General features: G+C 66.6%; 51 protein-coding genes, 1 tRNA gene and 2 pseudogenes (1 of these 54 only partly in view). 14 read left to right on the top strand and 40 right to left on the bottom strand.

What is annotated here, in order from left to right; translation table 11 throughout:
* Positions 1 to 387 carry the 3' portion of a hypothetical protein gene (locus AUL35_RS06165; protein ID WP_062013102.1) on the top strand. It extends 12 nt beyond the left edge of the window, so the window shows 387 of its 399 coding nt (coding positions 13–399); its start codon lies beyond the left edge, outside the window; its stop codon occupies positions 385 to 387.
* A 164-nt stretch (positions 388 to 551) separates the two neighbouring features.
* On the opposite strand, the gene AUL35_RS06160 is transcribed toward AUL35_RS06165, so the two are convergent.
* Positions 552 to 1313: an SIMPL domain-containing protein gene (locus AUL35_RS06160; RefSeq protein ID WP_062013100.1), complete on the bottom strand. Its 762-nt coding sequence runs from the start codon at positions 1311 to 1313 to the stop codon at positions 552 to 554.
* A gap of 117 nt (positions 1314 to 1430) precedes the next feature.
* On the opposite strand from AUL35_RS06160, the gene AUL35_RS06155 reads away from it, so the two are divergent.
* Positions 1431 to 1503: transfer RNA gene (locus AUL35_RS06155), tRNA-Ile, on the top strand.
* A gap of 895 nt (positions 1504 to 2398) precedes the next feature.
* On the opposite strand, the gene AUL35_RS06150 is transcribed toward AUL35_RS06155, so the two are convergent.
* The 10 genes from AUL35_RS06150 to AUL35_RS06105 form a co-directional block, all read right to left on the bottom strand.
* Complete coding sequence (locus AUL35_RS06150) at positions 2399 to 2920, bottom strand: DUF6527 family protein (protein ID WP_156417866.1); 522 nt, start codon at positions 2918 to 2920, stop codon at positions 2399 to 2401.
* Positions 2921 to 3178: 258 nt separating this feature from the next.
* On the bottom strand, positions 3179 to 4384 hold the full coding sequence (locus AUL35_RS06145) for a ThiF family adenylyltransferase (protein ID WP_244493679.1): 1206 nt from the start codon (positions 4382 to 4384) through the stop codon (positions 3179 to 3181).
* 137 nt (positions 4385 to 4521) lie between these two features.
* Positions 4522 to 4884, bottom strand: a complete 363-nt coding sequence (locus tag AUL35_RS06140) for an E2/UBC family protein (RefSeq protein ID WP_192847053.1) — start codon at positions 4882 to 4884, stop codon at positions 4522 to 4524.
* A 23-nt stretch (positions 4885 to 4907) separates the two neighbouring features.
* Entirely contained in the window at positions 4908 to 5636 is a 729-nt protein-coding gene (locus AUL35_RS06135; protein WP_062013092.1) for a multiubiquitin domain-containing protein, read from the bottom strand.
* Between the two features lie 93 nt (positions 5637 to 5729).
* A complete protein-coding gene (locus AUL35_RS06130; protein WP_062013090.1) occupies positions 5730 to 9122 on the bottom strand; it encodes a UvrD-helicase domain-containing protein in 3393 nt (1130 codons plus the stop codon).
* A gap of 3 nt (positions 9123 to 9125) precedes the next feature.
* Positions 9126 to 9665, bottom strand: coding sequence for a hypothetical protein (locus AUL35_RS06125; protein ID WP_156417865.1), 540 nt, complete (start codon positions 9663 to 9665; stop codon positions 9126 to 9128).
* 26 nt (positions 9666 to 9691) lie between these two features.
* Positions 9692 to 10495 carry a sigma-70 family RNA polymerase sigma factor gene (locus AUL35_RS06120; RefSeq protein ID WP_062013086.1) on the bottom strand — a complete coding sequence of 268 codons (804 nt, stop codon included), beginning with the start codon at positions 10493 to 10495 and terminating at the stop codon, positions 9692 to 9694.
* 503 nt (positions 10496 to 10998) lie between these two features.
* A complete protein-coding gene (locus AUL35_RS06115) occupies positions 10999 to 12114 on the bottom strand; it encodes a metallophosphoesterase (protein WP_062013085.1) in 1116 nt (371 codons plus the stop codon).
* A gap of 85 nt (positions 12115 to 12199) precedes the next feature.
* Positions 12200 to 13705, bottom strand: coding sequence for an ATP-binding protein (locus AUL35_RS06110; protein ID WP_082666147.1), 1506 nt, complete (start codon positions 13703 to 13705; stop codon positions 12200 to 12202).
* A complete protein-coding gene (locus AUL35_RS06105) occupies positions 13702 to 14421 on the bottom strand; it encodes a response regulator (protein WP_062013083.1) in 720 nt (239 codons plus the stop codon). The genes AUL35_RS06110 and AUL35_RS06105 overlap by 4 nt, the downstream gene beginning before the upstream one ends.
* A gap of 267 nt (positions 14422 to 14688) precedes the next feature.
* Here AUL35_RS06105 and AUL35_RS06100 point away from each other — a divergent pair, with 267 nt between their 5' ends.
* On the top strand, positions 14689 to 15051 hold the full coding sequence (locus tag AUL35_RS06100) for a hypothetical protein (RefSeq protein ID WP_062013081.1): 363 nt from the start codon (positions 14689 to 14691) through the stop codon (positions 15049 to 15051).
* Positions 15052 to 15453: 402 nt separating this feature from the next.
* The gene (locus AUL35_RS06095) at positions 15454 to 15963 is read left to right on the top strand and encodes a carboxymuconolactone decarboxylase family protein (RefSeq protein ID WP_156417864.1); all 510 of its coding nucleotides are present in this window, start codon (positions 15454 to 15456) and stop codon (positions 15961 to 15963) included.
* Between the two features lie 577 nt (positions 15964 to 16540).
* Here the strand turns inward: AUL35_RS06095 and AUL35_RS22020 are convergent.
* Positions 16541 to 17014, bottom strand: a complete 474-nt coding sequence (locus AUL35_RS22020; protein WP_156417863.1) for a hypothetical protein — start codon at positions 17012 to 17014, stop codon at positions 16541 to 16543.
* Positions 17015 to 17465: 451 nt separating this feature from the next.
* Between AUL35_RS22020 and AUL35_RS22520 the strand changes: the two genes are divergently transcribed.
* Genes AUL35_RS22520 through AUL35_RS06075 form a run of 4 tightly spaced genes read left to right on the top strand, consistent with a single transcriptional unit; the run spans position 17466 to position 23414 of the window.
* A complete protein-coding gene (locus tag AUL35_RS22520; protein WP_192847052.1) occupies positions 17466 to 18104 on the top strand; it encodes a hypothetical protein in 639 nt (212 codons plus the stop codon).
* Entirely contained in the window at positions 18101 to 20440 is a 2340-nt protein-coding gene (locus AUL35_RS06085; protein WP_062013076.1) for a DDE-type integrase/transposase/recombinase, read from the top strand. Before AUL35_RS22520 ends, AUL35_RS06085 begins: the two co-directional genes overlap by 4 nt.
* Entirely contained in the window at positions 20437 to 21423 is a 987-nt protein-coding gene (locus AUL35_RS06080; protein WP_062013074.1) for an ATP-binding protein, read from the top strand. The genes AUL35_RS06085 and AUL35_RS06080 overlap by 4 nt, the downstream gene beginning before the upstream one ends.
* On the top strand, positions 21420 to 23414 hold the full coding sequence (locus tag AUL35_RS06075) for a hypothetical protein (RefSeq protein WP_156417862.1): 1995 nt from the start codon (positions 21420 to 21422) through the stop codon (positions 23412 to 23414). Before AUL35_RS06080 ends, AUL35_RS06075 begins: the two co-directional genes overlap by 4 nt.
* Before the next feature lie 201 nt (positions 23415 to 23615).
* Here the strand turns inward: AUL35_RS06075 and AUL35_RS06070 are convergent, their stop codons facing one another.
* On the bottom strand, positions 23616 to 24638 hold the full coding sequence (locus tag AUL35_RS06070) for a 3'-5' exonuclease (RefSeq protein WP_062013071.1): 1023 nt from the start codon (positions 24636 to 24638) through the stop codon (positions 23616 to 23618).
* 221 nt (positions 24639 to 24859) lie between these two features.
* On the opposite strand from AUL35_RS06070, the gene AUL35_RS06065 reads away from it, so the two are divergent.
* Positions 24860 to 25915, top strand: a complete 1056-nt coding sequence (locus tag AUL35_RS06065; RefSeq protein WP_062013069.1) for a hypothetical protein — start codon at positions 24860 to 24862, stop codon at positions 25913 to 25915.
* Positions 25916 to 25979: 64 nt separating this feature from the next.
* On the opposite strand, the gene AUL35_RS06060 is transcribed toward AUL35_RS06065, so the two are convergent.
* Positions 25980 to 26876, bottom strand: a complete 897-nt coding sequence (locus tag AUL35_RS06060) for a LysR family transcriptional regulator (protein WP_062013067.1) — start codon at positions 26874 to 26876, stop codon at positions 25980 to 25982.
* A gap of 103 nt (positions 26877 to 26979) precedes the next feature.
* Between AUL35_RS06060 and AUL35_RS06055 the strand changes: the two genes are divergently transcribed.
* Complete coding sequence (locus AUL35_RS06055; protein WP_062013065.1) at positions 26980 to 27732, top strand: SDR family NAD(P)-dependent oxidoreductase; 753 nt, start codon at positions 26980 to 26982, stop codon at positions 27730 to 27732.
* A gap of 18 nt (positions 27733 to 27750) precedes the next feature.
* Positions 27751 to 28464, top strand: a complete 714-nt coding sequence (locus AUL35_RS06050; RefSeq protein WP_062013063.1) for an SDR family NAD(P)-dependent oxidoreductase — start codon at positions 27751 to 27753, stop codon at positions 28462 to 28464.
* A gap of 235 nt (positions 28465 to 28699) precedes the next feature.
* Here AUL35_RS06050 and AUL35_RS06045 read toward each other — a convergent pair whose 3' ends face one another.
* The 21 genes and pseudogenes from AUL35_RS06045 to AUL35_RS05950 form a co-directional block, all read right to left on the bottom strand.
* The gene (locus AUL35_RS06045; RefSeq protein WP_062013061.1) at positions 28700 to 29665 is read right to left on the bottom strand and encodes an oxidoreductase; all 966 of its coding nucleotides are present in this window, start codon (positions 29663 to 29665) and stop codon (positions 28700 to 28702) included.
* A 98-nt stretch (positions 29666 to 29763) separates the two neighbouring features.
* On the bottom strand, positions 29764 to 30669 hold the full coding sequence (locus AUL35_RS06040; RefSeq protein WP_062013059.1) for a sigma-70 family RNA polymerase sigma factor: 906 nt from the start codon (positions 30667 to 30669) through the stop codon (positions 29764 to 29766).
* An 81-nt stretch (positions 30670 to 30750) separates the two neighbouring features.
* Positions 30751 to 31167, bottom strand: a complete 417-nt coding sequence (locus AUL35_RS06035; protein ID WP_062013057.1) for a cupin domain-containing protein — start codon at positions 31165 to 31167, stop codon at positions 30751 to 30753.
* 41 nt (positions 31168 to 31208) lie between these two features.
* Positions 31209 to 31958 (bottom strand): SDR family oxidoreductase, encoded by a 750-nt coding sequence (locus AUL35_RS06030; RefSeq protein ID WP_062013055.1) that lies wholly within the window; start codon positions 31956 to 31958, stop codon positions 31209 to 31211.
* A 212-nt stretch (positions 31959 to 32170) separates the two neighbouring features.
* Positions 32171 to 32626, bottom strand: coding sequence for a carboxymuconolactone decarboxylase family protein (locus AUL35_RS06025; protein ID WP_062013053.1), 456 nt, complete (start codon positions 32624 to 32626; stop codon positions 32171 to 32173).
* Positions 32627 to 33156: 530 nt separating this feature from the next.
* The gene (locus AUL35_RS06020) at positions 33157 to 33792 is read right to left on the bottom strand and encodes an alkylhydroperoxidase domain protein (RefSeq protein WP_062013051.1); all 636 of its coding nucleotides are present in this window, start codon (positions 33790 to 33792) and stop codon (positions 33157 to 33159) included.
* The gene (locus tag AUL35_RS06015) at positions 33789 to 34388 is read right to left on the bottom strand and encodes a CMD domain protein (protein WP_062013049.1); all 600 of its coding nucleotides are present in this window, start codon (positions 34386 to 34388) and stop codon (positions 33789 to 33791) included. The genes AUL35_RS06020 and AUL35_RS06015 overlap by 4 nt, the downstream gene beginning before the upstream one ends.
* 24 nt (positions 34389 to 34412) lie before the next feature.
* Positions 34413 to 35435, bottom strand: coding sequence for a putative FMN-dependent luciferase-like monooxygenase (locus tag AUL35_RS06010; protein WP_062013047.1), 1023 nt, complete (start codon positions 35433 to 35435; stop codon positions 34413 to 34415).
* Positions 35432 to 37057, bottom strand: coding sequence for an ABC transporter ATP-binding protein (locus tag AUL35_RS06005; protein ID WP_062013045.1), 1626 nt, complete (start codon positions 37055 to 37057; stop codon positions 35432 to 35434). The genes AUL35_RS06010 and AUL35_RS06005 overlap by 4 nt, the downstream gene beginning before the upstream one ends.
* Positions 37054 to 37917 (bottom strand): ABC transporter permease, encoded by an 864-nt coding sequence (locus tag AUL35_RS06000; protein WP_062013043.1) that lies wholly within the window; start codon positions 37915 to 37917, stop codon positions 37054 to 37056. The genes AUL35_RS06005 and AUL35_RS06000 overlap by 4 nt, the downstream gene beginning before the upstream one ends.
* A complete protein-coding gene (locus AUL35_RS05995; RefSeq protein WP_062013041.1) occupies positions 37914 to 38861 on the bottom strand; it encodes an ABC transporter permease in 948 nt (315 codons plus the stop codon). Before AUL35_RS05995 ends, AUL35_RS06000 begins: the two co-directional genes overlap by 4 nt.
* Positions 38858 to 40453, bottom strand: a complete 1596-nt coding sequence (locus AUL35_RS05990) for a TIGR04028 family ABC transporter substrate-binding protein (protein WP_202814258.1) — start codon at positions 40451 to 40453, stop codon at positions 38858 to 38860. The genes AUL35_RS05995 and AUL35_RS05990 overlap by 4 nt, the downstream gene beginning before the upstream one ends.
* A 520-nt stretch (positions 40454 to 40973) precedes the next feature.
* The gene (locus AUL35_RS05985) at positions 40974 to 41912 is read right to left on the bottom strand and encodes an FAD/NAD(P)-binding protein (protein ID WP_244493677.1); all 939 of its coding nucleotides are present in this window, start codon (positions 41910 to 41912) and stop codon (positions 40974 to 40976) included.
* Between the two features lie 42 nt (positions 41913 to 41954).
* Positions 41955 to 42365 (bottom strand): annotated as a pseudogene (locus tag AUL35_RS23165) (FAD/NAD(P)-binding protein); the annotation flags it as partial.
* A 377-nt stretch (positions 42366 to 42742) separates the two neighbouring features.
* Positions 42743 to 43492 carry an ABC transporter ATP-binding protein gene (locus AUL35_RS05980; protein ID WP_062013035.1) on the bottom strand — a complete coding sequence of 250 codons (750 nt, stop codon included), beginning with the start codon at positions 43490 to 43492 and terminating at the stop codon, positions 42743 to 42745.
* Positions 43489 to 44205, bottom strand: coding sequence for an ABC transporter permease (locus tag AUL35_RS05975; protein WP_244493675.1), 717 nt, complete (start codon positions 44203 to 44205; stop codon positions 43489 to 43491). The genes AUL35_RS05980 and AUL35_RS05975 overlap by 4 nt, the downstream gene beginning before the upstream one ends.
* 73 nt (positions 44206 to 44278) lie before the next feature.
* On the bottom strand, positions 44279 to 45124 hold the full coding sequence (locus AUL35_RS05970; protein WP_062013033.1) for an ABC transporter permease: 846 nt from the start codon (positions 45122 to 45124) through the stop codon (positions 44279 to 44281).
* 9 nt (positions 45125 to 45133) lie between these two features.
* Positions 45134 to 46192, bottom strand: a complete 1059-nt coding sequence (locus AUL35_RS05965; protein WP_062013031.1) for an ABC transporter substrate-binding protein — start codon at positions 46190 to 46192, stop codon at positions 45134 to 45136.
* 32 nt (positions 46193 to 46224) lie between these two features.
* Positions 46225 to 46563, bottom strand: coding sequence for a ferredoxin family protein (locus AUL35_RS05960; protein ID WP_062013029.1), 339 nt, complete (start codon positions 46561 to 46563; stop codon positions 46225 to 46227).
* Positions 46560 to 48062, bottom strand: a complete 1503-nt coding sequence (locus AUL35_RS05955) for an FAD-binding protein (protein WP_280137326.1) — start codon at positions 48060 to 48062, stop codon at positions 46560 to 46562. The genes AUL35_RS05960 and AUL35_RS05955 overlap by 4 nt, the downstream gene beginning before the upstream one ends.
* Positions 48063 to 48206: 144 nt before the next feature.
* Positions 48207 to 49181, bottom strand: coding sequence for a cation diffusion facilitator family transporter (locus AUL35_RS05950; RefSeq protein ID WP_062013025.1), 975 nt, complete (start codon positions 49179 to 49181; stop codon positions 48207 to 48209).
* Positions 49182 to 49332: 151 nt separating this feature from the next.
* On the opposite strand from AUL35_RS05950, the gene AUL35_RS05945 reads away from it, so the two are divergent.
* Positions 49333 to 49821 (top strand): CreA family protein, encoded by a 489-nt coding sequence (locus AUL35_RS05945; RefSeq protein WP_062013023.1) that lies wholly within the window; start codon positions 49333 to 49335, stop codon positions 49819 to 49821.
* 33 nt (positions 49822 to 49854) lie between these two features.
* Here the strand turns inward: AUL35_RS05945 and AUL35_RS05940 are convergent, their stop codons facing one another.
* From AUL35_RS05940 to AUL35_RS05930, 4 genes and pseudogenes are all read right to left on the bottom strand, one after another.
* A complete protein-coding gene (locus AUL35_RS05940) occupies positions 49855 to 50160 on the bottom strand; it encodes a DUF1330 domain-containing protein (RefSeq protein ID WP_156417860.1) in 306 nt (101 codons plus the stop codon).
* Positions 50161 to 50221: 61 nt separating this feature from the next.
* Positions 50222 to 50614, bottom strand: a pseudogene (locus AUL35_RS21510) (GGDEF domain-containing protein); the annotation flags it as partial.
* A complete protein-coding gene (locus AUL35_RS05935; protein ID WP_062013021.1) occupies positions 50589 to 52520 on the bottom strand; it encodes an AAA family ATPase in 1932 nt (643 codons plus the stop codon). The pseudogene AUL35_RS21510 and the gene AUL35_RS05935, both read right to left, overlap by 26 nt.
* Positions 52513 to 52848 (bottom strand): DUF6634 family protein, encoded by a 336-nt coding sequence (locus AUL35_RS05930; RefSeq protein WP_062013019.1) that lies wholly within the window; start codon positions 52846 to 52848, stop codon positions 52513 to 52515. Before AUL35_RS05930 ends, AUL35_RS05935 begins: the two co-directional genes overlap by 8 nt.
* Before the next feature lie 1031 nt (positions 52849 to 53879).
* On the opposite strand from AUL35_RS05930, the gene AUL35_RS05920 reads away from it, so the two are divergent.
* Positions 53880 to 54152, top strand: a complete 273-nt coding sequence (locus tag AUL35_RS05920; protein WP_062013016.1) for a helix-turn-helix domain-containing protein — start codon at positions 53880 to 53882, stop codon at positions 54150 to 54152.
* Between the two features lie 386 nt (positions 54153 to 54538).
* Complete coding sequence (locus AUL35_RS05915; RefSeq protein WP_156417859.1) at positions 54539 to 56293, top strand: DUF6538 domain-containing protein; 1755 nt, start codon at positions 54539 to 54541, stop codon at positions 56291 to 56293.
* Positions 56294 to 56344: 51 nt separating this feature from the next.
* On the opposite strand, the gene AUL35_RS22850 is transcribed toward AUL35_RS05915, so the two are convergent.
* Positions 56345 to 56763 (bottom strand): hypothetical protein (locus AUL35_RS22850; protein ID WP_244493673.1); only part of this gene is annotated, 419 nt, incomplete at its 5' end.

The following is a 56763-nucleotide window of genomic DNA, read 5'->3' as shown; positions in this document are numbered from 1 at the left end:
CTTCGCTCCGCGCTCCTGGCCGCCGCCACGCTCGGCGCCGCTCTCGTCGGAGCCGCTCTTCCCGCTCGCGCACAGGCGCCCGCCGCCTCGCTCCTGACCGAGATCCAGTATCGCGGCGACTGGGACGGCGAGGGCCGCCATCATCGTCGCGACTGGGACGATCGCCGGGACTGGGGTGACCGACGCGACCGGGACGGCTGGCGGGATCAGGGGATCTGCCGTCCGGGCCTTGCGCTGGAGAAGGCCCGCGCCTTCGGCCTGCGCGGCGTCGACATCGTCGATGTCGGGCGCCGGCGCGTCGTGGTGGAAGGCTTCCGCCGGGGCGGGCGCCCGGTGCTCGTCACCTTCGCGCAGGCGCGCGGCTGCCCGGTGATCGACCGCCGCTGAGACGGCGCGTCGCCGTCCGGCGGAAAGGCCCGGAAGCTGGCGCTTCCGGGCCTTTCTCGTATCCATTGATGGTTCCGGCCGTTTCTCGTGCGCGAAACGTCACCGGGGGCTCGCAGCCGAACGGGCATGCCCTTCCGGCGGTGGTACCGGAAGGGCCTGTCCGCCTAGTTCTCCAGTGCGAAGACCAGGCGCACGCTGGCGCTCGCCATCGTCTCGCCGGCGGCCACCGGCACCTTGGGCGAGGCGGGGGCCGCCATCATGCGCATCTCGGCCAGGGGACGCGGCGGCGCGGCGCCGGTCGCGCCGTCCTCGATGCTGATCAGCGCGCCGAGCCGCAGGCCCGCCGCCGCGGCCATGGCCTCCGCGCTGGCGCGGGCCCGCTCCACCGCCTGCCGGCGCGCCTCGTTCTGCAGGGCGGACGGGTCCTCCGCCGCGAACTCGATCGACCCGCCATCGTTGACGCCAAGCGACACGGCCCGGTCCAGGATTTCGCCGAGCCTGTCCACCGCGCGCACGCGCAGCGTGATGGTGTTGCGCACCTCGTAGCCGACCAGCGTCGGCGGGCTCTGCGTGCCGTCCAAGGCGGTGTCGTAGCGATATTGCGGGGCGATCGAGAAGCCCGAGGTCTGGACGTCGCGCGCCTCGAGACCGAACTCGGGCAGCGCGCCCTGCACGGCCGACATGGCCGCGTTGTTGTCGGCCAGCGCCTTCTGCGCCGTCTCGCCCTGGCGCATGACGGTGAGCTGCACGAGCGCGAGGTCGGGCGCGCGCGTGGCCTGTCCCTCGCCCGTAACGGCCAGCCGCCGCGGCTCGGAGGGCTGGGCGGTGGCGGGCGGAGCGGGCGGCGTCTGCGCGAGGGCAGCCGAGGAGAGCCCCAGCGCCAGCACGAGAAGGGCAGGGCGGGCGAGGCGGCGGGAAGCGGACATCGGAACTCCATCTCAGAGGCTATGGCCAGAACCACCTGCCAAGCGAATGCGGCGGAAGCTTTGCCGCCCCAACCTTTGCTTGAGGCGGCGTCCCAGTTGGGTTAACGCTCACGCGGCGGGCCTGTAGCTCAATGGTCAGAGCCGGCGGCTCATAACCGCTTGGTTGCAGGTTCGAGTCCTGCCGGGCCCACCGTAAAACTAGTAAGCTGTCGCTTCCAAATTACAGCGACCTTATTTCCAAAAATCCTGATTTTTTTCCAAAAAAACTGACTTTGATCGTGACTTCACAATGACGCAACACGCCGATAAGTGGTTGATTTCGCTTGATCCAGAATTTTTTGGTGGCGTTCTTCGGTAGACAATTCCACCATTGCCACATTCTCGCCCAACCAGTGATTCCGTAACGTTGCAGATGCTGGGTGAAATTGAAACGACTGCTCGCGAACTATCTCCTGAAACGAAGTCAGGATTTTTGGAAGGTTCGCGAATCGTCGGCTGGCCAGCTTGGCGGCCGCCTGGAAGGGACTGCCAAATCGCACCGCGAGGAACGCATAACCAAGCTCGGGACCTTCGCCATGAACTTATGCGCCGAGGTGTACTGACACCCTGACACCGGGCCGTCTACATGCGCCTCGACGACACGACAGAAGACGTCCGTCTCGAAAATATCGGTCGCGCCGGATGCGGTGTTGTCCCTGTGAACCTTGCAGAGGACTCGGCCTCACAGTAGCGGGTCCGCTGACGACCGAAGTGGCGGCCGTGGCCAGGATCGCGGCCACCTCCTTGAATGCCACGAACGCCGCCCCCGCGGCCTCGGCATAGGCATGGCGGAGTTGGTCGGCGTGAGTCGTTTCGTCCGGCTGCGTGCCATTGGGGACTTCCCCCAAGGCGCCTTCTCGGATGGCAGGTGGATGAACTTGTAGATCGCGGGGCCGGCGGTCGGATTTTTCACGATGTCCAACGTCACGATCGCCGACATACATGAGAAGTCGAAACCGAGGATCGCGTCGCGGATCGGCGGACGTGACCATGGCGGCGAAGTCGGTCCGCATCCGACCCCCACCCCACAGGCCCTTTGACCGACTTCACCTCCTGCGGTAGCGTCCGCGGGCGCGACCCACACCTTCTTGCGCCGCACCCCGCAATGCGAGGCGGCGCAGCGCCTTGGCGACGTCCCAGGCCAACGCGTCCAACGCGTCGCCGACTTCGGCCGGCCCGACATCCCTGTCGAACGGAACGGCTTCCAGGACGGCATCCTCGAGCGCCGGGTCGTAGGCAGGCTCGACATTGCCGTCCTCGAACCGGTCGCACCATAAGATGGTGTCCCTCCAGACGATGAAGTGGCTCTTGCACCCCCCGTCGAGCCAGACCGACGGGTAAACTGTGGTGGAGTTCTGACGCCGGTCCAGCCGCCACGCCTTGCCCGAGCGGGGATCGAGGTTCACCACCAGGGTCTCGCCGCAACCGTCGGGGCACCTCAACACCATCGCGCGTGTAACGCCTCTCTCGACGAGGGATGCATCGCCAGGTCGCTCCAGGAGGGCTTCCGCCTCCTCGCGGTAGGGAGCGGCTCCGACCAGTCTTAGCCGTCTTGCGGGTTCGCTCATCGGACGGACCTTCCGTTTTGTCGTTTCGTGGGGCGGCGACCGCTGTTGGGCGCGCACCGTCCCGCGTCGGGCGCCGGCAAGCCGATCGGCTGAGGTCTCGCGACGGGCAACGGTATCGGACATCCCGCCGGAACGGGCCGCTCCGGGGGATCGTCCAACGATTCCTCCCGCATGCTGCGATCCGGATCACGGGACCGTTCCGTTCCGGCACGCGAGGGTGCGAGGCGAGCCGCGGCGGCGGGCGCTTCCGCGCAGGCCTCAAGCCGCAACGCGGCCTCCCGCCGGCCTTGTCGGAAGGGGCCATTGCGAGCCCCGTGCCAACGCGCCGTCCGGCGAACAGACGATGCAGTGGGGATGGGACCTGGCGACGGTCGGGCGCACCGTACCCCTGATGCCATCGTAGAGAAGGAAGCGCGCGGTGGACGGCACGGGCGTGACCGCGCCAAGGAACATCGTTACGGCGAGGGAGGCCATCGTCGTGTTGAGCGATATGACGGCGGGCTGCGGCTCGTGCACGCCTTGAACGTAGGGGTCCGCCGCACGCTGCTCCGGCGTCAGCATCTCCTGCCGGATCCGTTCCGCGTCGAGGGCCCGCGTGCAGGTCAGGCAGGTCATCCCGGGAGCCAGCATCTGAACCCGGCCGTTGACGTGCTCGACGCCTTCCGCGCCGACCGTGATGCTGACGCCCATGTCGATGGTCGGCACCAGATGCTGGTAGGCGGCTTGGTTGACCACCGCGCGGCTGGCATGGGAGTCCGTGCAAAGGAACGCGAAGTCGAAGCGGGGCAGGATGGCCGCCGTCGCATCGTCCACGATGTCCGCCCGTATCGCCTCGACCCGCGCTCGAGGGTTGACGGCCAGGACGGCGCGGCGCGCGACATCGACCTTGGCTGAGCCGACGTCCCCGGGACGGGCTCCGACGAGGCGGTTGAGGTTCGTCGTTTCGACGACGTCGGGATCGACGACGGTCAGGTGATGAACCCCGAGATGCGCCAGTTGCTGGAGCACGACCGAACCCGTGCCCCCGGCGCCGACGACGACGACATCCAGGTCTCCCATGATCGCCTGGCCCAACGCGCCGAACGCGCGGACCTGGCGATCATGTTCCGTGGAGGGGGCGGCGGTGCCGCCGAGGCCCGAACGCAGGATGGCATTCTCGCCGATCTCCCAGACAGGCACGTCCCCGCCCGTCCCCATCAAGCGACAACGGCAGCCCAGTGGGCCGACCACGAGCGCCAGGTGTCCGCCGACGGGGGCGCGCCGACCGAGGAACGTGGCCATCTCCCTCTCGCCGGCATCGTCGACGGGCGAGAAGCGCGGCGTCCCGACGGCGTCGGGATGCGTGTGGGCGAGGACGAGTGATAGGCCCCGCGTCCGCGAGCGGTTGGCGAGGTCCGCGAGATAGGCTCCGCGGAGAATCGCCGAGACCCTGTCGCGCCGCTCGTATGCCGCCTCCGGCGCCATCTCCCAGTCGGAGACGACCCACGAGGACGCGTCGCGGTTCCAGCGGGCGAAGACAGCGGCGCAACCCTCGACCGTGCTGTCCGCGAGGAGCGCGGCGCGGAGGTCGCCGAAGCCTGGGCTGGAGAAACGTAGTCCGCTCATGTCGCTCTCCTCATGCGTTCGAGCACGGAGTTCATCCAGCCCGACAGGGTGTCCCGGTTCGGGTCCCAGGCGCCCGTGAGGTGCCAGGAGAACCAGAGAAGGGGTTCATGCGGCACGCCGGGTATCGGGTTGATGGCCGTGTTCTGCGGAGCCACGCCGGACGCGAGCGTGAGGCTCCCGTCCGTCCAGAAGCAGTCGAGTGCGGCGAAGGGATACGAGGCCGGCACGACGAACAGGACGTTCGTCGTGCCGGCCGACCAGCCCGGGGGGAGGGCGACGTCGTGGATCCTGACGAGAACGGAACCGTCGGGGAGCGGCGTCGCGTCGACGGTCGCGAACCGCTCCCCCAGGTCCGCCAACTGGCGTTCCGTGACCGCGTGCATCAGCCGAAGTTCGCCTTGGGAACCTGCGAGAAGCGAACCGGGCCGTGCAGTTCGGCAAGGTCGACAAGCTCGTCGTCCGCGACGACGCGATCTGGTTCGTTCCCGTGGCCCTCGAGCAGGAGGTCGTGCTCGGGGTTCCAGTTCTGGATCAGGGCCTTGATCTGCGCCCCGGTGAGGCGCGGCTCGGCGCTCTCGTACCGCTTCCCGTTGAATACGAAGACGTAGCGCTTCGGCTTCGGTGCCGTGATGAACGCCTCGGTGCCGTTCGGGTTCAGGTCGGCGTGCCCGCCCTCGGGGATTAAGCGGTCGGTGCCGCCGCGGATCTCGAGGAAGACCGCCTCGTCCGGGCCGACGCCCGAAAGAAGGCGGAGGGCGCTCTCGGGAATGGTCCCAGCTCCCCAGGCGATGACCCGCCCGTTCAGCGTCGCGCGGAAGACGCGGTCCGTCGAGAAGGCGACGAGCCGCTCGACGCCGTCCTCGCGCAGGTCGAGCTCCTCGTCCGGGCGCACGTCCTCGAAGTCGCCGCTCGGGAGGATGTTGAACAGGCTGAAGGATTCCGGCGGCCGCAGGCCGCGCTTCTCGAGAACCTGGCGTCCGAGCAGGATCGGATCGTTCGTTTCGAGTGACTTGAAGTCCACCGAGTCGACGGCGAGGAGGAACTTCATCTTGGATTTGGGGCCGCGTCCCTTGCCCTCGTCGCGGTCCGGGCGGTCGATGTCGTCTTTCATTGTGTCGTTCCTTCTCCGCGGCCGCTGTTGGAGGAAGGTTTCGGCCGCTTGTGAAGGATCAATCCCCGGGTTCGCCCCGACCCGGGAAAGGTCTCAAGCTTTTTTTTCCAGCCGTCCGGGCGGCAGCGGGCCGCACACGAAGAGGCATGGGCACTTCGGGCATTGGTAGGCCGAGGGTTTGGCGGGGAAACGGCCAGCCAGGATGTTCGCGACCTCGGTCTCGATCTCCGCCATCCGCTTGGCAAGTTGCCTCGGCCTGGGCGCCACGGGTTTCACCGCCCCGTCGGAGAGGTAGACGATCTCCGTCCGGCTTCCCGGCGAGGCACGGGAAGCCGCGATCGGAAAGGCGTCGTGCGCCTTCAGTTTGGACGCCGTCGACGAGTGATGTCCCGTCTGGATCCTCCTGTACGTCTTGCCGCCGTCGTTCGACGTCTCATCGGCGTCCACGGTCACCGTTGCCGTCCCGGCGGCGAAGCTGAGCCGTTCCGGTGGACCGCTCGTCCGCCCGGCGCGGCTGAGCAGGAAGAACGCGAGCAGCTCGTCGGCGACCCTCCGGTACCCCGCCTCGACCGGAATCGCCGAGAGGGGCGACGCGGCCCAATGAAGGTCGAGCAGCGTCCGCACCGCGTCGGCCGTCGACGGGAGCGCCGGGTCCGCCGACAGCGTCGAGGTCACCTTCCGGACCACCTCGTGCATGTCCATGAAGGCCGTCGAGACCCGGCGTCCGCCCACGCGCAGGACGTGCGTGTAGAAGTAGCGCCGAGGGCATCGTTCGTAGAGCGCGAGTTGCGCCTGCGTGATCGTCAATCCGGGGTTGAACATAACGTCCACGGGGGCGACGGTCTCGTCGTCCACAATCCTGGGAGGATGCGCCTTCGTGCGGTCGAGGGCCGCCCCCAGCCGCTCGACGAAGGGCGATCGCGGCCGGGATGCCCCGTCCGACCTCCTCTCCGCCGCGTAGAGCACCAGACGGTCCCGAGCGCGCGACATCGCGACGTAGAACAGGCACTCCTGCTCTTCACGGTGCTCGCGGTCGGTGACGTCCCGCCCGCCGGACGCCGCGCCCTCCACCATGCCCACGGGCGGCGGGCAGGCCGGTGCCTTCGGGGGGCGCGGGAGCGTGTCGGAGTTCATGCCGGGCAGGTGGACGACCGGGAACTCGAGTCCCTTGCTGCCGTGCATCGTCATGAGCCTGACCGCGTCGATGCCGTTCGCCGCAGCCGGCAGGTTGCGCAGCTCGCGGTCGTCGGACAGGAGGGAGATCCGCCGTATCCTCTCGAGCAGGTGTTGCACGCGCGGGCCGCCGCCGGGTTGGGTCCGTGCGAAGTTCATGAACTGCCAGACCGCGATGGCCTTGGAGCGCCCGGACACGCTTTCGTCCTCGGACAGCGACGCGGCAAGTCCGCTGCGGTCGAGAAGGAGGAGGGCGGTTGCCGTCCAGGGATCCGATGTCGGGCCCAAGCCCCGGGAGATCCGCTCGTGGTTCTCGACCGATCCCCGCGCCCGCTCGCCCAAGCCGTCGGGAGGCGTGTCCCTGCACCAGTCGAGCGGTTCCCCGTCGCGGTCACGCGCATGGTCCAGGACCCTTGCGACGTCAGCCAGGTCCATGGCGAGCGCGGGAAGGGGCGATACGCGCGCCAGCCCCATCGCACGCGGATCGCAGAGAAGCGACAGCCAGGCCAGGAGATCGCGCACCTCGGGACGCTCGAACACGTTTCCCAGGTACAGGACCGGGACGCCGCGCGCCTCCAACCCGGCCGAGATCCTGGAAAGGCGGTCGTTGCCTGTGCAGAGGACCGCTTGGTCGCGGTAGGACCGTCCCTCGGACCGGAACGCCTCGATCGATGCGGCGAGTTCGTCGATCTCTGCCGTGCCGTCGCCCGCGACCAACCTGAACTCGACCGGAACGCCCGCCGGCCCGCGCTTGGCCTCCATGGCGTGGCCGTCCGAGCCCTCGACGGGCATTCGGTCGGCGAAGGCCGAATAGGCGTCGACGATCTCCTTGTGGGACCGGTGGTTCAAGGTCAGCCGAGATCCGTCGGCGCCGGGAAAGTCGACGCTCTTGAACCGCCCCATGTTGAAGGAGGAGGCCCCGCGGAAGCGGTAGATCGACTGCCGCACGTCGCCGACGCACCACAGGTTGCGCCCTCCGTCGGTGATCAGCTTGAGCAGCCGGACGCTGGCCCGGTTGACGTCCTGGTACTCGTCGACGAGGACGTGCCGGATCCCGGAGCGCACGCTGTTCCTGATGTCGTCGCGTGCCTCCAGGAACGTGACACAACCCGCCACGAGGTCACCGAAGTCGACGCGCCCCTGTGCCCGCTTGAGGTCGTCGTAGCATCGATACACCCTCGCCACCTCGCGCACGCGCTCCGCAGCCGCCAGCGCGTCGGGATCGGTGCCGGCCCTTCCCAGCATCGTCTCGGCGAGGACCTCGTACGCCGGGGCCGACATGACCTCGTCCTGCGCGCGTGATACGGCGCCGAGAATGTCCCTAAGGTCGGCGGTCGGATCGTAAAGGTCCCGATAGTGCCGGAGGTCCAGCGCCGCGATCCGTTCCAGGAGTTGCGCGATAGCGTCGGTGCGGTCGATCAGGCGCGGCTCGCTCCGGAACCCCATCTCCGCATGGAAGCGCCGCATGAGGTTCAGGCCGTAAGCGTGGAACGTTCCGATCCAGATCGCGGCTGCGGCCTCCGCGTCCGAGGCCGCAAGCCGGGTCGAGAGTTCCGCGGCTGCCCTATTGGAGTAGGTGAGGACCACGATGGACCGCGGATCCGCTCCCTCCGCGACGAGGCCCGCGACCCTTGCGACCAACGTCTTCGTCTTGCCAGTGCCGGGACCCGCTTCGAGGAGGTAGGCGCCGCCGCGGTGACCGGCGGCCGTCCGTTGCTCCTCGGTGAGGGGTGCCGGGGCTTCCGGCGGCGGGGGCGGGACCTGCGCCGGAAGCAGGAGGGCATCCAGAAGCTGTTGGGCAACGACGTCGAACGGCGCTCCCAGCCTCTCGGCGATCCGGGTTGCAGTCAGGCGGTCCGCCAGATGCAAGCGGCGGGCCCTCGGGCGAGGAAGGAGGAACTCCCGGGCGAAGAGGTCCATCTGGATCTCCCGCCGGGCCTTGCGGCTGTAGTCGGCGACGCGCTCCTCCCCGACGGGGGCGGCCTCCGCCGGCCGTGCCATGTCGACCGACCCGACCTCGTCGTGGACGCTGTCGTCGCCGAGCGCGACGTGGCCGAGTTCGTGCGCGACGAGGAACGCGTCCCCGAAACGGCTGCCCGTCCGCTCGTGGCGGATGCTCCGCGTCGCCGGATCGAAACTCGCTCGGGCGCCGGCCAGCAGCGGGCTCCCCGCCCTGATGGGGTTGACCTCGACTCCGCGCCGTTCCGCCTCCGCCATCACCATGGCAAGCGGATCGTCGGGATCGACCCCCTTCGCGACCAGTTCATCATGCAGCCGGGCCGCGGCCTGCCTGCCGAGCTCGATGGCGTCCAAGGCTCAGTCGCCTTCGTCGAGCAAGGCGTCCAGCCTGTCGCCGGAGATGTCGGCGTCCGCCAGCACCGAGGCGAAGGGGATCTTCTCGGGAGGTGCCGCAGGGGCGCCGTCAGCCTTGTAGGAGACCGCGGCAGCCAACCGGGGCGGTCCCTTCAGGAACGCCGCCAGCTCCGCGAGGCCCACGCCGAGAAGTCCAGCAAGCCGGTCGAGGAACGGCAGCGGGACGCTGGCGGGCGTCACGAGCCGGTCGCGGAACGCGGTCAGCACGGAGGAGGGCACGTCGAGTTCCCTGCGGGCGGCTTGGTAGTCGGCGCCGCTCAAGCGGGCGAAGGGATCGACGGCCGTCGCCTGCGCGAGCGCGGCCACCTGAGCGGCGATCCAGGCCTCGTCGTCGGCGGTGATCGCCGCTTCGTCCCTGCACGCGGCCTGGAGCTCGATCTCATGGGCGTAGGCCACGAAAGATCCGGCGTGGCCCGGGTGAAGCGCGACGTAGCGCTGCAAGGCCTGCGGGTCGTCGAGGTAGGCGGACGCGAACGCGTCCATCAGGTCCGCCGGGAGGGCTTGCGCACTCAATTCAGTTCTCCCGCGGCCAGCATTTCTTGGAGGCGCTTGACGGCACGCCGTCTGCGATATCGAACCGTGCTGGGGTCGCATCCCAGCAAGCCGCTGATGCACGCAACGTTCGGATCGCTGGATTCGGTCGGGATGTTGGCAAGCGACATCAGCATGACCTCCCTTTGTTCTGGTTTCAGGTGGTCAATACCCCGCCTCACTCGCTCCCGGTGACTCGGGTCCGAAAAAAAGTCCTCGGCACCGTCATCGAGGCTTCCGGCAGCGCGCTCGACGGCGTCCGGCAGTTCGCCGCTCTCGGGATCCGTCTCAAGCCCCACCGTTCGTGCGGCCCTGGCGCGAAGCCGGCCCCAGGCCTTCATCCGCAGGCCGGCCACCGCCTCGTCGAAGTGGACCTCGTAGAAGTCCATCCTGTCGCCCCCGGCCCTGTCCACGGAGACGAGGTTCACGAAACGCACGCGAACCGCGTCGATCAAGTCCAGCCCGAAGGCGTCGGCCGCGGTTCCCGCTGCCGTGCGTCTCTCCCCGCGCGGCAGGGCGAGGAGGAGGCGGCGCAGGACGAACGGGAAGAGGGCGGTGAACCGCCGCTCGGTATTGTCCCGTCTCGTTGCCCGCAGGAAATGCATGAGCGTTTCGGGCCGCAAGAACTCCGGATCCGTCCGGGACGTCACCGCCGCCCTGCGCAGGACTTCCTCGAAGCCCATCTCGGACAGCACCGCTATCTGCTCCTCGACGACGTCCATCCTTCGGTATGACTCGCCGCTGGGGTACGTCTTCGTCAGCGGCGGGGTGGTGGATGCCATCGTCGTTCCCTGAAGGCCGCGGCACGCCCGGCGGCAGGGGGCGGGATCACCGCCGTCGAAGCCGAATCCTGAACCGTCCGTCGACGCGTCGAAGGACCCACTCTCGCAACAAAGGATTGGGCAGGACAACCGCCGCACGATGCGGCCGCGGGTTTTCCACACGCCTGGCGTCCAGGGCCCGGAAGCACAGTGGGGCAACGGTCGTCCCCCGCACCGACCGCCCTGCGGGGGACATCGGCGAACGGTGCGCAGGCCTATCAGTCGAGCGCCGACACGACCTTCCAGAACTGGGTGTTCGACCCGAGGGGCCGATAGACCTCCGCCTCGGACTCGAACGGAAACGTCCGCGCGATCTGCGCCTTGAAATTTTCCAGGCCAGGCGTTCGGTCAGGAAGGACTTGGCGCATTCCAGCTTCGCGTCGTCGGCGGTCACCTCGATGAACCCGTAGCTTCGGATCGTCGTGTGCTTTCCTAGATGTGCATGGCCGAAGGCGGCGTCGCGTCTATGAGGCTGCGCGAAGGGTGATGCGCGTGATCTCGGGCGGCTTGCCCAGGCGCAAGGCGAAGCCCGGCCAGAGCCCGGTGCCGTTGCTGAGGTAGAGCGTCATGTCGCCGACCCGGTAGGCACCTGACGCAAAGCCGTTGTTGGCGCGGGCGACGAGGTAGTCGAGGCCTGCGATCATGCCGCCATGGGTGTGGCCGGAGAGTTGGAGGTCGGCACGCGTGGCCCGCTCCGGAGCGTTGCGCGGCTGATGTTCGAGGAGGATCACGGGCGCGCCGGCCGGGGCCCCTGCCATCGCAGCGTCGAGGTCGGGGCCGTCGTGACCGTTCGCGGGTGCACGAAGGTCCGCGAGGCCCGCAACGACGAGCTCGGCCCCGTCGCGGCGGATGACTGTGTGGCGGTTGGTGAGACCCCGGAGGCCGAGTTCACCGAAGCGGCGCATCCACTCGTCGTAGCCGAAGTAGTATTCGTGGTTGCCCGGGATCATCCAGACGCCGTCCGGTGCCCGCAGGTCACGCAGAGGCTCGACATCGGCGCGACGGGCCTCCACCGAGCCGTCGATGAGGTCGCCCGTCACCAGGATCACGTCCGCCCCTTGTGCGTTGGCCCGCTCGACGACCGCGCGCGCCCAGTCTGCTTGGAACAGGCGGCTGAGATGAAGGTCGGTGAGCTGCACGAGCTGGTAGCCGTCGAACGCGGGCGGCAGATCCCGGATCGTTACCTCCACGTCCTTCGGCTCGGGCAGGCGCGTCGCTTGGTAGACGGCCACAGTGGCCAGAACCATCGCCGTCACCGCCGCGCCATAGCGCAGCTTGGTCGACACGATCGGGGCGGGACGGCGGAAGGGCAGCGTGGCGAGGCCGACGACGTCAAATGCGAGCTGAAGGATCGCAAGGAACAGGATCGCGCCGAAGGCCCAGTTGAAGGCGATCACCACCCCTTGCGGGAACTCTGGCGAGAAGACCGAGCCCGACGACAGACGGTTCCAGAGATGGAACTGCGAGGCGAAGAGCAGGAGGGCTCCGGCGGCGAGCTTCGATCGGGTCGACCAGGGCAGGGGCAGCAGGACCCGTGCCAGCACGTAGAGGCACGGGACCGAGAAGTTCAGGTGGAACATGCGGGGCTTTCGGATGTGCGGAGGCGTGCCGCCGGCCCCGGGCTTCTCTCCGTCCGGGGCTGCGATGGCGTGCGAAGGGCCGGGATCAGGCCGGGAGGCTGACGGCGGCGCTCAATCCCGGCGTACGGCGCCGTAGGAGAATGTCGCCGCCGTGCTGACGGGCGATGGCGCGGGCGATGGACAGGCCGAGCCCGGCCCCGCCCGTCTCGCGCGAGCGCGACCCTTCCAGGCGATGGAAGGGTGCGAACACCTCCTCCAACTTGTCGGCCGGGATGCCGGGCCCGTCGTCATCGACGATGATCTCGACGCCGTAGCGGGTGGCCACGAGGCGCACGTGCGCTTTGCCGCCGTAACGGACAGCGTTCTCGACGAGGTTGCGCACGGCCCGGCGCAGGCCGTCCGGGCGGCATCGGTAGGTCAGGCGGTCGCAGGAGGCAAACGTTACATCGTGTCCGAGCTCGGCAAGGTCCTCGCACGTGCTCTCGACCAAAGCACAGAGGTCGATCGTGCGCGTCGCCTCCGCCGTCGTCTCCTGCCGGATGAGGGCCAGCGTCGCGTCGGCCATCGCCTGCATCTCGTCGATCGTCGAGAGCATCCGCCCCTGGAGGTTCTGGTCCTCGACCAACTCCGCGCGGAGGCGCAGCGTCGTGAGCGGCGTGCGAAGGTCGTGGCTGATCGCCGCCAACATCCGCGTCCGGTCCTCCACGAAACGGTGGAGCCTCTCCTGCATGCGATTGAAGGCTTCCGACGTGCGCCTGATGTCGTCCGGGCCGCATTCGCAGAGCGGCTGGACGGCTTCGCCGCGTCCGAGGGACTCCGCGGCCTTCGTCAACTGGCGAAGCGGGCGCGCGATCCGCCGCGCCGTGAACGCCCCGGCCAGGGCCACAAGCGCCGCGGTGAGCGCGAGCGTCAGCGGGAGCGGCGTCGCCCAGATCGAGGGGGCGAGATGCTTGTAGAATGCGACGTTGAGCGCGCGTCCGTCGCTGAGAGGCACGATCACACCTGCGCCGTCCATGTCCGCGTAGTCCAGGTAGCGGGCGCGGGCGGGAAGGTCTGCTTCTCCGGCGTTCGCGGACGGCGTACTCCACCGCGCGCCGTTCAGGAACTTCGCGACGGTGGCCTCGGGCGCGAGGATGGCGCCCGAGGCCGGACTGCCGACGGGCGTGGCGGCGACGCCGACCCCGAAGAGGTCACGAAGCGGGACGCGGAAGCGTGCAAAGGCCTCGTCGAGCCAGGCGTCGAGCTCCGGGGCGGCCTCGGCCGAGATCCAGAAGCGTGTGTATTCCGTGCCGCTGACGCGGGCGAGCTCGCCCTTGAGGTCGGGCGGAGCGACCTCCACCAGCCGCGCGACCGCGGCAGCGCGGCTGTGCAGCTCGGTCCGCGCCGCAGTCTGGATGGCGCCCTTGTAGCCGTCCCAGGAGATAGCGAGCGAGATCGCCTGGCTCGCGAAGAAGGCCAGCAGCATCGAAGCGAGGAGCTGGGCCGCGAGGCTCTTGCGCCACCAGTGGGTGACCCGCCACTGCCCCGCGGCGTCGAACCAGCGGACGGTGTGCGGGTGTGACTTCGACGTCCGCTCGCTTGCGAGGGTCATGGCGCGATCACCTCCGGGACGAAGCTGTAGCCGCCGCCCCAATGGGTCAGGATGATGGTGGGGTTCTTCGGGTCGTTCTCGACCTTCTTGCGCAGGCGGCTGACCTGGTTGTCGATCGCCCGGTCGAAGGGCTCGGCCTCGCGCCCGACGGTGAGGTCGAGAAGCTGGTCGCGGGTCAGGACGGCGCCGGGATGGTCGACGAACACCTTGAGGAGGCGGAATTCCGCCGTCGAGAGAGGCACGCCGACACCGTCCTCGTCCTGCAATTCGCGTCGGCTGACGTCCAGCGTCCAGCGGTCGAAGCGCAAGGTGGACTGCCGCCGAACGGCGCGCTGCGGTCCCGCCGGCTTGGCGCGACGCAGGACGGCCTTGATGCGGGCCAGGAGCTCTCGCGAGGAGAAGGGCTTGGTGAGGTAGTCGTCGGCACCGAGTTCCAACCCGATCACCCGATCCGTCTCCTCGGCGCGCGCCGTCAGGAAGATGATCGGCGTCTCGCCGACGGCGCGGATCTCGCGGCACATGGTCAGCCCGTCGTCGCCCGGCATCATGATGTCGAGCACGATCAGGTCGGGCATGCCGCGATCGAGAAGGCGGCGCAGCGCCGCGCCGTTCTCGGCAACGCTGACCCTGTATCCCTGCTGTTCCAGGTAGCTGCCGACGAGGTCGCGGATGTCCTGATGGTCGTCGACGACAATGATGTGGGCTACGCTGTCCATCGGTTGGTCCAAAACTTCGGGTTGGCGGCCATCATAAAGCCACGGTGTCGGAAAATCGCGCGGAAAACTGTATCAACTTGTCGCAAGACCGATCGTTGCTTCGGATCGACTGCTCGATCCGATACACTTTTGGGACAATTTCAGACGGTTGCGGCACAGCGCTGCGACAGGTCGCGGCTACCTTGATCCTCGTCAAACACGGGGAAGCGGCGCATCGCCAACTCCCGCGGCTCCACGGCCCGACGTGGCCCATCAAGGACAACCCTCATGACCAAGATCCGCATTCTTGCCGCCACCCTTCTCGCCGCCGTCTCCCTCGGCACGATGTCCACCGCCAATGCCGTGGTTCCCGGCTCCGACACCTACGAGCGGGCCGCCGAGAACCGTGCCATCCAGTCGGTGATCACCGGAGAGGCTGCCGGTCGAGGTGTCGTTGCGGGCGAGACCCGAGCCTTCGGTTATCCGAACACCCGTCAGTCTGGCCAACAGCTCGTCCCTGGATCGAGCTACTTCAATGACGAAGCCGACTCGCGCAGCCTCAACAGCGTCATTCGAGGCATCCCCGAGGGCATAGTCGGAACCCCCACCGCCGAGCGCGGTCGCCTCGTCCCAGGCTCCGACAGCTACTGAGGGCGGCCGCGGGACGGGCATCGTTCGAAAGGCACGCTGTCCGTCCCGGGTCTACTGGCAGTCGTCATGGCAGCATGTTGCCAACTGCGGATAGCTGGGCCTTGGCTTACGACTCAAGGGTCTCAAGGCCGGCGGCCACCAGCCGGTGACCCCGGCGACGGGAAGCGGCGGACTAGGGTCCCCGTTCAACGATGGACGCTTCTTCTGGGCCCGCAAGCTTGGCTCCCCGCCAACGCCGCAACCTAGCGTATTCAAATGCACCTACTCGCGATTGCCACCTTGGTGATCGTCGCCATAGCCGCGGCTGCACAAGCCCCGGATCAGCAGCGCGTTGCACCGCTCGTCGCACCGGAGATCGTCCGGTAGACTGTTCCTCCGTTGGCGGGCTGCACGGACGAAGGCTTGTTCGCCGACCTGTGGGCGCGCCCCAGGCTGTCGCCTTGCGATCGCAGCCTCAACATGTCCTCAGCCGTGGTACGAGGCGGGTCCACCGCCCAGACGCGCGGCCATTTCAACCGGGCGCTCGACAACGGCGTCACGCTTGCCGAACTCGGCGAGACCATCACGTATTTCGGCTGGTCGAACGCGTTGCTGCCGGTCGCGGACACCCGGGAGGTGTTCATGGGTCGCGGCATCGTGGCAGCCGCCCTTGTCGCAAGCCCGACCGTGCCGCTTGCCGTCACTCAATACCGGGAACTGGTCGACTCACCATCCGTCGACGTCAACGTGCGTCCGGCGAGGCATGCGCTCGCGAACTACACCGACCGTATCTCCATGGCCGATCTAACGCCGAGGTCGCAGCTTGCGCTCCGCAACCGGAGCCTCGCCGTCGTCGCCATCAAGGTCCCGGGCGTCCGGTTGCCCAAGGCCGTGCTGGCCTTCTCGGACGTCGACGTACCGCCGCTGGGTTGACGATCCAGGCGGTTGCGGCGACGTCCCACTCGCAACTCGGCTGGCGGTCGTATCCCTACCAACGTCTATGTCGCGCGGAGCCCGCGATCGGCTGGGCAGTCGGTCGAGTGGCCGACATGGCCGCACTCCCCTTGGTATTCTCAAGGTACTCAGACCATGGGCTTAACCAGAGACTGATGCGGTCGTCGTCGATGTCGTGGTCTTGGCCATAGCTGACCGCGCCATCTCGTTCTCCCATCGACGAAGCCTTGCGCGGCTTCGCGAGCGAGATGGTCAGGCGTCCGTTGGCCGATGGCGCGGCTGAAGAAGATGCCATGGGCGTCCCAGAATTTTGGGGCGTACCAGGGCGAGATGGTTCCACCGCGCCGCTTCGTTTACGGCCGAGTCCAACGGATCAAAACTTCCGCACTCAACTCTTCCGAACGTTCTCAGATGCGGCACGACGAGCGGCGGGATGGTGGCAACAAGTTCCGATCACCGACCAACCTCGACATGCGCTCGCACTGGCTTGGAGGCAAGAGCAGAAGAACGACTGCCAACTTCTTCTTCTGCGAAAAGGTCGAACATAAGAACGGCCTCACTCGGGCAGCGGTTCATCCTTGAACCAGTAACCCTGGCCGACGTGGCGGTACTCGTTCGACGCCCACACGATCTTGCCGACACGCTTGCCGGGATCGGCGGCGCCGATCTCGATGCCAACGTCTCGAAGATGCGCAAGTATCTCTACCCGGTTCATGGGCCGTCCCTCGCGACGAATGAGTTCGCGCGTGGCACGGCGTACGGTCTCGGCTAGGCTCGCCGCCCGAACCCGCCGCGGGCGAGGGGAAGGCCGGGTCAACGACCGCAGCGTATTCGACGCAACCGCAGTGGCGACCGGTCGCGTGACGCTGCCAGCGATCAGGTCGCGCGCCTGGGTCAGCGCCGCGATTTCCCGTTCGCACTCCGCTATCAGGTCCCGGCGGGACGCCAGCTCGGCGTCGAGCTCCGCAAGGATCCCATCGATGTTCGAACCCCGCGCCAACCGACCGGAGATTTGAGGAAAGGGGTCCACTACAGGCTACCTCCAGCCGGACGACAAAATTTGGGGTTCCCTTCTTGCGGGGTCCAGGATTGAAGTTATAACATTACCGAAAGGCACCTCTGAGGAGATGCCGCACCGAATTGGCGTCCTTTCGAAGCTTAGCGTTCGAATCAGGCAAGGTCTATGGTGTCCGACCGTTACCTCACGAGTCCTTCAGTTCTTGCCGTGCGCGGCAACTGTACTGTGCCTCCGGACGGCCTGTTGCTGAAAGCGTCACGTGACCGAGCCTAGATCCCGGGTGGCCGAAAACGACCTGGTCGACCCGCGCAGGGTGTTCGCCCGGATTGTGTCGTCAAGAACGGGTGGCCCGCTCCGAACCATCCAAACCACCGGCGGAAGTAAGCCAACTGGCACGTTTGTCTCGTTAAAGGCGAAAGCGAGGGCGATGCCTTGGGAGTCGCGAGACTGCGAGAAACCCGTCATGCAGCTCGCGGAATTTTGCGGTGCCGTCCACAGCCTGCTGTCGCAGCCCCATCGATTGGAAATGACGGTCAGAGGCGCATCGCGGCCTCTCGTCTACTTCCCGGACCTGATGCTGGTCGTCGACAGGGCGTTCGAACACAGCGTCGCGTCGGGGACGCCGTTCGCCGCTGCGGCTGTGGACTGGATTCCCCCAACGGGTCCCGCTGCAACGCGAACGCTGATCATCGAGGTCAAGGATGATCGGGACCCGAGGCGAGCGGATCCGGACTACGTCGCGAAACTGGAACTTGCCTCCGAAGTCTACGAGCGGGCCGGAATGACGTTCGTCACAATTCTCAAGTCCAAGGACCTCGACTGCGTCGACATGGCGCCGATCCGCGATGTCCTCATGGACCGCTTCACCTCGATCCGAATGGCGGACGTGGCCGCGGCTCGTGAAGCAGTCGAACGTGCCGGCGAGGCGGCAACCGTGGACGTCGTCGCGAAGGCTCTCGGCGATGGCGCCGCAGCCCAATGCAAGGTCGCGGCGCTGAACGTTCGCCGGGTCCTTTCGATCGGATTGGGCAGCGGGTGGTCTGGGGAAAGCCCCGTCCGTCTGATCAACGACGGGAAGGCCATCCTGGGTCGGGGCCGATGACGGGTCAACCCGACGTCGATGTGGGGCAAATCTTCCTCTACGGGACGGCGGACCGGCAGGTAGCCCTCGAGTTCAAGCGCTTCCAGTTTGACGGGAAGCTTGAGTTTCGGAAGGCGGACGGCAGCGGCAAGCGGACCATGTCCGCGGACGAGTACGAACGGGATCGCTCCGAGGGGCTGCTTGTGCGCGTCACGCAGCTTCTCGATGGTGATGGCGTCGACCAGGACCTCGATCCGGCGTTCTTCGCGGACCCAGAGGAGCCTGGGATAAAGCCGGTCGAGAAAGCCCATAGGCAGGCGATGCGGCGGAGGCTGTCCGATGCGCGGACGCTTCGTTTCCTGTGCATGCGCCATGACGAAACCCCGGGCCTGACCCACGGCCAGGTCGAACTGCGCAACTTCATCGCCGAACATCGCGCGGCGGCAACCGAGGCGGGCTTCGACTGGTGTCCGTCGCCGAGCGCCCTCAAGCGGGCACTCGAGAAGTATGGCACTCCCGGAAGCCGGCCGCTCGGTCCTTTCCTGACACGCGGAACGAAGGGCAAGACCGAGCGCTGGGACAGGCGCATGCTTGAGCTGCGCGACGCCATGATCAAGCATTACTGGTCCGCAAGGGGCATCAGGAAGAGCGACGCGGTCAACAAGTTCATGACGGGAGCAAAAGAGCTCCAAGAAAAGTGCGAGCGTGAATTAGAGGCGGTACCGAAGAGACCCGAACGCTCGATCCTCTACAAATGGATCGACGACAGCGAGAACTACGAGAACTACAAATCCAAGCACGGGAAGTCTGGCGCCGACGCCCGGTTCCGCGGTCGTCAGCGGGGTATGGTCGCGGAGCGCATCCTACAATACGTCCTGATCGACGACACGGAGGTGGATGCCTGGGCGCTTTTCACGGACGCCGAAGGCAACGTCGTCAACACGGCACGCCCGACCCTGACGCTCGCCATCGACCTGTACTCGCGCATGATACTGGGCGCGGTTCTGACCTACGACGGCCCCTCTCTGGTATCGGTCATGGAGTGCCTGCGGCAGGTCGTCCGGCGGAAGACGTTTCTGGAGAGTCGCTGGGGACCCCACAAGGGCGCGACGGACGGATGGGGCAAGCCGGCCGAGATCATCGTCGACCGGGCCTGGCAGAACGTCGGCATCTCATTCAAGGCCATCTGCGAGGCCGCAGGCATCGACGTCCATTGGGCACCGGTGAAGACCCCGACCTACAAACCCTACGTCGAACGCGTGATCTCGACGTTGAACCAGCACGTCTGGCATCGGTTGCCAGGCGGCATCCCGCACGACGGCCGGACCATGTCGAAGCTCGGCCTCAACCCGCGTCCAGCCGCCGACCGCAACATAGAAGCCATGGCGGACGACATGTGGGGTGCCATCGTCACCATCTATCACGTCGAGCCACATAGCGGCATCGACATGGCGCCGGCCCGTAAGTGGGCGAAGGGCCCAAACCGCAAGCGTCCGACCATCGACGATCCGAAGTCGCTCGACCGCATGTTCGGCAAAACACGGCGGGCCACCCTGACTGCGGAGGGTATCTACTACGAGGGCCATCGCTTCCATGATCCGGCGGTGACCAGCCGGACGCTCGACAGTCTCCTGCGCCTTGCGGCCAAGCGTGCACAGCGGAAGGGTCCTCTCAGTACTGGAACCGTCAAGGTCGCCATCGTCTCGGCGGACGAGGACTGCTCGGCGATCGAGGTATGGGACCCCAATCGTCGGATGTTCGAGCGGTTCCCCAACTGGGACCCCTCCTACCGCGGTCTCAGCTTCAAGTCGGCGGGTGAGCTCAAACAATACGTCAAACGGCAGAACCTTGCCTTTCACTCGCGCGATGAGACGGTCGCCGCACGCGCCGCCTACATCGCCACACTGGGGCCGCGGTTGCGGGCCGTCGGCCCGCGGTCCCGCGGCAGGCGTGCCGAGGTCGCTTCCCTGCACCGGGAGACCGCGCGCCTTGGCGAGGGTGACGTCGTAGTGATGGCGACCGAGGAGCCCAGCCCCTCTGGCTTCAGCGACGGCTCCGTACCGAACGCATTGCCGGCCTTCGAGCGCGAGGACGACCGGATCCCACCGAAGGACGCAAGGCGAGGGGGCAAGAAGGCCACGGCGAAGGCTGTGGCGACCCGAAACCGGAACAAGGACGCGGCGAAGCAGGCAAACGGGACGAAACCGACAACCCATGCCGGAGGGCGCGCAAGCATGGGCGCGGCGCCGTCTTCCAAGCCTCTCAACGCGCCCGTCCACGTCACTGAAGAAAGTCCGGACTCAGTAGCCGAACTGGACCGTCTCGAGCTCGAGTTGGCAAGGGAAAGAGCTTCATGACAAGCAGGGCCGACATATGGGCTGCGTTCAGGACAATGCGGATCCAGCATCCCCGGTTGCACGACGTCGCAGGGGTGATGTCCGACCTGCGCGAGTGCAGGCGCCGAACCCCTCATTCCGAGCAGGGGTGTGCGTCCCTGTTTGCCGATACGCAATCTGGCAAGTCCACCGCGGTCAAGCACTACATCGAGACCAAGGTCCTCGACGATGTCATCGCCGCCGGTGAACTCAAGGGAGATGGGCTCAATCGCGTCAAAGCGGCCACGTTGCAGAAGCGCGTGCTCCACGTGACGCTGACCGACAAAGCCACGCCCAAATCCCTTGCCTGCGACATACTGGACGTGTTGGGCGCGAAGTACTCCGCAGGCAGCAGTACGCCGTTGCTGATGCGGCAGGCGTATGTCCTGTTGAAGGGATGCAGAACAGAGCTTTTGGTCGTCGACGAGATCCAGCACCTCTCGCTCACCGCTCTTCGTCAAGGGACGAGGGCAAGCAGCAGCAACCAGTTCGAGACCAGCGCGACCAACACGCTCAAACTGATGATGATCCGTGGCTTGGTTCCCATACTGTTCGTCGGAAAGACCGAAGCCCGTCATCACCTCTTCAACGACGAGCAGCTCGCCGCGCGGTGTGTCAACGAGATCAACTACGGACGCCTTCGGCTGGAAATCGCCTCGGAATACAAAATTTTCAAAGACTACCTCGGCAAGGTGGGATTGATGCTGCGCGAACACGGGCTGTTTCCGGAGTGTTCGAACTTTCTAAGCGGCGACATCCCCGCTTGCGTGTTCGAAGTCGCCGGCGGGAGGCTCGGAATGGCGTCGAGGTTGGTTGAGGCAGGTGCCGAGAGGTCCCTTGAGCGCAAAGGGACAACGGTCAACCGCGACGACCTCTCGCAAGCCACCGATGAGTGGGCGATACCAAAGGGTCACATCGACTACAATCCGTTCCGGGACGGTGTCCGGCGGGCCATCCTCAAGTGAACGCCCATCCAGAATCCCTACCGTCGGCGACCAGCGTTCCGGCCCTGGTCATTCCGGTGCAGCCCATCCCAGGGGAGGGCATACCGGAACTGCTGCAACGGGCCGCCGCCGTGAACGGCTACCGGAATGTCGTCGACGTCATGCGCATCGCCGATCCGGGTTGGGGGGTGCCAGCAAGCGCAGGGACGAGCGTCATTGGGCGGGAGAGCATGCTGGCAAGGGCGCTCGGCATCGTCGGCGGCGCGGAAGAGATCGAACGCCTTGCCTATCGTTCCGTACCCGCCAGGACGGGTTGGCACGACTTCTTCGGCACGCCTCTCCGCAGGGTCCACCGGGAGGTGCGCTACCGCCGCGTGTCGCCACGGGCTCTGCGGGCGTCCCACCACGGCCGGGCCGTTTGGTCGGTCAAGCTGCTCGGTTTCGATCCGTCCACGCGTGAGCGACTGCTCGAGGAGTGCCCCGGCTGCGGGCATCGCTTGACCTTCCGCACCACGCTAGGGATCGAGTACTGCGACTGTTGCCTGACGTCGGATCGATACGGGATGCCGATTGGCGCGGTAGATTTGAGGGATCTTACCCAACCTTTGGTGGAGGTTGGCGACGAGGAAGCGCTCGACTTCGCGGCCGCGTTGCTCGACCCCTTGCAGGATGCGCGTCGCTTCCTGCCTGCCGGCTCCCCGTTCGGGTCCGTCGAGCCGGGGGATACGTTCGAGTTCGTCTACGCGGTCGCTTGCACTATCGTCGCCGCCAACGCTGGAAGGTCATCGTCCTGGCGAGCGAAGTCGCACGCGGAGTTCTCCTCGGTTGGCCCCGACGTCCTGGCCGAAGCGGGCCGGGTAGCGCTAGGGTGGCCGTCCTCCTTTCACGACCTCGGCGAACGCCTGCGCGCCGCGCGCGTCGATCGTCCCCTCTATTTCGGCGTGGCAAAAGAACTCGGACCGATCACCGACCTGTCCGTGGATCCCAACCTGTCAAAGGAAATCCGTTACTTGGTGCAAACGGCGGTACGCGCCAACATGGCGGCGTCCGCCTTCGAGCCGGGGTTGGTCCGGAGGTCGGAGAACCGTCACCGTTCCGACCTCGTGACGATGCAGGAAGCCCACAAACGCTTCGGTTTCAACCGTCGGCGTTGGGCGGATTTGGCTGCCGACCCTCGGGCAGGCGCGGTTCGGGCGCCGGGGGCATCGAAAGCTCCCGTCCTGCTACCTTTGGAAAACGTCCGGACGATCGTCGAGGAGGCGCGCGACCTCCAATCGGCAAGCGATCTCGGTGCCCGTTGGGGCGTACCAACTTGGGAGGTCGAGCTCCTGTCCCGCCACGGTCACGTGACGGCGGCGCGCGGTCCGGGAGTGCTGCTTCTGGGGAAGGGGACCTTCTACACCGGAGCTAGCGTCCAGGCCGCCGAGACAGCCCTTTCGGCGCTCGTCATGGCTGGCATCCCGACAGCCGACACGGTCACGCTCGGCGCGGCGGCCGACGCATTCCGGCGTGAACTCGGCCAGCCTCTTATTTCGATCGCCAGCGCCGTCCTGTGCGGGGACATCGAGGCGTGGCAAGGCACCGATGGGGGCATCCTGTCTGGACTGCTCGTATCCGCGTCGCTCATCCCAGCCGACATCAATGTCCGACATTCTCGAACGCGCGAGGTCGGGCTGACCCAAAGGGAGGCAGCGGCTCTGCTGCATGCGTCCGCCGTCACCGTCTCGGAGCTCGTCGCGGCGGGCCTGCTGGCTCCGCCCCTGACCCTGTCGGGTCTCGAGACCTTCTCGCGTCGCTTCGCTTTGACAACCGAGGTTCACATGATGGATGGCGCGCGGACTCGCGGCCTGCGGTTGCGCGATGTCCCTAGCTATCTCCAATCGCGCGGCATCGCGCCCTGCCATGAGTTCGGGTCTCGCGGCAAGCTGCTGTGGGAGAGGGAGACCGTCACGTGCGTGCTGGCAGCCGACCGGAACACTGCCGCCCGAACCGCATCACATGCGGCCGACTAGCGGCCCGCAATTTTCTGACGAGCACGCTCATTTCCCACCTGGGACGTCGGATTCAAACTGTTACGACGAATCTACGATACGCAGGTTTGTCTCCCAATTTTCCAACACCAGACAGGGGGTGCCGGGCAACTGTGACGATCAGGGTGTTGTACGGCTGGTCTCGATCCAGCGTGATCGCCTCGCCTCGGATGTCGCACCGCTTCAAACCTTGAACCGCTCGCAAGCCGTCAACCGTTGGACGTGCGCTCCCGTGAAGCCGCCATAGATCTCTTCGCGAAGAAACGTGTCCTCCTCGTCGAAGGCGTCCTCATCGACGTCTCGCCACCAAGCCTTCGCTTGGCCGCCCAAGCCGTCCGACCAACGATAGCCGCGCGCCTTCAGGATGTCCTTCGTATGGAAGGGCGAGCCGAGCGCATGTATCCGCAACCGTGTGCGTCCAGCGGACGCGAGCAACTGCGGGAAGGGGGCGGGAACGCCGGCGACCCGCGAGGCGCACGCGAGCACTTCCAGCAGTGCGTAGCAGTCGTCGACGGCGCGGTGGCCGTTGTGGAAGTGGCCGGCCTGTCCGATGAGGTAGCCGAGCTTGGTTCCCTCGAACCCAAGCGCCGTCCAGTCGACCTCCGACACCGAACACGCCCAAGGCTTCACATCGAACCCGCGTGCCAGCTTCTCGCAGAACGGTCGGTCGAACTTCGCGTTGTGCGCGATCACGAGATCCGCCGGCTCGACGAAGCGCTCGACGGCGTCGAGGTCCAGGACCTGTCCTCGCACCATCTCGTTCGTGATGCCCGTGATCCGGGTGATGTCGGGCGTGATTGGCTGCCTCGGTTCGCTTAGGCCGGAGAATACGCCAACGACGTCATGGATCCCTCCGTCGTCGTAGGTAAAGGCGACCATGCCGATCTCGATGACCTCGTGGGCCGTGTGGTCGAGCCCCGTTGTCTCCGTGTCGAGAACAATGCCGAGCTTCAGCTCCAGCGGCCACGGGGACGGCGTTGGCACAACGGGCCGAGGCACCAGTTGCCGGAGTACGCGGTAGCGCCCCGTTTCCTCAAGCTGCCTCGCCATATCGTCCTCAGACAGACGCGTCGGGGCCGCGGCCGGCACGGATCGTCCTCTGGCGGTTGACCTGACGGTCGCGGGAAAAGCGCTGTCATCATTGGCCGGGAAAGCGGCGAAGAGGTCGGCCTGCCGTTCAGAGTTCGTCGACGAAGTCCTTCCCATCAAGCATCCCTTCCGGGACGGACCGGACGCAGGTCGCGAAGATCGGGTTGCGGACGGATGGGCTCCATGGCCCACACTATGGTTGGTCCGCTTGCAGGCACGCAATCCGTCGGTCCCGCGCTATCCCCCGGGAATCCATCCGATGTGCATAACCGTGCCCCCGCCACCCTTGCGGCGCCTCCCGGTGATGCTAGCCTCGGCTCCTTCCTTCAGGGCCACCCATGCGCTCGATCCGAGTCCTCCTCGCCACCGCTTTTTTGGCAACGGCGCCTGCGTCGGCGATGACCTTCTCGCTGGACGGCGATACGGTGCGAGCCGCCGGACCGATCGGGCAGGGCGACGCGGAGCGTCTGCGGTCCTTCCTCGGCCGCCTCCAGCATGACGAAATGAACTACCTCTCTGTGACGGTCGCGCTCGACTCGCCCGGCGGCAACCTCATGGAGGGCATGCGCCTCGGCATGGCGATCCGCGAAGCAGGGGTGCCGACGCTGGTGCGGCAAGGGGAAACATGCGCCAGCGCCTGCGCCGTCGCCTTCCTGGGTGGAGAAGCGAGCGGAGTCACCTCCGACGCGGTGTCCCGCAACCTCGAGCCCGGCGCCCTGCTCGGATATCACGGCTTCTTCACGGGCGGCGACCAAGTGCGGGTGGTCGATGAAACGCTGAGCGAGGCGCGCGTCATCAACGCCATTCTGATCGAGTACGCAACCCGGATGGGCTCGGTCGACGTCGGCCTCTTGTCCCGACTCCTGACGACACCCCCGGAGCGGGTCGAGTCCATCGACACGCCGCGGGAGATCGCCGGGCTCGGCATCCGGCTGGCGGGCGAACCCATCAAGCCGCGCAAGGGATGGGCCCGACATGCGTGTCGTCTGGCGGTCTCGGAGATGCTCAACCCTCTCGACCCGATCGGCGTCGACGAACGTGTCGGCGGCGAGCCCGAGCCGATGGCCGACCTCGACGCGTTCCGCACGCGCTTCCTCGACGACAAGTTCCCGATCGACGCGAACGACCCGGCTATCCGCGAGGCGCTGATGGGTCTCCCGGCGTCGAGCGCCATCGACCTCCTGGCCGGGCAGCCGATCGACACGCGAGCGCCGAAGGTCGGGGCTTGGCGTGTGGGCGTCAGCCGGGGTGCGGGGTTCTACTACGATGCCTGCTACGCGGTGACGGACTTCACGACCATCTGGACGAGCGTCGTTGAAGGGACGACCGGAATCGCGGTGACCACGACCCGCGACGCGTTGGCCGGGTACGACCGCGACACACCGCTCTGGTGACCTATTCGGGTGGTATGCGGACTGTCCGCTTCGGACGACGGCGCGACGAAAACGGACGCGTGTTTCAGGACGTTGGCTTCAGGCAATCCACGAAGGCGCGAAGAGCCGGCGACATATGACGCTGCTGGGGATAGCAAAGGAAGAAGCCGGGAAACGGCGCTGACCACGCCTCTAGCAGCGGCACGAGCTGCCCGTCGCGAACAAAGGGTGCGACCGCCTCCTCGATCGCAAAGGCGATGCCGACGCCCGCCGCGGCGGCGGCGATGCCGAACCCGCGGCTGTCGGCGATCAGCGGCCCGTCGACCGCGACCGTGAACCAGCGCCCCTCCTCGTGGAACTCCCAGGCGTAGGGTGCCCCGCGGCCCGGCCAATGCCAGCGGATGCAGCGGTGGTGCAGAAGATCGTCTGGCGTCGATGGCATGCCGTGCTCGGCGAGATAAGCGGGCGAGGCGACCGCGACCTGGCGAAGGTCCGGGCCGATACGGATCGCGACCATGTCGCGCTCGATCGTCTCACCAAGCCGGATCGCAACGTCGAAGCCCCCGGCCACGATGTCCGAGATGCTATCGTCGAGCGTGACGTCGAGAATGATCTCCGGGTAGTCCCGCGTGAACTGCGCCAGCATCGGGGACAGGAACAGATCTGCGGCGACGCGAAAGGCTTGGACGCGAACCGTTCCTGCGGGCCGTCCTTTGGTCGAGCGCACGTCTTGCACGGCGGCGCCAAGATCACCCATCGCCGGCCGGATCCGGTCGAGCAGCATCCGGCCCGTTTCCGTCAGCGAGACGCTGCGCGTGGTGCGGTTGAGGAGACGCGCCCCGACGCGATCTTCCAGTCCTTTGACCATTTGACTGAGCGCCGACGGCGACACGCCGAGCGTCTGCGCTGCACGGCTGAAGCTCGACGCCTCGGCGACCGCTGCAAAGGCGCGAAGAGCGCCGTAGTCGCTACTCGACAGCATGTCCGCATCCTCGATTGGTGAGATCAGCTTACAACCGAATGTAGCAGACCGCCGATTATCCTGTGGCAGCGATCCCGTACATGTCCGCCCGAGGAGAACGGACATGACACCGAACAAGCTGAATCTAGATGGCCAAGTGGCCGTCGTCACGGGTGCGGCCCGCGGGATCGGACGCGCCACCGTCGATCTGATGCGCGCTCGCGGCGCGCGGATCGTCGCCAGCGACATCTCGGACACCGTGCGCGAACTGGAAGGCACGGACGTCGCGACCCTTGTCGGCGACGTCGCCGACGAGGGTATCGCGAGGCGCACGATGGCCCTTGCCGCGGAGCGTTTCGGACGGCTCGACATCCTCGTCAACAATGCCGGGCGCACGCTCAACAAGTCGCTTCTCGACACGAGTGCGGCGGATTGGGAGGCCGTGATGGCGACCAACGCACGTGGCGCCTTCGTTCAGTCGCGCGAGGCGGTTCGGGCCATGGTGGCGAGCGGCCGAGGCGGGGCCATCGTCTCTGTCGTGTCGGTGGTCGCCGCGGTCGCCATGAAGGACCTGTCCGCCTACGCCGCCTCGAAGGGCGCGATCACTCAACTCGTGAAGGTGATCGCCGCCGAGTACGGCGCCATGGGGATTCGTGCCAACGCCGTCGCGCCTGGTGTGGTCGAAACCGACATCCTGAAAGGCATTGGAGTCGCAGATAGCCGCGCGACGCTTGCCTCCTATGGTGGCGTCCACCCGATCGGCCGCGTCGCGCAGGCCGACGAGATCGCCGAAGTGATCGCCTTTCTCGCCTCGCCGGCCGCGAGCTTCATGACCGGCGCGCTGGTCATGGCCGACGGCGGCTATTCCGCCATCTGAGACCCGGAGACTTGCATCATGTCCAAATCTATCCTGATCATTGGAGCCGAGCGCGGCCTCGGTCTTGGCCTTACCGCCGAGTTCTTCGAGCGCGGCTGGCACGTCACCGGAACGGCCCGGCCCGGCATCGATACGCGTGAACTCGTGGCCGTCGGATCGGGCAATCCTGCCCGTCTGTCGACCGCCACGATCGACGTGACCGATCGCGACGGCATCGATCTTCTGCTTGCCGAACTCGGCGAGCGTCGGTTCGACGTCATCTACTTCAATGCCGGGATCTTTGGCCCGCTGCATCAGAGCGTGACCGAGGCAACGGATGCCGAGTTCGCCGAGATCATGCTGACCAACACATTCGGTCCGATGCGGCTCGCCCATCGCTTGCTAGAACGGTTGGCATCGGACGGGACCTACGCCTTCATGTCCTCGCACCGCGGCAGCACGGCGATCAATTTGGAGGGCGGCCTCGAGCTGTACCGAGCCAGCAAGGCGGCGCTCAATATGCTGGCCCGTGGCCTCTGGGCGACGAACCGGGCGCGAGGAACGAATGGCCTCACTGTGTTGTCCATTCACCCGGGCTGGGTGCGAACGGCGATGGGCACGCTGGACGGGACGGTCGAGCCGGAGATGGAGTTGCAGCCGAGCGTGCACGGTGTAGCCGCCGTTGTGGAACGGCACTTGGGTTCCGGCGAGAACCTCTATCGCGACTGGCAGGACGCGCCACTCCAGTGGTAAGCGAAATGGTGGCGAGAACGTCCGCTTGTGGGTCGATAGAGACCCATGGCTTCCCGTCACCAACGGGTCGATACCGGATGGACCGCTTGCAGGCGTCCGCTTCCCCAACGCTGATCGGCGATCTGGGGTGGAAAGGAGATAGTCCGCTTCCGGCAGACAAAGGCACGAAAGCGGCCACTTGTGGCGGGGAACTGTCCGTAAAATTAGACGTCGTGCTTCGCGAGTGCTTCGGGGTTCAAACGGTATCCAACCCCGTCCACGTAGCGGACACTTGCCATAGGCTCTCGGCCGCGTCTGGGTCGCATGCCCACGGGCTGACGCCCTTCCTTCCCACGCTCGGCTCGTTGACGACCGCGACGTCGCAGTCCTCGCAGTATACCCCACCCATGCCGTTGAGCTGCCGGCTCGTCGCGCACCAGACGCTCGTGGCAGCGCCTTGCTCCACGGTCTTCATCCCCCGCGCCGGATCGACGACAGGACGGCCTACCTCGTCCAGTGCGTCGAACGAGGCGATCTCCTCGGCACTGAGGTGCCGGGCCAGATCGGTGAGGATCTGGCCGGGATGCAGCGAGAAGGCCCTGATGCCATGGCCCTGTCCTCGGCGGTCGAGCCCCATCGCGAAGAGGGCGTTGGCCGTCTTCGACTGCCCGTAGGCGAGCCACTTGTCGTAAGGGCGAGCCCGGAAGTCGATGTCTTCGAAGTCGACCCCGGCTATCTGGTGGCCGCGCGATGAGACGCTGACAACGCGTGCCCCCTTTGCGGCGACGAGGGCTGGCCAGAGGCCGAGCGTGAGCCGGAAGTGGCCGAGGTGGTTGGTTGTGAACTGCGCCTCGTGTCCGTCGGCATCTCGCGTTTCCGGCGTCGCCATGATGCCCGCGCTGTTGACGAGGATCGACACGGGCCGGCCGGCGGTTATGACCCGACCAGCGAAGGCAGCGACGGAATGCGGATCGGCGAGATCCATGAGTTCGACCGCGGCGCCGGCGAGCCCGCGCAAGGCGGTGCTTGCACGCTCGGGATTGCGCGCCGGCACGATCACCTCGGCCCCCGCATGAACAAGAGCGCGCGTCGTCTCGAGACCGAGCCCCGAGGCTCCTCCGGTTACAACGGCAAGCTTCCCCGAGAGATCGATCCCGGAAACCACCTCCATTGCCGTGCTGGCAGCACCGAAGCCGGAGCCGATGGGCGTTTGCTGGGTCATGCTGCTGTCCTGGGTGGTTGAGCGCGTCCAGCGGAAGCAGAGAGCGCTTTGAGAGGTTGGGTTTGCGTGAGGCGACCCGCTGGTCGCGCGCTACCCGATCACTGTGTCCGCGAGGTCGGGTCCGGCTCCGCCGCGAGAGCCTGCGCGATGTGGCGAAGCTTGTCGGGATTGCGCGTGATGTAGATCGCGCTGATCCGGCCGTCCTCGATGGCGAGCGCCGTCGTCTGGAGGACGTCGCCACGCTCGCGGCTGACATAGCCGGGAAGCCCGTCGATCCAGACGGGCTCGAGCATTTGCGCCCAGCCTTTTCCCCATTTGCGCTGCACGGTCTCGTACAGCCGTAGGAGGCGGTCCAGTCCCATGATGGGGTTGATGAATGCCAGGACCTTGCCGCCGCCATCCGAGCGCAGGACGGCGTTCTCGGCAAGGAGCATGCGCAGCGTCGCGGTGTCGCCGCTGGTCGAGGCCGCGAAGAAGGCACGCGCGATCCGCTCGCCCTCCTCGCGCGCGACCGGGAAACGTGGCCGGGCGGCCTGAACGTTCCGCCGCGCCCGCACGGCGAGTTGGCGCACGGCCGCGGCTTCCCGGTTGAGCGTGTCCGCCACCTCGCCGAGCGGCACGCCGAAGACGTCGTGGAGCAGGAAGGCCGCCCGCTCGAGCGGCGACAGGCGCTCCAATGCCATCATCAGCGTCAGCGTCAGATCGTCCTCATCCACGCCATCCTCCTCCGCTTCCACCAGGGGCTCGGGCAGCCAAGCGCCGACATAGGTTTCCCGGCGGGCGCGGGCCGACTTCATCTCGTCGAGGCAGAGCCGGGTGACGACGCGCGCGAGGAACGCGTAAGGGGCGGCGACACCAGAGCGGTCGGCGCTGACCCATCGCAGCCACGCGTTCTGCACGATGTCCTCGGCCTCGCTGCGCGAGCCGAGCATGCGATAGGCAATACGCAGGAGCCGCGCCCGATGCGTCTCGAAGATGACCGTGGCGTCGTCTGCCTGCCGCATGTGTGTGTCCTCGACGATGGTTCCGGTACCTCAGCGATGGTGGCCAGGGATGAGCCCTGCTGCCCAGAATACATGGGTTCCCTACGGACGATCCGGCATCGTCAGCTTGGTGTCGTCCGTATCCACGACGAAGACGGCGAGGAGCTTGGAGGACTCGACGTTACTGGCGTTGGCGCTGACGCCGTGATGGTCACCTGGCATCTCGACGAAGCTCTCGCCGACATGGAAGACCTTTTCCGGCCCGTCGTTGATTCGGCTGCGCACCGAGCCCTCGATCACGGTTGCCGTGATGAAGGCGGATGCGGCGTGGGTGTGGGACGGCGAGGAGCCGGCCGGGCCGTACTCGACAAGGACGCCACGTAGGCTTTTGCCGGGAACCGAAGGCAGCGGGTGGTCGAAGATCGTCGTGACGCGGGCTCCGCCTCTGGCGACGTCCGCGGCCATGACGGGGACGGCAGAGATGGCAAGGAAGGTGCCCAGCAGGATTGTCCTGAACATGGATGAGGCCTTTCTTCATGGACTGGAGAAGTGCATCGGGCTCAGGCGGCGGAGAGCCAACTCTCAAACCGCATCGGCCCGAGCCGCGCTGCGCTCGCATGCTCGGGAACAAGCGAACCCGTCTCGAGCGCGGCGCCGAAGTAGAGCGCCGCCCTGTCGGCCTGCACTTCCCGGTGGTCGCCGCCGGCGGCGATATGGCGGGCGACGAAGTCGCGGAACGGCAGACGCTCTGGCCCGGCGATCTCGATCATGGCGTTGCGCGGCGGAGCGAGCGCGACATCGGCGAGTGCTGCGGCGACATCGATAGCGGCGATGGGCTGGAAGTCGGCATCCGGAACGACAAGGCGACCGCCATCGATGGAGGCTTCGGCGATGGTGGCGACGAACTCGAAGAACTGGGTCGCGCGCACGATGGTGAAGGGCATACCAGAGTCCCTGATGAGCCGCTCCTGGGCGACCTTGGCGCGGAAGTAGCCGTTCCCCTCGAGGCGATCCGTGCCGACGATGGACAGGGCGACGTGGTGCTTCACCCCCGCCTCGCGCTCGGCGGCGAGGAGGTTGCGGCCCGAGCGCTCGAAGAAGTCGAGCACCGCCGCGTCCTCAAAAGAAGGCGAGTTCGACACGTCAACGACGACGTCGGCTCCGTTGAGGACGTCCGCAAGGCCTTCGCCCGTCAGCGCGTTCACCCCGCTGCTTGGTGAAGCCGCGATGGCTTCGTGCCCTTGCCGCGAGAGTTCGGCTGTCAGGTGCCGACCGATGAGCCCGCTGCCGCCCATCACCACGATCTTCATGGGTTTCCGTCTCCTTGCTCGAGAACGGACCGGGCGACTCCATGCCGCGCTCTCGTGTCCGTCGAACAAAGGACGAGGCGGGCTGGGCCTGATGTGACATGCCTTGGAGAAAAAACCATCGACGTGATGCGCCGAACTGCGGTCAAGGATGGATCGACATCGGCAGAAGCAGGACGGCGCTGGCGCCGTCCCGGATGTTACGACGGAATCGATTAGGCTTTCGCCTGGACCGGGAGGCGGAACGGCGCGCCGAGACGGTTGAACGCGTTCATCGCAGCGATCGTGATCGTCAAGTCGACAAGATCCTTGGGCGTGAAGGTAGCGCTCGCGGCTGCGTAGGCCTCGTCGGAGGCGTGCGTCTCGCTGACCCGCGTGACTTCCTCCGCCCAGGCTAGTGCCGCGCGGTACTGGTCGGAGAACAAGTGGGGCACCTCGGCCCAAACCGGAACCAGGACCACTTTCTCGAGCGGCATCGTCTTCAGCAGGTCCCGAGTGTGCAGATCAATGCAGTGCGCGCAGCCGTTGATCTGCGACACCCGCAGGAAGACGAGGTGGATCAGCTCGTTCGGCAGATCGGTGCCCGTCGTGATGTAGTGGTGGATGCCATAAAGCGCCTTGGCACCCTGCGGCGCCACTTCGTTCCAGACCAACCGTTTGTTCTCGCTCATGTCCCGTCCTTTTGCTCGGAACGCCGAAGATCGACGTTAGAAGGCAGGACGAGCCGAGCGAGCCGGCTGTGACATGCCAGCAGCATTTCCAGTCAAAGGACCTCGTATTTCAGGCGAACGCATCTACGTCCGCTTCCGATTAGGTTGAGCAGGTCGTTGGCCGACCGATTTGGGTCGAAAGCGGCGGTATCAACTCCGGACGTCTGAGCGTTGGAGAGGGTTGCCAATCCCACCGATGAATACGTGGTGGCGGGAGGGTGCCGCGGCTTCGACATTCTGGTCGTGTCAGGCGGCAGATCCCGACTACTCCATAAGGGAGTCGTGCCGAACTTCAGCGCCTCGGTTGGTTCCGCTCGCAATGCGGGTGCCACACGCTACGAGAAGACCCTGTCGGCCTGATCGCTTCGTCCGGAACTCAGCAGTTTTAGAGCTTGACCCGCTGGATTTTCGAAAGGCCGCTCGATTGAGCGGCCGATCGAAGCGAAAGGGAGGCGGAGGTTCCAGATGGGTAGTCGCCGCGGGCGGCGACCTCAGTCCTTCGGTGCCTCACCCTCAGGCTCGCCGAGCGAAAGCATCAGCCGGTTGGCCCAGTTGAAGAAGGCGCTCGCGAAGACAAGGTCGGCTACTTCGTCGTCTCGCAATCCAACCTGCCGCAAGCTGACAACCGCATTCACGCCAAAATCGGTCGGCGTCCGCGTCAGGTGCTCGGCTGCGGCGATGACCGCATTCCATCGTGGATCGAGGTCCACCGACACCCCCTCCTCGAGCAACCGGTCGATGTCCTCGCGCCGGCCCGAGTGCCGGGTCGCGAAGCGGGCGTGGACGGAGGCGCAGAAGATGCAGCCGTTGACGCGCGAGACGGCGGTTGCGGCCAGTTCCCGTTCGGCACGCGGTAGGCCACCGTCCGCGTTGTAGAAGATGTCCTTGTCGGTGCGGGTGCGCGCGCCCAGCACCTCGGGATCGCGCGCGAGCAGCCGAAAGTAGGGGGACTGGGCCCGGCTTTTCTCGCTCAGGCCCTCGTAGTGCCGATCTGTCAACTCATCGAGCTTGAGGGGCGCGAGGGCCGGCAGCCAGTTCAATTCGTCCTGCGTGAAGCGGCTCGGTTCGCGATTGTCCGGATGGCTGATAAGAACGGAGGCATCCGAAGCGGCGACGGGAGCGTTCATGTGGCTTCTTCGGCTTGGATCAGCGCGCGCAGTCCGATCGCAGCGCGGATCTGAAAGGCAAGAAACGAGACGAGTTGCGACAGGGTGACGATCCCGTCCGCACTCCAGCCAGCGGCGACCAGCCGGCCCAGCGCCTCGCCCTTTGCGTCGCGCGGGTGGAAGACCAGAAGATGCGCGTGCTCCAGCGCGGCAGCGAGACGAGTGCCGAGGCGTGCCCGCGCGTCCCCGCCCGCGTGATAGACCGGCCCGTCGTGATCCTCGCCGGTCAATGAGCCCGGCGGGTAGTTGCCATAGGGACCTTCGGCTGATGCCTCCTGCACCTCCGCTTCGATCGCGCGTCTCAGGTCGGGCGCACCAAGGAGATCGACGTAATGCCGGGCGATAGGGTCGTCCCGATGGAGAAGCGCGACGAAGGCGGCCACGGCACGGCGCTCCTCGAGGCTCATGTCGCTCGGATCGGCGGGATGGAGCAGGAGCTCGTAGCTCCGCTGCGCATTCTCTCGCGCGACGGATCGCTTGGCTCGGATGGCGTCCAGCGCGGAGCCGGCGCGAACGCCGGCCAAGATGTCGATAGTGTCGGCGGATGGTTGGCTCATAAGTATCTCGTGATGGTTCGGATGTCAGACGGCGCGGGCTAGGACCGGACGCGGTCTGTCCCGCCAGCCCAGCGCAGGAGCGACCTCCGCGGCAAAGAGCTCGATCGAGCGCAGGATCGACGCGTGCGGCGGATCGATTGAATGGACCTGCATTGACACTTCGGTCGCATGCTTGAGCGTCGCATCGCGTGACAGACTTTCCGCCACCTCGTCGGGCGTGCCGACATGGCTGTCGAATGTGCGCAGGAGATCGTCGAGACTGTCGCCGAGCAGCACGTGTCCGTGAGCCGCGAAGTGAGCCGCTACCCGCCGCAGGCCGATCTCAGCCAGACGCCGCGCCTCGTCGCGCCGGTCGGCGACGAAGACGCTGCGCGAGGCGAGGATACGCGGCGCGACGCCCGGCGGAAGGGCGGCGTGATAGGCCTCGATGATCGGAAGCTGAAGTTCGGCGAGCGCCAGATCCGGTCGGCCCTCGGGGCGCGGCTGCGTGCGCGACAGGAGCAGCCCGTCGCCGGCCTCGCCCGCGCGCTGGCCGCCCGGCGCGGAGAAGGTCGCCTGCCAGACGCGCCGGTCGAGATCGCCGGCCGAGGGGTAGAGCCGGTTGTCGCCGCCCAACGCTTCGCCGCGCAGCGCCCGGCGAAGCGTCTCGACCTTGCGCCCGAAGATCGCGCCCCGCTCCGCGCTGTCGAGAGCGAAGGCGGCGAAGGACGACGCGGTCCCCCCGGAACCAAGGCCCAGTTCCAGCCGTCCGCCGGACAGGGCGTCCAGCACGGAGGCATCCTCGGCGACGCGAACCGGCTCGTCGAGCGGCAACGTCACGATGCCGGTTCCCAACCGGATCCGGGAGGTCACCGCAGCCACGTTGGCCAGGAACACGAAGGGCGAGGGCTGGCCGCCTTCGTCGCGGTTGAAGTGGTGCTGCGCGATCCAGGCCGTGTCGAAGCCGAGACGCTCGGCATGAACGATCTGCTCGCGGGCCAGCCGATACCGTTCAGCCGGCTCGGCGTCGTCGAGAATGCGGGTGAAGAAACCGATGCGCTTGGTCATGTGGATGCGACCTCATGGGAGGATGTCGGTCGGGCGCGACCCGGGATGGCGTCGATGAGCTCGCGCGTGTAGGCAGCGGAGGGACGAACGAAGACGTCCTCGACGCACCCTTCCTCGACGACCTTTCCTGCCCGAAGGACGCTGACGGTATCGGCGATCGCCCTTACGACGGCGAGGTCGTGCGAGATGAAGAGGTAGGTGAGCCCAAGGTCGCGCTGCAACTCGTCGAGGAGCCGCAGGATCTGTGCCTGAACGGTGACGTCGAGCGCCGACACAGCCTCGTCGAGCACGAGGACGCGGGGGCGCAGGATCAGCGCGCGAGCGATCGCCACGCGCTGGCGCTGGCCACCGGACAGGGCGGCGGGATACCGCTCGGCGAGATCGGCGGGCAGGTGGACACGCTCGAGGATGGCGGCCACCCGACCACGGCGTTCCGCGCGGGGAACGGGCTCGAAGTTCAGAAGCGGCTCCTCCACGATCTCGCGCACGCTCTGGTGCGGATCGAGCGAAGCGAAGGGGTTCTGGTAGACAAGCTGGATCGTCCGCCGGAAGCTGCGCAACGCCGCTCCCCTCAGTTTCGCGACGTCCTGGCCGGCGACCGCGACGCGACCCGCGGTGGGCTGGAGCAGGCCGAGCACGGCGCGGCCCGTCGTGGTCTTGCCGGAGCCGGACTCGCCGACGAGAGCGTGGGTCGTACCGGATGCGATGCGAAACCCGATGCCGTCGACGGCTCGGGACCGCCCGTGGCTTGTCGGGAAATCATGCACCAGCCCAACCACCTCAACGATCGGGGGCTCGTCGATCCGAGTGGGGGGCCGCCGCGTCGGCGCAGCGAAGGCCGGCGCGTCGCCGAGCAGGCGCTGCGTATAGGTTTCGCGCGGCGCGGCAAGGAGAGAGCGTGCGTCCCCCTGTTCGACGATCCGGCCGCCGCGCATCACCACGATGCGGTCGGCCCGGTCGGCCGCGACCGCCAGATCATGCGTGACGAGAAGGACGGCCGTCCCGTGCTCGCGGCGTAGCTCGTCGATGAGGTCCAGGATGCGGCGCTGGACCGTGACGTCGAGCGCGGAGGTCGGCTCATCGGCGATCACGAGGCGCGGCTTCAGCGCCAGGGCGATGGCGATCAGCACGCGCTGCTTCATGCCGCCCGACAGCTCGTGCGGATACTGTGCGAACCGCAGTTCCGGCTGGGACAGGCCTACGCGCCGAAGAAGGTCGAGCACCTCGGCGCGGATGGTGCGTCTGTCGCGATGCCCGTGGAGGCGGAAAACCTCCCCAAGTTGCGTTCCGATCGTCTGCACAGGATCGAGCGAGGAGCCGGGGTCCTGAGGGATCAGGCTGACGACCCGGCCGCGCAGGGCGGACAGGCGGCGGTCCGACCAGCCGGACACATCCTCGCCGCCGAGGAGTACGCGGCCGCTTTCGACGCGCCCGTTGGCCGGCAGGAGGCCGATGACGGCCTGGGCGGTCGTGGTCTTGCCGGATCCCGACTCGCCGACCAACGCTACGACCTCGCCCGGCCGGACCGCGAAGTCGACGCCTTGGATCACCGCGCGGCCATCGTAGCTCACGCTCAGGCCCTCGATGCGAAGGGGCGGGATGCTTGCGTGTGCGGCGCTCACCGGCCGCCTCCCGACAGGGCGCGGCCGACGCGGTTGGCGGCGAGCACGACGACGATGGTGGCGAGACCCGGGAAGACCGTGAGCCACCACGCGCGGGCCATGTAGTTGCGTCCCTCCGCGATCATGAGACCCCATTCGGGGGTCGGCGGCGGTGCGCCGTATCCAAGGAAGCCGAGCGCCGAGATCTGGAGGATCGCCCAGCCGAGTTGGAGGGCGGCATAGGCGAGAACCGTCGTCATCGAGTTCGGCAGGACGTGGCGCCACAGGACGGCGGCGAAGGTGCCGCCCGAGCCGAAGGCGGCCTCCACGTAGTCGGACCGCCGGACCGTCATCACCTCGGAACGCACGAGGCGCGCGAAGCTCGCCACCGACGTGATCCCGACGGCGACCGCCACCTGCACGTGGCCGAAGCCGAGGATGACGATGAAGGCGAGCGACAGGAGCAGGGTCGGGATCGCCAGCATGACGTCGACGAGACGCATCAGCACGCCGTCCGTCCGGCCGCCGAGCGCACCGGCCAGGAGGCCGATCAACGTTCCCAGACCGAGGCCGATCCCGACCGCGATCGCGGCGCCGGACAGGGAGTAGCGGGCGCCGTGGACGATCCGGGCGTAGACGTCGCGGCCGAGTTCGTCGGTTCCGAGCCAATGGGTGAATGAGGGCGGCTTCAACTGCTGCCCGGCCAAGCCCGTGACTGCGCTGTGCTCGCTGAAGAGCGAGGGCGCGACGGCGAACAGGACCGCGATCGCCAGCATGGCTGCGGACAACAGGAGAGCGATCGGCGGGCGCCGCAGGCGGCCCGGCCGGAAGGTTCGGGGCTTGGCATCCCGGAGCGGTGCGACGGAGGACACGGTGCTCATGCGGTTGCCTCGGCAACGCGGCGAAGGCGGGGATCCACCAGGGGGTAGAGGAGGTCGACGAGGAGGTTGACCGCGACGAACCCGAACGCCGCGACCACCACGATCGCCTGGAGGACGGCAGCATCCTGGTTGCGCACGGAGCGCTCGGCGAGACGGCCGATGCCGTTGAGGCCGAACACGGTCTCGGTCACGACCGCGCCCGCCAGAAGCTCGCCGAACAGGAGGCCGGCGATGGTGAGGACGGGCAGGAGCGCGTTGCGCAGCGTATGGCGCAGGAGGACCTGAGGCCGCGTCGCGCCCTTGGCGCGGGCGACGGTGACGAAGCCCTGGGTTGAGAGGGCATCGAGATTGCGCAGGAGGATCTGCGCGATCGGCGCGGAGATGGGAACCGCGATGGCCGCGACCGGAAGGATCAGGCGCTCCCAAGGTCCCGGGGCGATGACCGATACGAGTCCGAGTCGGAAGGATACGATCTGCACGAGCACGATGCCGAGCCAGAAGACGGGGATCGAGACGAACAGGCCGGGAAGCCCCGCGAAGGTATCCCGCAGGAAGCGGAAGGGCGTCAGCGTCGCGAGAAGCGTGACCGCCAACGCGAGGGTCACAGCCGCGGCGAAGGCAAGGCCCGAGAGCCAGAGGGTCGCGGGTAGGTTGGCTGCGATCTCGCCGGCGACCGAGGCGCCCGAGGCGATCGAGAAGCCGAAGTCGCCCGCGAGGAAGCCGACGAGCGTGCGCAGATATTGGGTCCAGACCGAATCGTCCGCGCCGTAGAAGGCGCGGATGTTCGCCACCGCCTCCGGGCTCAGCCCCATGTCGCCGCCGACGAAGCGGATCAGCACCGCGTCGCCCGGCATGAGCTGGAGCAGCACGAAAGAGGTCGTGAAGGCCGCCCAGAGGACGAAGGCCGCCTGTGCAAGGCGACCTAAGACGAGACGTCCGGTCATTTATCGAGCCAGACGCCGTAGAAGCTCGGGCGACCGACGGCCTCGAAGGAAATGCCCTTCACGTAGGGCGCCGAGCCGTAGACTTGCGGCTCCTCGAAGATCGGGATCGCGTAGGCCTCGTCCACGACGTAGCGCTGGACGTCGCCGGCCAGCGCCAGGCGCTTCTCCGGATCGGTCTCCGCCGCGATGCCCTCGAGCAGTCCGTTCAGCTTGTCGTCCCGGAAGCTCTTCACCTTATCGCTGACGCCGCCGGTCTGGAGGAGGACGTTGCGGTTCTTGGGGTAGTACTGGCTCTTCAGGACGTCGGGATCGGCGCGGCCCACCATCGCCGGCGAGACGGCGGTCTTGGCGGGATCGAGGTTGTCGGCGACCGCCGAGCCCGCGTCGCCGCCGAGCACGTTCAGCTTGACGCCGAGCGTCCCCCATTGTTGGGCGACGAGCTGGAGGGCCGCCTTGTTCTGCGGCTGCGGCAAGGACTCGTAGGCGGTGAGTTCGAGGCGCTGTCCGTCCTTCTCGCGCAGACCTGACCCACCGACCTTCCAGCCGGCCTCGTCGAGAAGGGAGGCGGCCTCGGCCGCATCGAAGCCGAGCCTGTCGGAGAGGTCGACGTAGCCGAGCGCGGTCGAGGCGATCACCGAGGTCGCCACCGGGTAGTTGGGCGAGAACAGGGTTTGGACGATGGCCTGGCGGTCGGTCCCGTGCAGCAGCGCCCGGCGAACCTTCGCGTCAGCCACCAAGGGGTTGTCCGGCCGGAAGACGATGGAATTGTTGACGCCGCGCGTCGAGGGAGCGGCGATCGTGAATCCCTGCGATGTCAGCCCCTCCTCGTCATAGGCCTGGATCTGCCGCACGACGTCGCCCTGTCCCGCGGTGAGGGCACCGATCCGCACCCCGTCCTCGGGTACGATCACGTAGCGGATCCCGTCGAGGTAGGGGCGACCCTGATGCACGAGCTTCGCGGGACCCCAGGCGTAGTCCTCGCGTGCCTTCAGGGCGAGCTCGGTGCCGAGCGTCTCGCTCTCCACCACGAAGGGGCCGGAACCGATGATCAGCTTGGCGTCGCCGAGCTCGGCGAAGTTGCGCTTGAGGGTGGCGGGCGCGACGAGGCCGGAGCCGATCACGGAGGTGCCCTGGAGGAAGCCGGGGCTCGGCGCCTTGAAGCGGAAGCGCACGGTGAGTGGGTCAAGAACCTCGGAGCGCTCGTAGTTGTTCACCACCTCCGAGACCGGGAAGTTGCGCTCCTTGTTGCCGAGGCCGAACGTGTCGAAGTTCAAGGCGACGGCCGCGGCGTCGAGCGGCGTGCCGTCGGAGAAGGTGACGCCGGGTCGCAGGTGGAACGTGTACTCAGTGTAGTCCGCGTTCACCTCCCAACGCTCGGCGATCCAGGGTTCGATCTCAAGCGTCTCGGGGTTCTGGTATGTCAGCTTGTCGGTGATCTGATTGAGGATCCCGCCGTTCGGATAGAAGCCGCCGGCCGGAGGGTAGAGGACGGTGTGGGGTTGCTGCTCGAGATAGATCAGCGTTCCGCCGGTCTTCGGGGCCTCCTGTGCGAGGACCGTGGACGAGGCCAGCGCTAGGACCATGGCCATCATGCCGAAGCCGCGGCGGGTCAGGACGGGGAAAGGGCTTCGGATCATGTCGGCGTTCCTTCGAAAAGACTGTCACTCTGGGCATCGGCACCGCCGACCCCGGCCCAAATGTCTATTCTTTTTGTAGATTGAAAAAGCACGTCGTTGCTGACGTCGCCCCGAGATGGGAAAAGACATTCCAGTTTCCGCTGCAAAGCATCGAACCCTGCGGCTGGCCGAACGCTCTCGCGATTGGTCGAACCCTTGCGCCGTTCCAAAAATGACCGCGCCTGCCGTCACGATCCGCGCTCGGTTGCGATCACCCGAGCCATGGGCGCCCTATCCGCTGCCGCAAACAGGTCAACTTGAACCCGCTCAGATCGCGTCAGGCGGGAGGCCGTCGATCGAGGCGCCTGAGTCCTCCCTCTGTGAGAGAAGGGGAACAGTTGTCTGTCCTGAAGCACGAGGCGGCGGTACGTTTCGGGCGTCGATGCCTTCCTGCCGCGTCCGAACCTTTACGGCATGGGTCGACCGACGCCCTCGATCATGCGTTGGAAGATGGGCTCGCCGCTGACCGAGACCGGCTCGTTCGCACGCTTTCCACCAACGTCGCGGCAAGCTTCCCGCACTGGACTCGGATGTCGGGGACGGCCGTAATCTCCCAGAAACGCGCCCGCGTCACTGGCCCGACGGCGAATAGGCGTGACGAGGGCGTGCCTTCCTCGTCGATAACCGAACCGTCCTCTTGCACATCGATCCCGATGCCGAGCGGGTCGAGGCGAGCGCGACCTTTCTGGATCAGCTCGGCAACGAGATGGCCGCTGCCGGTGGTAGGATCGCGAAGGATACCGGTGCAGTCGATGATGCGATCCGCGGGAACCGTTCGCGTTTCTCCTCCGCGCTCGGTCAACGTGACGCGGGATCCATGTCCTGTAAGCGAACCGGGATGGATGCGACCTGCCACCACCCGCAACTGTCCCGATGCCATGGCATCGCGGATCATGCGGGCGGCCTGCGGCGCCATCCGATGACGGTGGACTTCCCAGAACGTGCGGCCATGGCGCAGGAAGCGGCGTCTCGTCTCGATCGGCATGGACTGCCAGAGAGTGCCCATGTGGGGGCGCAACGCGTCCACGACGCCGCGCCAGTCGCCGCCGTGTTCGGACGCAATCCGAGCTACGTCGCGCAGCCAGCGTGTCAGCTCCGAGAGACGGGCGCCGAAGGGGACGTCGGCGGCCTCGATCCGGATCGTTGCCGCCGATGCGTGGATTTGAGGCAACAGGCCCCGGCGCGATACCGCGGTGATCGGCCCGCGATGGCCTCGGTGTCTCAGAAGCGCGACGTTGTCGACCATCGACAGTCCGGTGCCGAGTATGAGAACCGCATCGTCAGGAGCGATCGACAGTTCGTCCGCGCTGCACCAAGGACCAGAGATGCGGGCGCCGGATGCATGCCGGGGCTCGGCATGTCCCGTCGCGAGCACGACTGCGTCGGCCTCCTCCTCGCTCCCGTCCGCAAGGATCGCGCGGATCGCTCCCGGCGTCTTCTCCAGCCGGACGCACTGGCCATGTACGACGCGAAGGCGACCGTCGCTACGATTCGCCCAGGGATCCAGGAGACCGCGTAGATAGTCCCGGTAGACGCGGCGCGGGACGAAGCCGGCGGGATCGAGAAGGTCCTGCGTATGGTCTTGGCTGTTGTCGCGAAGCCAGCGGAGGAAGTGATCCGAATCGTCGGGGAAGGCACTCATGCCCGCGGTGCGGGTGTTGAGGAGAAGGTCGGGATGATCGGTCGAGTAGGCGATGCCGGCGCCAATCTCGGCACGGCGCTCGATGATCGTTACGGCAACCTTATTCGTATCAAGCCGAAGGAGCTGCGCTGCCAGCAAGACGCCGCTCGCGCCCCCGCCGATGATCAGGATCCGTCCGGCCAGCATCTCGTCAGGCGTCGCCGCGCGATGCCGAGGGAACCACAACAGTCCCCATGTCCGACTTCTGCATATGCCCTCGCTCACCAATTCGGCACTGATCCTCCTTATTTATCTATGAAAAAAATAGACTGTCGAGCTTGCAGTTCGTTGCATTGCCCGGTCTGCGGTTGCGTCCTCATGGCGCGTGTCATGTGTCGCCAATACCTTCCGGTATTGGCCCAGGGTCGCTGCCAAGATCATGCGATCTCGGCATCCTTTTCCCGTCGGGAACGGGCGGACCATGCATGCCGCGTGGCCGAGCATCCTTTGCGGCTCGCACCGAATGAAACGCGTCGTACGATCTGATTGCGACGCGCGCGGTCAAACAGGCATCTCCGACCGCTTTAGTGCTGCGATCCCAGGCCCGACAGAAGATGGCGTTTGAGTTCGACCAGTTCGGCACCGTTGCGGTCGCGGGGACGGGGCGCGTCGACGGCAACCGTCTCGACGATACGTCCGGGTCGAGAGGCCATGACGACCACGCGATCGGCCAGGAATAGGGCCTCCTCGATGTCGTGGGTGACGATGACGATCGAGACGGCGCGACGTTCCCAGATCCGGAGCAGTTCCTCTTGCAGGCGCATGCGGAGGAACGAGTCGAGGGCGCCGAAGGGCTCGTCCATGAGGATGACGCGCGGCTCGGTCACGAGCGCCCGGGCGATGGCCGCGCGCTGGGCCATGCCGCCCGAAAGCTGGCGGGGATAGGCTCGTGCGAATTCGGTAAGGCCGACGAGGTCGAGGTGGCGCCGAACCCGTTCGCTCCGCTCCGCCGCGTCAAGGCCGAGGCTGTCCAGCGCTAGGTCGACGTTCTCGGCCGCCGTCAGCCACGGAAACAGGCGGTGGTCCTGGAACACGAGGCCGCGGTCGGTGTCGGGCCCTACGATGTCGCGTCCCTCCGCTCTCGCGCTTCCGGAATAATCGCGGTCGAGACCGGCGACGAGTCGCAGAAGCGTGGACTTGCCGCATCCCGAAGCGCCGAGGATGGCGACGATCTCGCCCTCCTGCACGTCGAGGTTCACCCCTCTCAGCACGGGGACCGGCAGGCCATCCACCCGGTAGTCCTTCGTGACGCCGCGAAGTTCGAGCGCGCTCATCGGGACGCCTCCAGCCAGGGAAACATTCGGTTGAATGCCACGCGCGATAGCGCGTGGAGCGAAACGCCCACCCCGGCTAGGACGATGACACCGACCGCGACGAGATCCATGCGGAACTGGTCGCGCGCGCTGGCAAGGAAGCTGCCGACGCCCCGTCCGTTGCCGATGGCGTATTCGGCGCCCGCCGTGCCGATCCAAGCCGAGATCAGCGCCACTTCGACGCCGATGCGGATCGAGGGAAGTGCTGATGGCAGGACGAGCTTGAGCAGACGGGTCCGGCGCCGGAGCGCGAGCGCGTGGCCGACCTCCGCCAGCCGGGGCAGGACGTCGTGCATGCCGCGTTCGGTGGCAAGAAAGATCGGAAAGAAGCACGAGAGGGTGGTGAAGGCGATCTTAGTCGTCTCGCCGTTGCCGAACCACGCCGTCAGCAGCGGGATCCAGGCAAAGAGGGCGACCTGCCGCGCGGCGTGGAGCGAGGGCGACAGAGCACGCCCTGTGGAGCGGGAGAGTCCGCACGCGGCGCCGACGGTAAGACCGAGCAGTCCCCCCAGCACGCCTCCAGTCGCCACCCGTGCGAGGCTCTGAACGAGTGCTTCCCAGACCTGCCGTCCGTTGGGATCGAGGAAGGGGGCAAGGACGACGTCGACAGGCGAGACGGCCAGCGGTCCTGACCAGATGCCGGACGCGACCGCGGCGATCCAAAGAAGGATCACTGCTGCGGGAACCGCGGCGCCCCGGACGTATCGGAGACTTGCCGTGGTGGCAGGCGTCGGTGGGGAAGCGATCTCAGACATCGGCGCCATACCGACGCGCGACCAACCGCTCCGCATGGCGCAGGAAGGAGTCGATCGCAAAACCCGTCGCGCCGACCACGATCATCCCGGCGATCACCAGATCGAGCTGGAAGAGCGTGCGGCCCCACACCATTAGATAGCCGATGCCGTCCGTGCCGGCGAGCATCTCCACCACGACGAGCGACACGAAGGCCTGACCGACCGAGAGGCGCAGGCCGCGGAACAGGAACGGCGTGGCGGCCGGAAGCGTCAGCCGGCGGAACCGGGAGAGGGGCCGCAGGCGCATGACGTCGGCTGCCTCGGACAACTCGCGCGGGACGGCCCGCCCGCCCTCCATGGCGGCGATCGCCATCGGAACGAAGCAGGCCTTGGCGAGGATCACAATCTTCAGCGACTCCTCGATGCCGAGGACCAGGATCAGCACCGGAATCCACCCGAGGGACGGGACGGCGGCAAGGGCTCGAAAGGTTGGGCCGAAATAGTCCTCGAGCCGTTGCGATCGGGCCAGCGCCAAGCCCAAGGCAAGGCCGAGCGGCGCTCCGATTGCGAGCCCGAAGAGGATGCGCCGCGCCGATAAGGCCAGGTTAACAAACAGGTCGCCCGCTTGCGCGAGATCGACCAGGGTCTCCCAAACCAGGGACGGCGGCGGCAGGACTTGCAACGACATGAGTCCCAGACCGCTCGCCGCCTGCCACAGGCAGAGGATCGCAACCGGACCGATGAGGGTCAGAAGCCAACGAACCGCCGCCGAGTCCTTCAGGCGCAAGGGCGGGCGCCAGCGCGCTGCCGACGCCCTTTGCCTGCGTGCGGTCGTGACCGCCTTGGTCTGGAGCGACATCGCGCCGCCTCAGTTCTGGAGGGCGGCCGGCGCCGATCGTTGCGTCCAATAGTCTTGGAGAGCGAGCGACTTCAGCGACGCGTCGAGGAAACGGGAGTCGACCCAGGCGTCGAGGTCCACGTCGGCGCGGATCAGTTTCTGCTCGCGATCGAAGGCTATGCCGCTCCGGTAGCGAGCGAGGAAGAGGTTGTCGAGGCGCGGGTCGTACTTGTCGCGGAGGGACGATCCCTCGTTCGCCTTGCGGATTATCTCGACGGGGGTTCCCGCCCGGCTCCAGATCCGGAACGCCTCCTCGCGGTTCTCGTCGTGACCCAGCCACTCGGCGGCGCGAACGAGGCCGTTGACGACCTTCTGGGTCGCTTCCGGATACGCCTCGGTGAAGTCCTGCGTTCCCAGGAAGGCGCCGAAGCCGTCGCCGGAAGCGCCTTGGTCCGAGGACTTGTAGAAGACCTTGGCCAGACCCTTGGCTTCGAGTGGCAGGAGAAAGTCAGCGCCGAAGGCCGCGTCCACGCTGCCAGCGCTCAACGCGGCAAGCTGGTCGGCGTTCTTCAGGTCGACGATCGTCACGTCCTTCTCGGTAAGGCCCGCGGACTTCAGAGCCGAGATCAACCCCCAATGGATGATGGTCGCCTTCTGGATGGCGACCTTGCGGCCCTTGAGATCGGCAACGCCCTTGATGTCGATGTCGGGGCGCGACACCCCGAAGATCGTCGTGCCGCCATAGGAGGCGAGGATCCGGGTCGGAAGCCCGCGCGCCTTGCCGATGATGTTGGGCACCGCGCCGTAAGAGGCGAAGTCGAGTTGGCCGTTGGAAAGCGCCTCGTTGATCGCCGGTCCCGTCCCCGTGAAATAGGTCCATTCCAGCTTGACCGGCGTGCCCTCGAACTCGTCGGCAACGAAACCCTTGGCATCGGCGATGGCCTGGAGTCCCACACCGAAGGGTGTGCCGAAGCCGAAGCCGACGTCGCCCAAGCGGATCACCTGCGGCAAATCCTCGGCGGAAGCAGTCGCCTGGAGCGAGGTCGAAAGAAGGGCAGCGAGCGCGATGCTCGAAAGGCTGCGACGCATGGATTGGGTCCTTTGGGATGTCTGGGACGGGGTCATGGCACGATCGTGCCGGCTTCGAAGATGCGGTAGCTGAGGTCGTCGCTGGTGCCGTGGGGCTTGGCGTTGCGCCAACCCATCTCGCGCCGGAAGCTGCCGAGCACCCCGCGCGCGACGAGATCGGCCTCCGACACCACGTCGCGCTCATAGGTCAGCGGCGAGACGTAGAGGGCGTCGACCGGGCAGTAGAGCTCGCACAGGAAGCAGGTCTGGCAGTCGCCCTGCCGTGCGATGACGGGCGGGGCATCCAGCACCGCGTCGAAGACGTTGTCGGGGCAGGCGGCGACGCAGATGTCGCATTGGATGCAGCGATCGTGACTGACGAGTTCGATCACGATGCAAGCCTCCGTTCCGCGCCCGGCGTCTCCGACACCCAGGCAGCCCCGATGCCGCCGGCAAGAAGGCTGCGGGGGCCCCTCAGGTCGGCATCGGGAAAGTCAGTCCGACGCTGGAGTCCCCGGCTCTCGCGACGGGCCAGCGCGGCCGCCGTCGCCCAGCGCGCCGTCGCCAGAAGCGCCTCGGCTTCCCGGGTCCGTCCGGGCCCTCTCCAGGATCGGTCGCGCCACAGCGTCTCGAAGATCGCGGCGCTTTCCGTCAGGCTCGCCTCGTCACGGAAGAAGCCGCGGTCGAGCGGCTGCATCCGCTCCTTCACCGCCTCGATCACATGCGATGGGTTCCGCTGTTCGCTCCCGTCGTTTCCGCCAGCCGGCACGGCGGTCCGGGTATGCTTCCGGGTGCCGAGCGCCGAGGCGAACGCCGCAGCGGCCTCTCCTGCCCAAGAGCCCGTCGCCATGGCGAAGCTCGAGTTCGGACCGCCTCCACCGCTCACCGCACCGGACATGCGTTCCCGCGAGCTCGCGTCGCCCACGGCATACAGCCCGGGAACCGTCGTCCGCCCGCGGTCGTCAGCCAAGAGGCCGCCGGTACCGCGCACCGTGCCCTCGTGGCGCATCGTGACCTCGAAGCGTTGGGTGAAGGGGTCGATGCCCATCCGATCGAAGGGCACGAAGATGTTGGGCTGGCCCTTCCGGAAGCCCTCGCGCAGACGCGGCGAAGCCTTGTCGAGGATGGCGAAAACTGGACCGTCGAGAAGATGCCGCGCGATGCCGTGACGGTTTCCGGCAAGGTCGAGCGCTTGGCCCGACGCGTCGGAGAAGGTCGCCCAGAAGTATACGACGCCTTTCGTGACACCGGAATTGGCTGGCGAGATCCCGTATTGCGCCGAGAACTCCATGCCGGAAAGGTGCGCTCCCGCCTCGGCCCCAAGCAGGTAACCGTCGCCGGTCAGGTTGTTGGTGCCAAGCGCGCCGCTGAGGAAGGCGCATCCTCCCGTTGCGATCACCACGGCGCCTGCCCGGACCGTCCAGCGCTCGCCCGTTCGGCGATCGTAACCCGTTGCCCCCGAGACGATGCCATCAGAGACAAGAAGACCATCGGAGGGGCATTGGTCGCGCAGTGCAACGCCGCCCTTGATTAGGCGTTGTCGCATGAAGCGCAGGTAGTCGACGCCACGCAGCATGCCGCGGTACGGCCGGCCGTCCTCGTAGGATGGGAACGGGTAACCCCAGTCGGCCAGTCGGTCGAGGTTCTCCTTCGTGCGGTCGAGGACGCGCTCGATGAACGTGGGGTTGGCAAGCCCTTGCCCCAGGCGCACACGCTGCTCGACCGACATGCGGCGCTCGGCCGTACCCCGCGCCGTGTAGATGATCGTCGTGTTGCCGGAGGCGGTCGCACCACCCGTGCCGACGTACCCTTTCTCGACCAGCATCACCGAGGCGCCGGCTTCCAACGCCGACATGGCTGCCCAGCATCCGGCGGGGCCGCCCCCAATCACCAGTACATCAACCAGTTCCACCACGATCTACCCCTTCGAACTGCCATCAATCTACTCATCTAGTAGACAGTCAGGCCAGGGATTCCCGTGTCGATCTATGCCATCGATTGAGAAGGGATTTTCGTCGATAGCCTTAGTAACGGCTCAAACGGATTGGCCCGCAGTTTCGCTCGCCGCGACCTTCTTGGCACGCTCGATGCTCCTGCGGTGGGCATCGAAGCTCTGCGCCTCGATGAACACGCGCGTCACTTCCGGGTGCGCCCGCTTAACGCCGCGCTCGATGGTGGTGACGGTGTCCTCGACCGAGGCGGCCTGCATGCGGTTGTTGAAGTCGAGGCTGAGGGCGACGAGAACGTCGCGCGGACCGAAATGCATGGTCAGGAGTTCGTTGACGCGCTCGACGCCGGCGCCCCCCGCGGCGATCGCACGGATGCTGCGCCGGACCGGCGGCGCCACACCCTCGCCCGTGAGAAGGCCCTGGCATTCGTAGGCGAGGAAGGCCGCCGTCGCGCCGAGGATGAGGCCGATCACGACGGACGCGACCCCGTCGAGGACGGGCATGTCGAGCGCCTGCGAGAGGTAGATGCCGACAAGGGCGGCCAGGAGCCCGAGAAGCGCCGCGGAGTCCTCGAACAGGACCGTGAACACCGTCGGATCCTTGCTGGCCCGCACGGCCTCGATCCAGCCGCGCTCGCCCTTCTCGCTCCGGAACGCCCGCAGCGCGACGATCCAGACGCTCCCCTCGAAGAGGATGCCGAGCCCCAGCACCACGTAGTTCACCCAGGCGTCCTCCACCGGGTGCGGGCTGCGGATCTTGGCGATGCCCTCAAAGATCGACACGCCGGCCCCCAGGCCGAAGATGAGGACCGCCACCACGAACGCCCAGAAGTACAGGCGAAGTCCGAAGCCGAACGGGTGATCGGGGGTCGGGGGCTTGGCCGACTGCCGCAGGCCGTAGAGGAGGAGGATCTGGTTGCCCGTGTCGACCACGGAATGGACGCCCTCGGACAGCATCGCGGACGACCCGGTGTAGGCCGCTGCGGCGAACTTGGTCGCGGCCACCAGCGCGTTCCCCGCCAGCGCCGCGTAGATGACCGTCTTCGAGCCATGAGATGCCATGGGTTCCCGTTCCGGGCTCGCGCCCTCTGTCGAGGTCGGCCCGCCGGGGAAGGGGATGGCTGACGTCTGCGTGATCCGTCTTCATGTGTGGCCAGCGACAGCGATGTCGAGTGACCTACCTAACGCACTCTCTGCAACCCGTTGGGACCTCATGAAGCGTCTTGTTGCTCTGTTCCTCCTGCTGGCCTGCGTCCCAGCCTCCGCCCGCGACATCGGGGAGGTGTCGACGGCCTTCAAGCTCATCGGCCCGAACCACAAGATCGTCGTGACGGCGTTCGAGGACCCGAAGGTCAAGGGCATCAGTTGCTACGTCGCTCGACCCCGCACGGGCGGCCTGCGGGGTGCCGTCGGGTTGGCCGAGGATCCCTCGATCGCCAGCGTGTCGTGCGTGCAGACGGGACCGATCTCCTACCTCGGACCGATCAGCGGCGACGAGGAGGGCGAGCAGGTCTTCGACGAAAGCCGTTCGCTGATCTTCAAGTCGCTGGAGATCGATCGGATCCTCGACCGGGAGAACGGGAGTCTCGTCTACGTCGCGCGGACCACCCGACTGATCGACGGGTCGCCCAGCACCTCGCTGTCGGTCGTCGCCCCGATGGCCTGGAACGGGACGCAGCCGGCCGCTCCCCAGGTTCGCTGACTGGATGCATCAGCTACCAATCATTCCGCGACCTCAGGTGCTGGCGTCATTCTCCTTCAGGGGTTGCAGATGGATGTCGGCGATCGCCGACGATCCGACCTTGAACGCGGCCTGATAGTCTGGGTCGGCCACCATGTCGGCGAACGCCGGTCGACGTGGGTACTGAACCAGGACGACCGCATCCCAGGCTTCGTGCGATCCGGTCGTCAGAACGGGCAGACCGTCGCCGCCGAACAGGATCCGTGCGCCGAACCGTGCGAGGATCGGCCTCGCCATCGCGATGGACTCCCCGTACCGCTGCCGACCCCCATCGGGCTGGAAGCGGATGAGGTTCAGCATGACGACAGGAGTGGCGTCCGCTTGCCGCCATCAGCGCGCTCGCGCCGACACCCGGAGCCCAAGTCGCCGCCCCCAGACTGATCTGCACCGGTACCGTGATGTTGCCGCACGTCATCTCCGCCCCGAACTGGCGCTGCATGCGCTTGGTCGCCACCGCAACCGTCCCCTCCGTTGCGGCCGACACGATGGCGGTGAACTCGTCGCCGCCGATCCGCGCCAACTGGTCCGTCTCGCGGATGCCGTCCCGTAGGCGTTCGGCCGTTTGCCGCAGCACCTCGTCCCCGACGCCGTGGCCGAAGCGGTCGTTGATCGACTTGAACTGGTCAAGATCGGCGAGGATTATCGAGAAGGGCCGCTGGGTAGATCCGGCCTGTCGGAGCGTCAATCGACAAACAAAATTCACCCAAGAGGAAGTCGACGGGTACCGATCAAGCGATCTGGATGTCACGCTCATCTGACAGTTCCTTCGCAACACTCTCGACTTCGGCGCGCCGCCGTTGGACATGCGCCTTCGCCTCGCGGAGGCACTTCGACAACAGTTGCTCAACCCGTTCCGCAAGGCCCAAGACATCGTCTTCGGCAGGCGACGTACCCATCGGCACTGACGACAGCCGCTTGCCAAGACCCAACGAGCGCTCCGCCGACCGCGCGAGTTGCGTCGCCCTGACGAGGTCTGCGTCCGCCGCTCCGCCCGAGCCGACACCCCGGGAGCCGAGCAGAACCTCCTCGGCCGCCACGCCTGCCAACAGCATGACGATGGTGGCCTCAACGCTCTCGCGAGTCGTGTCGAACCCCTCGATGACGTTCAGCTCGGTCCGAAACTCGTCACCGTTACGCATCCAGCGCCGGACGGTCGCCGATGCAGGCACGAGGCCGGAAACGGATGCTAGTTCGCTGCCGACGATGACATGCCCCGCCTCGTGGACACAGACGCGCCGGAAGGCCGCCTCGGACAGAAGGATGCCCTTCGGCACGGCGTCGGCGAGGTCACTCTCCCGCAGGGCCCGTCCGGCTCGCCGTGCCGCGGCCCGGGCCTCGCGGACGAGTTGCGCCAGGACCGCTCCCGAAACCTCGCCGATGTCCTCGGCAAGGCTGGTCAGGTCGACTTCGACGAGCTCGCCGCGCAAGTGATGCCGTAGGATGCCGACCCGTCCCTCGGCGTCGGGAAGCTCGACCCGGATGTGCCGACCGAGCCGTCCCGGACGTAGCACCGCTGTGTCGATGGCGGTTAGGTTATTGGTAGCTCCCACTACGACGACACCGGCGCGGCCGACAATGCCGTCGAGGCATTCAAGGAACCCGTTGACGACCTGGCGCTGGTAGGAGGCGTGCTCGCCCAAGGGCTCTTCGCGACTGCCGACGGAGTCCAGCTCGTCGACGAAGAGGACGCACGGTGCGGCCTTCCTCGCCTCATCGAAGGCTGCCCGCATGGCCTTCAACATGTCTCCCAAATGACCCTTGGCCTGCCAAGCGGCGACCGAGTGCGACAGGAGCGGCACGCCGCACGATCCAGCCAAGGCTTTCGCGAACAACGTCTTGCCTGTCCCCGGTGGGCCGAACAGGACAGCGCCATTCTCGATGTCACCCCAAGTCAGCGTCTTAGCTCGGTACCGCGCAAGGTCCGCGGCCAGCGACAGGCCCCAGCTCCGCGCCTCGCCCATCCCCGGCATGTCCTCGAGTCGGTCGGGCCGGTGGTCGGCCGCAGCGGCAACGGGTGTCTTGGCGGCGACACGGCGTTCGTTCTTTGCCTTGCCCTTCCTGCCGTCGCCCATGTCGACGACCCGGCGCAGCCGTCCGGCGACGGTCCACATCCGCTCCCCCGTCACACCGGGCCGCAGGACCAAGTTGAGGTGGGTCAGCGGCAGGTTCGCCAAGCGCGCAACAAGCGCGTCGTCGGGATGAAAGCCCGCGACCCGCTCGACGCATGCGGCGATCGGCTCCCGCCGGTCCGCGAGCGGCAGCACGGCGTCGGCGATCGTCGCGATCACGGCGGGGACCTGCGAGCGGGAACCGCAGAGGACGATCATCGGACGGGTGGCGACGCTGACCTCGAGCACCAACCGCTCGACGTAGTTCGGCCTCTGGCTTCCCGGGTCCGTCCAATCGTACACCTTGGCGTCGACCTGGAAGAAGTCGTCATCGCCGCCGCCGATCATTTGCTGGGCGGAAAGGTGAAGGGCCGCCGCGTCGACCGGGCGGATGCCGTAGACGACGACCAGACTGGCCTCCCGCTCCAGGGCCTGCGCGAAGCCGCCCTGTACGAACGTCGTCCGCAGGAGTTCATCGCACAGCCGCGCGGAGGGCGTCAGCCGTCCGGCGATCGAGGCGGACGCCTCGTCGAAGTCGAGACGCTTACGCATCGGTCCGCTCCGTTGCGGGTCTGCCGAGGCGATAGAAGCGGCTTTCGGTGCGGGCGAAGCCGTCCTCAAGCGAGAGGACGCGAAGCGGCGAGGTGGCGGCACTGCGACGACCTGACAGGTGGGGATGGCTATGGGGCCGGCCGACGAGGCAGGCGACAGAGCGGAGGGCAGGCGACCAGCCGTCGAGCAAGGGCGCTCGTTCCAGGACACAGGGCGGCGGCATGGCGTGGTCGCGCAGGTAGCGAAGGTCGCGCAGGAGTTCGGCGGTGCGCTCGATCTCTTGATCGAGCTCGTCCGACCACCCGACGAACGGGAGGATGACGGTCATGTGCGATGGCTCTCGCTGTGGCCGCGGCATGGCGGCATGGACTGACGTTGGGGTCGGTGTCAGTCGCCTCGCCGTATCGAACTCCCCCGCGACTGGACGACCCCATTCGGCGACAGGAGGGCAGAACGGGTTTCAGTTTCCGCGAACTGCTGCCCGCTAGTTGACGAGGCAGGTTCAGGGAGCGGCGAGGTTTCGGCGACGCATCGCCGGATCCGAGCCTCGAATTCGGTGGCAGTCCGTTGCACGACAGCCGTTGCGATGCCGCCCGGTTCGACGTTGCCCCCTCCCTGCCGCGATGCTCTCAAGTAGGCGGTTCTAAGGAGCCATCCCAGGCTTTGCCAAACGACGTCCGCCCCGTCCCCCTCTGCCTCCCAATCCTGAAAGTAGGCGATCCTTACCGCGTCGAGCGCCACTGCCAGAGCGGCCTTCTCTGACCCGAGGTGCGCGAGGTAGACACGGCATCGAAGGAGCGCGCCTAGCAGTTCTGGGTGCTGCTGTGTCCCTGCGTCGGGTCCAACGGCATCGGCCAAGCCTTGGACGGCTCTTGGGGTAGGGCCGTCCAGGAGCCTGACCAGCGCCGGGCGAATTCGTTCCGCGACCGAAGGGTCCTCTAGCGCCGCGCACCAAGCCAGCAACTCCCGCGCGAACTCGACCGAATCCTTGGCGATCTCGCCGGACGCGAACGGGAACCCGCGCAAAAGTTGCTCGACCGAGGGAAGGTGGCTCCCCTCAAGGGTCCGCCTTCGCAGTTCGGCGTCGGCAAGCCGACAGCGCGTCCTGACAGCCGGTCCGGGACCGGGCAAGCTCGTCGGGGCTTGCTGCTGTGCGTCCGTGATCATCATCGATTTGCCCTGGCGTGCGGCTGGTTGCCGCTCGAGAACCGTGCGCCGGACCCGAATCAGCGTGGCCCCGCCCCGCCGGGAACATTGCCAGGATACGGTATGATAGACAACATGTAATCCTTCGGGTATGTTGTATGATACTTGTCGGCTAATTGTTGACAAGGTCGCCCATGGCGGCACCTTGGTCCGGTGAGCGGGGACCCGAACATCCTGAGGGCTGCGAGGCTCCTCCTGTCGATCTCGCAGGAGGAACTCGCGAGGCTGTCCGGCGTCAGCACCCCGTCGATCAAGCGGATCGAGGGCGGCGACCGGCGCGTCCTGCTGTCGAATGTGGACGCGCTCAAGCGAGTCCTGGAGGAGCGCGGCATCGTTTTCCTGGGCGCGACCGAGACGATGGGGCCGGGTTTCAGGGTGTCTCTATCGCTCGCGGACGGCTGGGAGAGCGGGGTGCCCAAGAACTGATTCTCCTTGGGCTCGCGGATCCTATGTCGATAATGACGGCTTGGTTGTAGCCGGACGTAGGTTGCCGCCTATCGCCCGCGACGGCCCATAGGGTAGGTCGGCTTGCATGCACTTTCGCAATGGCGTTCGGCCCTAGCCGCGGTCCAAAAGGTTACGGTGACAAGGGACGCGAACTCGGCGCGATGCAACGCGCGGTGTCTGGCGGCACGATCTAATCAAGCATTGGAGATCGGTGCGAGCATTCTGTGCGGTTTATTAAGTTATTGAAAGAAAGAGCTTTTTCCGATTTGAGATCAGGCTTCTTGGATAATCGATTTCAGGATTTTTGGATGGGTTAAGTAGAATCAAGCGGTTAGCGGCATCGCGATTGATTGGAAACGACATATGTGGTCCCCCGCAAAGGGGTCTATCAGTACGTCCGCCGTGTGCCGGACGACATCGCCGACGCGTTCGCGTCTCCTCGCATCCAACGCTCGTTGCGAACGCGAATCCCCGGTGAGGCAAGGGTACGTGCAGCCGAGATCGACCAGGATATCGAGCGACAGTTTGCGGACGCACGTCGCCGGAAGGGCATCGTATCTCAACTATTGCCGACGGCTGGCTGGACTTGGGGCGAGTGGAGCCGCGTCGTCCAATGGCTGAAGGCGACTTGGCTACGCGACGATCAGAGGGAGCGGTCGAAGAAAGCGTCGGGAGCTACCTTTTCGAGCGACCGACGCGCCAAGGCGCTATTGTTGGATGATGCATCGCTGCGAGCAAAGATGGCGCTGCACAAACGTCTCCTCGCCTCCAGCATGGACTCGTACGCTCGCGAGCAGGGGGCTCGACTGAACGCATCGCTGGCAAGCATCGGTCTCATGCTTCCGCATGCCGATCCGTATCGCTCGGAGTTTATGGCAGCCTGCCTTCAGGCGGACGTTGAGGCGTTGGAGATCATGTTCCGACGGGAAGGGGGCGAGCGTATCGACCATGCCCACCCTGACAGCGTCGAGGGTCCATGGCGTAATCTCATGCCTGTTATCACGCCTCCGCTGCGTCAACTCCAACTCGCGCACGACATCGGATCCAAATTAGAACCCGAGCCGGCAGCTGTGGCGGTTACGAGCACCCCGCCGGAGGTCCAGCTCCGTTCATTGAGCGATTGCATCGACGAATGGATCAAAGAACGCCTGCGGTTGAAGAAGAAGGTGGACAGCCACCTCGTCAACGACATGCGAGCGACCACGGCATGGTTCGGCAAGTTCTCCAAGATCACATCAATCGAGGAGGTCCGTCGTCGTCATGTCATCGCGTTCCGCGACCATCTGTTCGACAAGGGTGAGTACAAGACCGCAACGATCAATAAGAAGGTCGGCTACGTGACGTCGCTGATGTCGCTGGCAGCGGGGAAGGGTTGGGTAGAGAGCGCCATCGAAGGCGGGATCTACATCGAGATCCCGAACGACGAGGACAAGCGCGACTCCTACTCGAGCGACGAGCTGACGACGCTGTTCGCGAGCCCGGTGTTCACTCACAACCAGCGTTCTGCATCCGTGAAGGCCGGCGGTGAGTTGCAATTCTGGCTGCCCCTGATCGCGTGCTGCCATGGGATGATCTCATCGGAGATCCTGCAACTCGGTCCCGACACTGTGGTGCAGCATCCCGAGGCCGAGGTTTGGTGCTTCCGGGTGACGAATGCCGGTGGGCGCATGATCAAGACCTACGCTCGTGAGCGCTACGTGCCAATCCGGCAGGAACTCATCCGGCTTGGCATCCTCGATCTGGCGGAGCGTGCCGGTAAACAGAACTGGGCGACTCTCTGGGAGGCGATGGAGCAGCCCGGATGGACCGTCTCCAACATGTCGAACTACTTTTCGGCTTACTGGACAACGTTCTCCCGGAAGCAGCTGGGAGCTGCCCCGGCTAAAAAATCCCTTTATTCGTTCCGGCATGCGTTTAAGGACGAACTTGACCGTCAGAAGGCTCCGTTGGAGATCAAACAGGCTCTGATGGGCCATGCCGACAGTGGTACGACGGGGCGTTACGGGACGAAGAGCGCGCCGAGACCTGTCAACATTCAGGTGTTGAGGTCGGTGATCGATGCAATGGACTGGAAATTCCTGACGGAGGTTCGGCACAAAAGCCGCGACACGCAGCGTTGATTGGCGTCCTGGCACCCAGGGTTCCAGCAACCTCCTATCACATACGCAGCGTCACTCCTCCCGGAACTCAGCCGGCACCTCGCCGAAGCGGCTGAGCACGACTGGCTCCTTCAACACCTCGCACGTGTCGGTATCAACCGTGTGTTGGATCGCGACCACGCCGACCGCGGCCTGCGACGCTCGCTCGGCCCGTGCCACCGCCTCGTCCGCTGTGCGGAAGTCGAGCGCTCTGCCGCCGATCAGGCGCTTCCCGCTGCGCTCGAACAGTTGCACGATGAAGAGCGTCTTGGCGGGCATCGTCGTCTCCGGGTCGGGGCAGGATGAGACGTGTTCGTGATGCAGTAGGATGGCAAGGCTGCGTTGCCGGTTACCCACATGTCGTCCACAGGCGCGCCGACGCAGGTTGACCCGTCCCGGCGTGAGAACAGATAGTGAACGTATCGCCGGACCGATTCGGGTCCGTCGGCGTC

It is taken from the genome of Aureimonas sp. AU4 (assembly GCF_001463765.1).
Taxonomy (GTDB): Bacteria; Pseudomonadota; Alphaproteobacteria; order Rhizobiales; family Rhizobiaceae; genus Aureimonas.
Note: the sequence above shows the minus strand (reverse complement) of the source record. Positions and strands in the feature narration are given on the sequence as shown.

Bases quoted from the DNA above. Each gene is read 5' to 3' on its own strand.
- AUL35_RS06160 (WP_062013100.1), bottom strand. From the start codon at position 1,313: ATGTCCGCTTCCCGCCGCCTCGCCCGCCCTGCCCTTCTCGTGCTGGCG.
- AUL35_RS06150 (WP_156417866.1), bottom strand. From the start codon at position 2,920: ATGAGCGAACCCGCAAGACGGCTAAGACTGGTCGGAGCCGCTCCCTAC.
- AUL35_RS06145 (WP_244493679.1), bottom strand. From the start codon at position 4,384: ATGGCGCCGGAGGCGGCATACGAGCGGCGCGACAGGGTCTCGGCGATT.
- AUL35_RS06135 (WP_062013092.1), bottom strand. From the start codon at position 5,636: ATGAAAGACGACATCGACCGCCCGGACCGCGACGAGGGCAAGGGACGC.
- AUL35_RS06125 (WP_156417865.1), bottom strand. From the start codon at position 9,665: ATGGACGCGTTCGCGTCCGCCTACCTCGACGACCCGCAGGCCTTGCAG.
- AUL35_RS06120 (WP_062013086.1), bottom strand. From the start codon at position 10,495: ATGGCATCCACCACCCCGCCGCTGACGAAGACGTACCCCAGCGGCGAG.
- AUL35_RS06115 (WP_062013085.1), bottom strand. From the start codon at position 12,114: ATGTTCCACCTGAACTTCTCGGTCCCGTGCCTCTACGTGCTGGCACGG.
- AUL35_RS06110 (WP_082666147.1), bottom strand. From the start codon at position 13,705: ATGACCCTCGCAAGCGAGCGGACGTCGAAGTCACACCCGCACACCGTC.
- AUL35_RS06105 (WP_062013083.1), bottom strand. From the start codon at position 14,421: ATGGACAGCGTAGCCCACATCATTGTCGTCGACGACCATCAGGACATC.
- AUL35_RS06100 (WP_062013081.1), top strand. From the start codon at position 14,689: ATGACCAAGATCCGCATTCTTGCCGCCACCCTTCTCGCCGCCGTCTCC.
- AUL35_RS22520 (WP_192847052.1), top strand. From the start codon at position 17,466: ATGCAGCTCGCGGAATTTTGCGGTGCCGTCCACAGCCTGCTGTCGCAG.
- AUL35_RS06085 (WP_062013076.1), top strand. From the start codon at position 18,101: ATGACGGGTCAACCCGACGTCGATGTGGGGCAAATCTTCCTCTACGGG.
- AUL35_RS06080 (WP_062013074.1), top strand. From the start codon at position 20,437: ATGACAAGCAGGGCCGACATATGGGCTGCGTTCAGGACAATGCGGATC.
- AUL35_RS06070 (WP_062013071.1), bottom strand. From the start codon at position 24,638: ATGGGAAGGACTTCGTCGACGAACTCTGAACGGCAGGCCGACCTCTTC.
- AUL35_RS06065 (WP_062013069.1), top strand. From the start codon at position 24,860: ATGCGCTCGATCCGAGTCCTCCTCGCCACCGCTTTTTTGGCAACGGCG.
- AUL35_RS06060 (WP_062013067.1), bottom strand. From the start codon at position 26,876: ATGCTGTCGAGTAGCGACTACGGCGCTCTTCGCGCCTTTGCAGCGGTC.
- AUL35_RS06055 (WP_062013065.1), top strand. From the start codon at position 26,980: ATGACACCGAACAAGCTGAATCTAGATGGCCAAGTGGCCGTCGTCACG.
- AUL35_RS06050 (WP_062013063.1), top strand. From the start codon at position 27,751: ATGTCCAAATCTATCCTGATCATTGGAGCCGAGCGCGGCCTCGGTCTT.
- AUL35_RS06045 (WP_062013061.1), bottom strand. From the start codon at position 29,665: ATGACCCAGCAAACGCCCATCGGCTCCGGCTTCGGTGCTGCCAGCACG.
- AUL35_RS06040 (WP_062013059.1), bottom strand. From the start codon at position 30,669: ATGCGGCAGGCAGACGACGCCACGGTCATCTTCGAGACGCATCGGGCG.
- AUL35_RS06035 (WP_062013057.1), bottom strand. From the start codon at position 31,167: ATGTTCAGGACAATCCTGCTGGGCACCTTCCTTGCCATCTCTGCCGTC.
- AUL35_RS06030 (WP_062013055.1), bottom strand. From the start codon at position 31,958: ATGAAGATCGTGGTGATGGGCGGCAGCGGGCTCATCGGTCGGCACCTG.
- AUL35_RS06025 (WP_062013053.1), bottom strand. From the start codon at position 32,626: ATGAGCGAGAACAAACGGTTGGTCTGGAACGAAGTGGCGCCGCAGGGT.
- AUL35_RS06020 (WP_062013051.1), bottom strand. From the start codon at position 33,792: ATGAACGCTCCCGTCGCCGCTTCGGATGCCTCCGTTCTTATCAGCCAT.
- AUL35_RS06015 (WP_062013049.1), bottom strand. From the start codon at position 34,388: ATGAGCCAACCATCCGCCGACACTATCGACATCTTGGCCGGCGTTCGC.
- AUL35_RS06010 (WP_062013047.1), bottom strand. From the start codon at position 35,435: ATGACCAAGCGCATCGGTTTCTTCACCCGCATTCTCGACGACGCCGAG.
- AUL35_RS06000 (WP_062013043.1), bottom strand. From the start codon at position 37,917: ATGAGCACCGTGTCCTCCGTCGCACCGCTCCGGGATGCCAAGCCCCGA.
- AUL35_RS05995 (WP_062013041.1), bottom strand. From the start codon at position 38,861: ATGACCGGACGTCTCGTCTTAGGTCGCCTTGCACAGGCGGCCTTCGTC.
- AUL35_RS05990 (WP_202814258.1), bottom strand. From the start codon at position 40,453: ATGATGGCCATGGTCCTAGCGCTGGCCTCGTCCACGGTCCTCGCACAG.
- AUL35_RS05980 (WP_062013035.1), bottom strand. From the start codon at position 43,492: ATGAGCGCGCTCGAACTTCGCGGCGTCACGAAGGACTACCGGGTGGAT.
- AUL35_RS05970 (WP_062013033.1), bottom strand. From the start codon at position 45,124: ATGTCGCTCCAGACCAAGGCGGTCACGACCGCACGCAGGCAAAGGGCG.
- AUL35_RS05965 (WP_062013031.1), bottom strand. From the start codon at position 46,192: ATGCGTCGCAGCCTTTCGAGCATCGCGCTCGCTGCCCTTCTTTCGACC.
- AUL35_RS05950 (WP_062013025.1), bottom strand. From the start codon at position 49,181: ATGGCATCTCATGGCTCGAAGACGGTCATCTACGCGGCGCTGGCGGGG.
- AUL35_RS05945 (WP_062013023.1), top strand. From the start codon at position 49,333: ATGAAGCGTCTTGTTGCTCTGTTCCTCCTGCTGGCCTGCGTCCCAGCC.
- AUL35_RS05940 (WP_156417860.1), bottom strand. From the start codon at position 50,160: ATGCTGAACCTCATCCGCTTCCAGCCCGATGGGGGTCGGCAGCGGTAC.
- AUL35_RS05935 (WP_062013021.1), bottom strand. From the start codon at position 52,520: ATGCGTAAGCGTCTCGACTTCGACGAGGCGTCCGCCTCGATCGCCGGA.
- AUL35_RS05930 (WP_062013019.1), bottom strand. From the start codon at position 52,848: ATGACCGTCATCCTCCCGTTCGTCGGGTGGTCGGACGAGCTCGATCAA.